This is a genomic window from Ruegeria halocynthiae (assembly GCF_000743705.1).
Taxonomy (GTDB): Bacteria; Pseudomonadota; Alphaproteobacteria; order Rhodobacterales; family Rhodobacteraceae; genus Ruegeria; species Ruegeria halocynthiae_B.
The window spans coordinates 453,177-510,847 of record NZ_JQEZ01000002.1; the positions used below are offsets into that span (position 1 = coordinate 453,177).

Here is a 57,671-nt window from a genome sequence, read left to right on the forward strand (position 1 = left end):
ACGCCACGGACAAGACATCGGGGGCCTGCTGCCCACCCGCCATGAACAATAACCACGACATCATCCAAAGCGCGGGCACAAACAGTGCCAAAACCACCAAGATCAACGTGGCATCGCGCAATGAAAAATGCGCATCGGCGAAATATTTCTGTGTCAGCTTTCCAGAAACCCATGTCACGCACAAAGCAAGCATGGTGACGCCGACCCAGAACACAAGCCGCAGGGAAAATGGCAGATGCATATGTGGGAACGGCTGCAACACAAAGGCCAGCAACGGCAGGAAAACGAGGCCTGCAAACATCCTTAGCGGTGTAAATTCGGCCAGTAGCAGACGCAGGTTATTCGTCATAACAACTCAACAACAAAGGCCACCAGGTCCCAACCTACTTCCCGGAAACATACGCCTTAACTTCGTAACCGGCTGGGAATACTGACTTATCACCGTTTCAAGCGTATTCAAACCCTGTCATACGAAACTTTACTTCATCTTAATGAAACAATCAGGCCAGAGAGTGCGCGCACCCCCCGGCCTGAATTTCGTGTTAAATGCACCTTTCGGCGGCAATTATCAGGCTGTCAGCCCCTCGGGCTCTGGCAGGCCGTTTGCGCGGCAGCACGCAGTCACTGTGTTCGCCAGCAGGCACGCGATGGTCATCGGGCCGACGCCGCCGGGCACTGGCGTGATCGCGCCTGCGTTTTCGGATGCGCTGGCATAGTCCACATCGCCCACAAGCTTGTTCTTACCGTCCCGTTCAATCCGGTTGATGCCCACGTCGATGACGGTGGCGCCTTCCTTGATCCAATCGCCAGGCACCATTTCCGGGCGACCAACAGCTGCGACCACGATATCAGCGCGGCGGACTACGTCTGGCAAATCCTTTGTGCGCGAATGCGCGATGGTCACGGTGCAGCTGTCACCCAGCAACAGTTGCGCCATCGGCTTGCCCACAATATTCGAACGGCCAATGATAACCGCATCCATGCCGGAAATCGAACCGTGGTGGTCGCGCAGCATCATCAGGCAACCCAGCGGCGTGCAGGGCACCATCGACTTCTGACCCGTGCCCAACAAGCCCACGTTTGAGATGTGAAAGCCATCCACATCCTTGGCCGGATCAATAGAGTTGATCACCAGATCTTCGTTCAGGTGCTTGGGCAGCGGCAACTGGACCAGAATGCCATGAACGGCCGGATCATTGTTCAGCTTGTCGATCAGCGCCAGAAGATCTTCTTCCGAAGTCTCAACATCCAGCTTGTGCTCGTACGAGTTCATGCCGACCTCGACGGTCATTTTGCCCTTGGAGCGCACGTAGACCTGGCTGGCCGGATCTTCGCCCACCAGAACCACGGCCAGACCCGGCGTGATTCCGTTTTCTTCCTTCAGCTTTGCAACCTGATCGGCCACCTGCGTCCGAACCTTGGCCGCGAACGCTTTGCCGTCGATGACTTGTGCTACCATTCTTTGATCCCTTCTTTCAAAAAGCGGATCGGGCGCAAAAAGCGCCCGCATCTTCAGTCAGAGCCGAGCACGCGTTCTTCGCGGGCAATCGACCAGTCAATCAATATACGCCACAGATTTTCGGCAAGATCGGGGTCCATGCCCAGCTCACCGGAACTTGTGCGTACGCGCTGCACCACTTGTTCGACACGCTCTGGGATGCGGGCGGGCAGCCCCTCGCCGGGTTTCAGCTCGGACGCGCGGTCAATGTAGCCTGCACGCGTCACCAGCATTTCGATCAGTTGGCGATCCAGCTTGTCGATCTGAGGCCGCAATTCCTGCATTGAGTGACAGTCTTGCGGCGGTATCAGAGTGGGCATTTTAATCTCCTGCGGCCCGGGGATTTCCCCGGACCACGAGATGTATCATTCGGGCGCTTAGAACAAGCCCTCGATCTCACCTGCGTCATTGAGGCAGATGGCTTCGGCCGCAGGTTTGCGGGGCAGACCGGGCATGGTCATGATCTCACCACAGACAACGACGATGAAACCGGCACCGGCAGACAGGCGAACCTCACGCACCGGAACCGAGTGGCCGGTGGGCGCGCCGCGCAGGGTCGGATCGGTCGAGAACGAATACTGCGTCTTTGCCATGCAGACCGGCAGGTTACCGTATCCCGCATCTTCCCATTCGCGCAGCTGGTTGCGGATCTTGTTGTCCGCCAGCACCTCGTCCGCGCGGTAGATACGCTTGGCGATGGTTTCGATCTTTTCGAACAGCGGCATGTTGTCGGGATAGATCGGTGCAAAGTTGGCCGAGCCGCCTTCGACGATTTCCACAACTTTCTCGGCCAGCGGCGCGGACCCTTCCGAACCCAGTTCCCAGTGGCGCGACAGGACCGCCTCAACCCCATGATCGGTGCAGTAATCCTTGACCGCCTGCACTTCGCCATCCGTATCGGTGACGAAGTGATTGATCGCAACTACAACCGGCACGCCGAAGGATTTGACGTTCTCGATGTGGCGGCCCAGGTTGGCACAGCCCGACTTGACCGCATCAACGTTTTCCGCGCCCAGATCAGCCTTGGCGACGCCGCCATTCATCTTCATCGCGCGCACGGTGGCGACCAGCACCACAGCGGACGGTGCGATGCCTGCCTTGCGGCATTTGATGTTCATGAACTTCTCAGCGCCCAGATCGGCACCGAAACCAGCCTCTGTCACGACGTAGTCCGCGACCTTCAAAGCCGTCTTGGTGGCAATGACAGAGTTACAACCGTGCGCGATGTTGGCAAACGGACCGCCGTGAACAAAGGCCGGGTTGTTTTCCAGCGTCTGCACCAGGTTCGGTTGCATCGCGTCCTTCAGCAGCACGGTCATCGCGCCTTCGGCTTTGATGTCGCGGCAATAGACCGGGGTCTTGTCGCGGCGGTAGGCCACGATGATGTCGCCCAGACGCTTTTCCAGGTCCTTCAGGTCGTTGGCCAGACACAGGATCGCCATGACCTCGGATGCCACGGTGATGTCAAAGCCGGTTTCGCGCGGGAAGCCGTTGCTGACACCGCCCAGGGAGGCCGTGATCTGGCGCAGCGCGCGGTCGTTCATGTCGACCACACGACGCCATGCGACGCGGCGGATGTCGATCTCGCACTCGTTGCCCCAGTAGATGTGGTTGTCGATCATCGCCGACAGCAGCGAATGGGCCGAGGTGATAGCGTGGAAATCACCGGTGAAGTGCAGGTTCATTTCCTCCATCGGAACAACCTGCGCGTAACCGCCACCCGCAGCGCCGCCCTTCATGCCAAAGTTCGGACCAAGCGAGGCTTCGCGGATACAAATCATCGCGTTTTTGCCGATGCGGTTCAGACCGTCACCCAAACCTACAGTAGTTGTGGTCTTACCCTCACCCGCGGGGGTCGGGTTGATCGCGGTCACCAGAATCAGCTTGCCGTCTTCGCGGTCCTGAACCGAGTTGATGAAGTCCTGGCTGACCTTGGCCTTGTCGTGGCCGTAGGGCAGCAGATCGTCGCTGGAGATGCCAATCTTGGCGCCGATCTCTTGAATTGGCTTCTTGTTCGCTTCGCGGGCGATTTCGATATCGGATTTATAGCTCATTGGGCAGGGTCCCTGATTGAATGCCGTGCAAAACCGACGCATAGAGTCGGCGCTGCTCAATCCATACCGTTGTGTACAATCGCAATGAATAGGGATTCCGACATAATCGTGCCGTGAAACGGCGTCACATGCCACCAGCGTCAATCAAACGAAAACGTGTAGGCCGTTAGGGTGCCCAATTCCGCTGATCTGGCACAAACAACGTCATCCGGTCCGCCAGTTTCAACGTGCCCGGTCTTTCGACCCAGGCGGTGACACCACGACGGTTCTGTGCGGCAGGCTTGAACGCTTTGCCATATCCCGGGCGATCCGCTTCGATCTCGCGCCCTGGCAATATGCAGGGGCGGTTTTCCATATCCACCGTGATCGTCAGACCATCGGCCACCTGCAAGCGCGAGGATGGGGGGATATGCGTGAAATCCGGAATGCCACGCAGAACGATCGACGCCCCCAAATGCGACGGGTCCATTGCATCCATGCCCATTTCCGACGCGATGGCCTCCAGTTCCTCGGCGGACAAAACCGAAAGCTGTCGCACATTACGAATTTCGGTCCCCTCCGGATAAAGGTTTCTGACCCGAACGCAGGCGGCGCGATTGACGCCTTCGTGGCGCGCGCCCTGGTCACCTTCAAAGCCCAGTTCCAGGCTGTCGGCGGCTTGTGCTCTGCGGGTTGTTCCAGCAGGGACATGGCCCAACCATACAACTTCGGCCCTAAACTCCGTTTCGCGCAATACTGGCATTGAATCTCTTCCTAAAATCAATTTCCTGGATGACGTTATTGGGCATCTGCATCCGGATGCAAAGGTCAAACAAAAAAGACCCGGGACATTGCCCGGGTCTGATTCTTCAGGCCGAAGGTTCCGGCTCCATCCCGCCGTCGGGCGGGGTTTTCTTGACCTTGGTTTTCGGAATGGCGGTCACGCTGGGTGCGCTTCCCTCATCCGGCTTGTCACCTTCGTCGTCACCTTCGCTGGGTGATTCGCCATTCATGACGCGCTTGATCTCATCCCCGGTCAGGGTTTCATATTCCAGCAGACCCTGCGCCAGACGTTCCCAACCTTCGTTCTTTTCGGTCAAAATTTCGTGGGCACGTTCATAGCCTTGTTGGATCAGGCGCTTGACCTCTTCCTCGATCAGTTCCTTGGTATGGGCCGAAACCGAGAAACCGGCGGTGTTACCCGAATATCCATCATGCGCCTCGGCATAGTCGATATTGCCGACCTTGTCCGACATGCCCCAGCGCATCACCATCGCACGCGACAGCTGGCTGGCCTGCATGATGTCACCGGCCGGACCGTTCGAGACGTGATCTTCGCCGTATTTGATAACCTCGGCCGCCTTACCGGCCATGGTCATGGCCAGCTTTTGCTCGCACTCATCACGGTGATAGTTCAGGCGATCCATTTCAGGCAGCGACACCACCATACCCAGCGCACCACCGCGCGGGATGATCGTCGCCTTATAGACCGGATCGCACAGCGGCAGGCTCAGGCCCACAACGGCGTGGCCAGCCTCGTGATAGGCGGTCTTTTCCTTTTGGTCCTGGGTCAACACCATCGAGCGGCGCTCGGCCCCCATCATCACCTTGTCCTTGGCGTTCTCGAAATCTTCCATGGTGACAAAGCGACGCCCCACGCGCGCGGCCATCAATGCGGCTTCGTTCACAAGGTTGGCCAGATCAGCACCCGAAAAACCCGGCGTTCCGCGCGCAATAATGCGCAGATCGACATCGGGGCCCAGAGGGGTCTTGCGGGCGTGGACACCCAGAATTTTCTCGCGGCCTTTGATGTCGGGGTTGCCGACGGTCACGTTGCGATCGAACCGGCCCGGACGCAGCAGCGCAGGGTCCAGAACATCCTTACGGTTGGTGGCGGCCAGAATGATGACGCCCTCATTGGCCTCGAACCCGTCCATCTCGACCAGCAACTGGTTGAGGGTCTGTTCGCGTTCATCGTTACCGCCGCCGTAACCTGCGCCACGATGGCGACCCACGGCGTCGATTTCGTCGATAAAGACGATACAGGGCGCGTTTTTCTTGGCCTGTTCGAACATATCGCGGACTCGGGACGCACCAACACCCACGAACATTTCAACAAAGTCAGAACCCGAGATGGTGAAGAACGGCACACCCGCCTCACCCGCAATTGCGCGGGCCAGCAGTGTCTTACCGGTGCCCGGAGGGCCAACCAGCAGCGCGCCCTTGGGGATTTTACCACCAAGACGCGAGAACTTCTGCGGGTTGCGCAGGAATTCAACAATCTCTTCCAGCTCTTCCTTGGCTTCGTCGATTCCCGCCACGTCATCAAAAGTTACGCGGCCATGTTTCTCGGTCAGCATCTTGGCCTTGGATTTGCCAAAGCCCATCGCGCCGCCTTTGCCGCCGCCTTGCATCCGGTTCATGAAATAGACCCAGACGCCGATCAGCAGCAGGAAGGGCAGCAGCGTGATCAGGAAGGATTGGAACCCGGATTGCTGTTGCTTGACCGCTTCGACCGGAATCTTTTCGTCGATCAGCAGTTTGGTGACCTCGGCATCGCCGGGCTTGATGGTGACATAGGTCGCACCGCTTTGCGTGCTATAGCGAATCTGTTCGCCGTCCAGCGTCACTTTTTTGACTTCGCCGCCCTCAACCGCGGAGACAAAATCAGAATAGGTTCTTTCATTGCTCTGAAGTGAACCGCCTGGTCCGCTGAACAAGTTGAATAGTGCAAGGATCAGCAAAAACAGAACGACCCAGAAGGCGATATTACGAGCGTTGCCCAAGGAAAAACTCCCAAAAGATTTCGGCAGATGGGGAACTGCCGGGTTGCTCCTTAAAATAGAGATGATTCAAGCAGGTTCAATGCGATAAAAGCGATTGGTAAAACTCGGGCGTTTCCGCAGTGAATTCAGCCACCCATCCATTGGAATACCCCGCCAGCGGTGCCGCCAACACATTTTCCCCCTGCCAAACGGCGGGCGAGGCCAAAAGCGCCTTGCGCGGCTTACTCAGGGCGCGCCAGTCTGGAACCTGCGGCAAACCGGCCTCGCCAAGCGCGCCGACCCGGGCATCAGGTGTCTGGGGACCGGCCAGAACCCACCGTTTGTCCCACGGTTTTTCCGGCATCACGGATTCCCCGGCTACCGCGTTTAGCTCCCTGCAAAACCACGTTTTATCGCCTTGCGGAAGCAGCAGACAGCCCGCCAAAGTCAGGGTTCGCCCCTCTTGGACCGCGGCCAAAGCCTGATCCAGCGATGACTGGCGTGGCGGATAACCCTGCCCCGCAATCCACGCGATGATGCCAACCACCATCCGCCGCTGAATCTCGTTGGGCAGCGCTTCAAATCCGCGACGCTCGATATAGATATCGCCGCTGTCCACCACAGCAATCTTGCGGGCGGAATCCTGCGTATAGCGCGCCAAAGCCTCGCGGGCTTGTGCAAGATTTTGCGCAACGCGAGTCAAAGATTTCGCGGTTATTCCCAACACATCCAGACCTGAAAGGGCCTCACGGGCTTTGATCCGGTCAAATCGGAGGTCGTGATTCGAAGGGTCCTCGATCCATTCCACGCCGCACTCGGACAAATATTGCCGCAGCTGCTCGCGTGTGATTCCCAACATCGGGCGCAGCAGACTTACCCCGTCATAATCTCGTGTGTCGGGCATACCCGATAGACCAGTCACGCCAGACGCCCGGCCCAGGCGCATCAAAAAAGTCTCGGCCTGATCATCTGCCGTATGGCCCAAAACTATCGCGCCAACCGCATGGCGATGTGCCCAGTTGGTCAACAGATCATATCGCGCCTGTCGGGCCTGATCCTGAAGGTTCCCTGCCCCGTCCCAGCCCTGCCACCTTAGGGTCTCATGCGGAATGCGCAGATGCGCCGCCTGTTCGGCAACGCGGGCGGCTTCGGCCGGGGCCTCGGGGCGTAGGCCGTGGTCCACCGTGGCCACAAGCAATTCGACCTGCTCGTACTGCGCAATCTCGTGCAGCAGATGCATCAGGGCCACCGAATCGCCACCGCCAGACACCGCCACGCCCAAGCGCGGCGGCAGGGTTTCCGGCAGCCGCGCGCGAAGTTCGGAGCGTAGGTTTTCGGCTCGGGCGGTCAAGAACAGCCCAAAGACGCCATTTCCTGCGTCGCATCAGCCACCGAGCCTGAGGCAGGAAACCGCACGCCGACTTCGGACAGGGTGATGCACGCCTGATCGGTTTGCCCCAGACGTCCCAAAGCGGCCCCAAGTTTGAACAGGGCTTCGGGCGCTAGCGCGCCCTCAGAATCACCGGTGAAACTGGCCAGAAACGCCCGCGCGGCCTCACGCGTGTCGCCCAGACCTTCCAACGCCTGTCCGCGTCTCAGATGGGCCTCGGGGGCCAACGGGCTGCCGGGATAAGAGGTGTCGAACTGTGTGAACTGATCAGCGGCAGCCTGAAAGTTTCCATCAGCCAGCGTCTGTGCCGCCGTATTGAAATCCGCCTGTTCGCCAACGGCAAGCTCACCTTGTCCGGACACGGACGGGGTCACTGGCGTTGGCGGCGTTGCAGCCGTAATCTGCGTTTCCCCACCAAGGGTCGAGGTCTCACCCAGTGTGCTCAGGTCGCCGCCTTCCAGCTCAACCAACCGGAATTCCAGATCACCGATCCGGTTTGTTCCGTCCGTCACTACATTCTGGACCCGCTGGTTCAACTGTTCGGTCTGGCTGGTCAGGCGCTGCAACTCGGCCTCGATCGCGTCGACGCGTTCCAGGACAGAACTGCCGGACAGGTTTGGAGAAGGGGTGCCAGTCGTCGAGAATTCACGCTTCAGGCGCTGAATTTCCACATGCAGCACCGTCAGCTCCTGACGGATATCCGCCAGGGTTTGCTGATCTTGTGCCTTCGCCACACCGGCGGTCGTAACGACCGCGGCCAAAACCCATCCTGCAATCCGCATCGTCTTACCCTAACGTTGAACCGGTCAGCACCGTTACCGCGCGGCGGTTCTTGGAATAGCATTCCTCGGTGCTGCAAATCTCAATCGGGCGTTCCTTGCCAAAGCTGACCGTGGTCAGACGATTGCCCGCCACCCCGCGCGAGATCAGGTATTCGCGGGCCGCATTCGCCCGGCGCGCGCCCAGCGCAAGATTGTATTCGCGCGTACCCTGTTCATCTGCATGGCCTTCGATCTTGGCCACAAAATCAGGGTTGGCCAGCAACCAGCTTGCCTGCCCTTCCAGAACCGTCTGGGCCTGTGGCGACAAGGTGGATTGGTCCACGGCAAACAGCACACGATCCCCAACCGTTTGCTGGAAATACGCCGGCGAGCGCGGATCGCTGGGTGAACCCGGCGAGATCGCACCATTGCCCCCTGCCCCACCGCCCAAAGCTGACGGATCATTGTTTGTGCAGGCGGCGATTACACTCAACGCGCCCAAAGCTATGACTTTGCCCAATAGATTCATTTCAAGTGCCTCATCGTTTTATCGGTTTATTACTGTCTGTGTTATCACAGTGCCGATTTATTGTGAACTTTTCCAACGCCCTGCCACGGTCAATTCTGCAATGGCCCCCATGACGGGTCGCTACCGCCATCCGGGGTGCGGACCGGACGCAGGTTGCGGCCTGAGATATCCACCGAATACAGCGTCGACCGACCACTTGCACCCTGCGTTTCGCGGGTGAACATGATGACACGGCCATTAGGTGACCATGTCGGCCCTTCGTCCAGGAAGGATGAGGTCAACAGACGCTCTTCGCTGCCGTCAACGCGCATGACGCCAATGTGGAACCGGCCCTTGTTTTGCTTGGTAAACGCAACCAGATCACCGCGCGGCGACCAGACCGGCGTGCCATAGCGCCCCTGACCGAAACTGATGCGGGTCGCCTCTCCGCCGTTTGCCGGCATGATATACAGCTGTGGCGTGCCCGAACGGTCGCTTTCGAACACGATCTGCGCGCCGTCCGGCGAATAGCTGGGCGCGGTTTCAATCGCTGGCGTGTTGGTCAAGCGCACGCTTTGCCCCGATGCCAGATCCATCTTCCACAGATCAGTATTGCCACCTTGGATCAGCGAATACACAATCGAACGCCCGTCCGGGGAAAAGCGCGGGGAGAAGCTCATCGTGCCGTCCTGGGTTTTCAGCTCGCTCTGTTTGACGCGGTCGACGTCCAGAACATAAATGCGCGGCTGTCCTGTTTCATAGCTGGTGTACAGCAACCGGTCGCCCGTCGGGGAAAAGCGCGGGGCCAGAACGATCGCGGCGCTGTCAGTCAGATACTGCACGTTTGCGCCGTCATAATCCATGATCGCCAGCCGTTTCAGACGTTGGTTCTTGGGACCGCTTTCCGACACAAAGGCCACCCGGCTGTCGAAATACCCACCTTCGCCAGTCAGACGGCTATAGACCTGATCGGACACCTTGTGGGCCATGCGCCGCCAGCCCTCGGTCGTGCCGGAAAATTGCAGGCCATTCCCCAGCTCTTGACCTGCGAACACGTCCCACACACGGAACCGCACGGTCAGACGATTGCCCGAAACATTCACGGCCCCGGTAACCAGAGCCTGCGCATTGATGGCCTTCCAATCCGCGAATTGCACCGGTGCCTCAAAACTGCTGACACGGCTGATGAACGCGTCCGACGATATTTCACGGAACAACCCGGTGCCCGTCAGATCCGCTGCGACAACCCGCGAGATGTCCTGCGCGTATTGCGCCGCCGCAGGACCGTCAGGGACAAAATTCGGTGCCGCGAATGGCAAAGGTTCGATCACACCAATATCCAAATCAAGGCGAAGCGGTCCGTTCTGGGCGTATACCGGCGCTGTCAATAACGTCAGGCCAAGCAACAGGCTGGTCAGAAGTCTCATCATTTGATCCGCATCCTCTCGGGATTGAATGTAATCTCAATATCTTGCCACTGCTCGTATTTGTCAGCAGGCAGCTGGTATCCTTTGGCTCCACAGCGCAATACCGCCCGGCGCGCAGCCTGGTAAGCCTGATCCACCGAACCGGGCGTACCACCAGAACTGTCCAGCAGTTTCAGGCTTCCGCCTTCAACCTTTCCGTCCCGCGTCAATGAAAAACCAACCACAACAATAGTGTTGAGCGCATCAGTAGACAGCGCACCGACGTTCCAGCATTGGGAGACCGCCAGACGCATGGCATTTTTCTCACCAATGGTCAGTGGCGGGCCAGAGGGTTCGTCGCTTTGCTCCAGGGCTTCGGCCAGCGCATCGTTGATCGCGGCCTCATTGCTTGGCGCAGGTTCGGGCGGGGTCGGCTCTTGATCCTCGGCCACTTCGGGTTGCGCCGGAGGCGTGGGGCGATTTGGTCGGACCCGTGGGCGCGGCGAGGTGCGCGGGGCGTATTCTTCAACCTCTTCAGCCTCAGTCACAATTTCATCGGTTGCTTCTTCCTGAGCGGTCTGGTCCTGCTGTTCTTGCTGTGTCTCTGCGCCTTCATCCAGCGATACGGCCGGCGTTTCCACGTCATCAGGTTTGACATCCGGCGGCGGCGGAGCAATCGGTTCCGGCGCGACCTTGTCTGCCGGGCGCGGCTGCGCCTCGGGCCCGGGTGGTGCGGGCAGCACCTCTGTCACCGGTTCAGGTGGTTCAAGCGTGGGGGGCTCTTCGACGGCTTCGGGCTCGGGTGGGGCTTCGACGGCTTCGGGCACCGGATCGGGCTCGGGCTCGGGTGGTGTGGCAACCTCTGGCCGGGGCTGTTCTTCTTCGACCGGCTGGGGGGCACTGATTTCGTCTTCGGGCGGTTCGGGTTCCTGCAATGCAGCAGGGGTCGGAACTTCGGGCGCATTGCGCTGTGCGGTCAGCACGTCAAATTGCTCAGCGGAAATCACGGACACTTCCTGTACCGCCATGGGCAAGGGTTCGGACCGGAAGGTGCCGCCAAACAGCGCCCATCCAATCAAACTGACGTGGGCAATCGCCGAGATCCTGGTGCCGGTATCCACCGCGCGGCCTCACTCTCCACCTTCGTCGAACGTCGGGCCGCCGGTGTCGGTGACAAGCCCCACATTGGAAAACCCGCCCGCATTCAGCGCACCCATGACCTGCATCACCTGCGCGTAAGGGATCGCACCATCGGCACGCAGGAATACGCGGTCACTGCTACGCTCGGACGCGATGGCGCGCAGCTTGCCGATCAGTTCTTCGCGCAAAACATCCGTGGTTTGAATCTGCACCTGCCCTTCGGCAGTCAGCGTCACAGTCAGCGGCTCTTCGTTATCGCCGGGCAAGGCGCTGGCGGCCGTCTTGGGCAGGTCGACAGGGACACCTACGGTCAACAAAGGGGCCGCCACCATGAAAATGATCAACAACACCAGCATGACGTCAACAAAAGGCGTCACGTTGATCTCAGCCATCGGCTGCGCGCGACCGCGACGCCGACCGCGTCTGCGCCCGTTCCCGCCTGATGATTGTTGAACCGCCGCACCCATGTCAGCTGTCCAACTGACGCGACAGGATAGTGGCAAATTCGTCGGCAAACGCTTCATAGCCGCCAACGATCCGATCACTGTCGGCGCTGAGCTTGTTGTAGAAAATCACCGCCGGGATCGCAGCCAGCAGGCCCAGACCGGTGGCCAGCAAAGCCTCGGCAATGCCCGGCGCCACAACGGCCAGGTTGGTATTTTGCTGCTCGGCAATCTCGATAAAGGCGTTCATGATGCCCCAGACTGTGCCGAACAGGCCAACAAACGGCGCGGTCGAACCGACCGTGGCCAGGATCGGCAGGCCCTTTTGCAATGTCTCGGATTCTTTTGCGATCGCCACATCCATCGAGCGGTCAATCCGCGCCGTGGCCCCCGCGATCAGCCCGCCATCGGTGCGGTGCGACCTGCGCCATTCGATCATACCGGCGGCAAATATCTTTTCCGAACTGCCGTCCGGCTGCGTGCCGGTCTGCTCAAACAGCTCATCCAGAGGGTTGCCGGACCAGAAAGATTCATCGAACACCTGCGCTTCGCGCCGCGCGGCACGATAGTTGATCAGCTTTTGCACGATGATCGACCAGGACCAGAATGATGCGACGATCAGCATCAACATCACCAGTTTTACGATAAAGGTTGCGCGGGCAAATAGCCCCCACATGGAGAAGTCGATCTCCTGCGCCAGCGCCAGCGTTTCAGCTTCCATGAACCTGCTCTTTGTTTTGCCTGATGGCCGTTTGTCTGGCCTTGTTTTTTCAAACGCTACCGTAGATGGCCATGAATTGCCATCAGAACCACCCCGGCCTTTCAAATTGTTACATCAATGCGCGAATCTCTGCCGGAAGCCGCATGGGTTTGCCCTGCGCATTCATACAGACCGCCGTGACGGTGGCCCGAAAAATCTCGACCTCGCCCCTTTTGATGACCTGCCCCATGGACAGCCGAACGCCCGAGATTGAAACAACCCAGGTTTCAACCGTCAGCTCGTCATCAAATTTCGCGGCGGCCAGATAATCCGCTTCGATCCGGCGCACGACCCAGACAATCCCCGCGTCGCGCATGGCGTTCTGGTCATTGCCTAATTGCCGCACATATTCAGACCGCGCGCGTTCGATGAATTTCAGGTAGTTCGCGTGATAGACCACGCCCCCCATATCGGTGTCTTCGTAATAGACCCGGATCGGAAAAACATGTGTCCGATGTTTGATGGGGTTCTCGGTCATGGTTGCAGATCCGGCGCTTAAGTTGCTTCAGGCTTTCGGGCTGGGGACGTGCCTCAGCCCCTCACAGTTGCCTATGCGCTGCCTGTCCCGCAATCCCCTGCGCCCATAAAGTTCGCATGATGAGACACTTAGTTTCGAAATTCAGCCATTTACCAAAAGCGGTTGCGATTGCCGGTGGTAAGAGCGCGCGAGCTTGTCACGCGGCAAATCAAAGCACACCTTCACTTATCCATCTTCGAAGCTGTTGTTCGCTGACCTCAAAGTGAATGGAATCTTCCTTTTCGAATCCCCCACCCCAAACCCATCCGTTTTCTATGAAGACAAGCGCGATACGATATAGGTCTACGTCCACCTGTTCGTCGTTGAAATTGTCGAGCTGCCCGTTCAGGCTTATGTCGATCGCAGTCCCCCAACTATGAGAACTTGCCGGAGTGTAGTCGCCGTAGTTGCGCACACAGAGCGACCCTGCAACCCCAAGCATCTGAGAGAGGTCAGGGTGTCTGTCCTCTATCACAGAAAATATTTCTTCAAGCGATCGTATAGCGGGTTCCAACAAATGTACCCTTAGCCCACCGACTATTGCCGTTTCCAGTTTGGCTTTCAAAACTTCGTTTGTGATCGGTTCGCAATGCTCGCTGAGCACCTCACGAGGTTTTCCAAGGTTCTCTTCAAGGAAGGTCGTGCTTGGCGCTATCAGAACTCCATTCACTTCCGAACGATCAATGCCGATTTCTTCAAAACTGACTGTGCCTGTCAAAGAAGCCCCTGGTCCGGTCCCAGGCTCTCTGTCTTCGTAATACTCTCGGATGCTGGCGACGGTCTCGGGGTCTTGAACCAGTTCCGTATCAATCAGGAATTCAAGATTGCGTTGAACCTGCTCGGGGTCGCCAATTCCGATCATCTCAAGAATGCGTTCTCGCTCAGCCGCGGTTTCGGCCAAAACGATATTCCGTTCGTGCTCGGTTGCGGATGCCGCGCGGTCAAGGGACGAACTGTAGTAAGTGACAACTGCGTTCCCCAATGCCCCAACAGCGGCCGCAAAGATCGCGACGACTAATGGCGATTTCCAAGAGTTTTTCCGGGTATTTGCAATATTGTGCTCCAGCCCTCGTTCTTTTACGCGAATCTCTCGGTCAAGTAATTCAAGCTTCTTGAGTTCAATCTCAGACACGGTTTCTCCCTCGCGACTTGTCACGAAACATAACACGAACCTGATTTAATTACACAAAACTGCCGGAATTGGCGCAGTTGGCTTTTATCGACTGTCATTGCGCCCTGCGGAGAAAGCCCCTGGCGCGTCCGTCGTGCGTGATACTGCGCGGTTCACAAACATCGGCCGGTACAGAGCTTGGAAACCGAAAGTGCTCTGACTGTTTATCGAGAGGCATAGGCGGTCAGTGATCTGATCGAGTCAGAGTCTTTTTGAACCCGAGGCAATCAGATCAGAGGGTTTCATCGCCAAACCTGAGGGCCAGCATGCGCCCGCATCACTGAGGCGTATTCAACCGTGCGAACAGGCGCAGCGCATGGGACGCGTCCTGCGCAGCCCCCGGCAGGATCGGATCATAGGCAGCGCGGATCAACTCGGCGATGTCAGGGCGCAAGACGGTTGTGTCCCCGACCACTGCAAGGGGCGATTGCGTGCGAAACGCGGCATCGGACCACAGCAAAATCGTCTGCACCACCTGACTCAGCGCCAAAGTCTCGGCTGGAAGTTTTGACAGCTCGGTGTCCATTTTCAGGAAAACAAAGGCTGCGCGGATCTCTCCGGTCTTTTCAAAGCGGAAAACCCGGTACTGGTTGGCATCCGCCGCCATCAGACGTTCGACCAGAGGTGTCAGGTCCGGGATCAACCGGTCCAGATCAGGCACGTCCAACAATTCCTGCCAGTCGCGGAAAAAGAAGACCATGCAGTTCGCGCCCAGCTCGGGGTCGGTTTCGGCCATTTTATGTCCCGCAAGGGTCACAACGGCCTCAAACGCGCCTTTGACGGTGGCCAAAGTGTCATCTTCGACGCCGAACACAATCGGCACAATTGGCCGCCCCCAACGTGCAAACAGGAAATCTCCGCTTTCGCGGGTAAACAGCGCTTGAATATCCTCGGGTGTCACGCACAATCCTCAACGGTCGGGTTTGATTTGGCCAAACCTTTAAAAGGTCCGGACTGGCGCTTCAACCAAACAGATCGTTTTGCCCTTTGGGCGCAGCCATGCCCAGATGGCTCCATGCCTTCCGGGCCAGCATCCGCCCCCTCGGCGTTCTTTGGATCAACCCTTGTTGCAGCAAGAATGGCTCGATGACCTCTTCTAACGAGTCGCGGCTTTCCGACAGCGCCGCCGAGAGTGTCTCAATCCCGACCGGGCCGCCTGCGTAATTCTCGGCGATCAGCTTAAGATAACGCCGGTCCGCACCGTCCAACCCCAGATGATCCACCCCCAACCGGGTTAACGCCCCATCCGCCAGATCGCGCGAAATGTACCCGTCGCCCTCGACAATGGCGAAATCCACCACTCGGCGCAGCAACCGGCCCGCGATCCGGGGCGTTCCGCGCGACCGGCGGGCAATCTCGCGCGCACCGTCGTCATCAGCGGGCGCACCCAGTTTACGCGCATTTCGAGTGACAATCTCATGCAACTCATCGACGGTGTAGAATTGCAACCGCGTCGGAATCCCGAACCGATCGCGCAGCGGAGTTGTCAGCAACCCCATTCGCGTGGTGGCCCCGACCAGGGTAAAGGGTTGCAACTCGATCCGTACTGTGCGCGCGGCCGGGCCTTCGCCAATCACCAGATCCAGCTCAAAATCCTCCATCGCCGGATACAGCACTTCTTCTACCGCCGGGTTCAGGCGATGGATTTCGTCGATGAACAAAACATCGCGCGATTCCAGATTGGTCAGAATCGCCGCCAGATCCCCCGCCTTGGCCAGCACCGGGCCGGACGTCATGCGAAAATTCACCCCCAACTCTCGGGCCATGATCTGCGCCAGCGTTGTCTTCCCCAACCCCGGAGGGCCATGGAACAAGGTATGATCCATCGCCTCGCCCCGTTGTCGTGCGGATTGGATGAAGATGCGCAGATTGGCCCGCGCCTCGGCCTGACCGATGAACTCGTCCAACCCTTGCGGGCGCAGCGCGCGGTCATTGTCTTCGGGCAAAGGCTCGGGGCGCAGGGCGGGGTCGGCGTCAACCATTCATTCAGCCTTTCGGGGCTAGCAATTTCAGGGCCGCACGGATCAGATCCGCCTCGCCTGCATCAGGCAGGCTGGCCGCCGCTTCGGCCACGGCCGAGGCCGCATCCGAGGGGCCGTAACCGAGATTGGACAGCGCCGACAACGCCCCAGCCGAAGCCGCCGCCGACCCCGAGGGCGGTTTCACCGACCGTTTGGGCACAGGTGCAGGCTCGGTCAGTTCAACGACATCCAGATTCGGGCCATCCATGGCCTCGGTCACGGTGCCGCCCATGGCCATCACGCCCGGCGCCTTATCCTTGAGGTCCAGCACGATCCGCTGCGCCGTCTTTGGCCCAACACCCTTGGCCGCCTTGACCGCCCCCCAATCCCCCAATGCAATGGACCGGCTGACCCCGTCTGGCCCCAGCGCGGACAAAATGGCAAGCGAGACCTTGGCCCCGACGCCTTGAACTGAACACAGCAAACGATGCCATTCTTTTTCGACCAGAGACAAGAAGCCGAACAATTGCATCAGGTCCTCTCGCACGACCATATCGGTGTAGATCGAGACCGCTTCGCCTACCCCCGGCAGCGCCGCCATGGTCCGGTCCGAGCAATAGACGATGTAGCCGACCCCGCGCACGTCGATCAGCACATGATCCGCCGCGCGATAGTCCAGCCGCCCTGTCAGTTTGCCAATCATGCCCGTACCTCTTTTATCCGCGCCTGCGGCGCTGCGCCGTAATAGGAATGGCAGATGGCAATCGCCAGCGCATCCGCCGCGTCCGCCCCTTTGGGCTGACAGCCCGGCAACTGCAGTTTGACCATATGCATGACCTGCTCTTTCTCGGCATGGCCGACGCCCACGACCGTTTTCTTGACCCGGTTGGGCGCATATTCCCCCACCGACAGCCCGGCCTTTGCCAAGGTCAGCAACGCCACACCCCGCGCCTGACCCAGTTTCAGCGTCCCCGCCCCGTCCTTGTTGACAAAGGTCTGTTCGATGGCGGCCTGATCGGGCTGAAATTCGGCAATGACCTCGACGATCTGATTGTGCAGTGACAGCAATCGTTCGCCCAGATCGTCCCCGTCTGATTTGCACAGACCGTTGGCAACGTGGCTCAGTCGGCTGCCATGCGATTCGATGACGCCCCATCCCAGGGTTCTAAGCCCCGGATCAATGCCCAGAATTCGCATGTTTCGCCTCGGCCTGCTCGGGTTTTTGTGATCTTTTATCCGGGTTAGCACGAAACATGAACATTTTCCAAGCGAATTGACCCAAAGCCTGAAAACGACACTCTTGTTCCCCCGGCGACAGAACGGTCTGTTTGCGACAGCAAAATGCCTGAATTCGACACGGTTTATAAAGGCTATATGACCAGTAAATTAAGGGATTTTTAGGATTTTCCAGCATTGCAAAAAACGCATAGGACACATGCATTTTTCGCACTTGCGCAGCTGAATTGACGTCACTAAATGCCGCTCAGATCGAATGATCGAGACGCTAACTCAAACCAGAAGGAAACAGGATATGGCTGTACTGGACACAACCCGCATTGCCACCACCGGCTCGTTCGGCCTCGTCGGCCGTATCGGCGCAATTTTCGCATCGGTCGTGAATGCCGTTGTCGAATGGAATGACGCCCGCGTGACACGCAACGTGCTGAGCGGTCTGTCGGATCGTGAACTGAATGATATCGGCCTGTGCCGCGGTGACATCGACGCCGTCACAGCAGGTCGTCAGTAAGAATTTAACACGCCTACCACTCACTCGCCCTCTTTCCTCCCTCGGGGGCAAACAAGAACGCCGCGCATCACCGGATGCGCGGCGTTTCTATTCAAAGCAGACGAAATTCAGTGCATAAATTTGCTTAGCTGGGTCGCAAGAAATTCCGAAACCGGGTCAATCTGCATCACCCAGGCCCCAGCCCGTTCGACAGATGTACCCTGATCAAGGCTTTCGACCCGAAACTCATAGGCCGAAGCCCCCAAGCTCATCAGTAAAAATGTCTTGAACACGAAAAGCCCGCAAATGCACATCAGCAGCACCTTTGCAGGAACCGCCGATTTCACCCGCTGCGGTTTCATCACCACCAGGCCATCCTTGCGCATCGTCGCGCGGTAGCCGCGGCTCAACTTAGCGTGTTTTTTGTTCAGGCGCGTGACGCGCTGATCAAATTCTAGTTGTTTACCTATCATGGCAGCCTCCAAGCAACCGCCCCCGATTCCACTCTTTGACGGTAAGAAGAGATTGCGACAAAAAAGGGGCAGAATTCCAGAAAACTCCTGCAAAAGGTCTAATTTTAGCCCTGATTACTTAAGACTAGCGTCGTCCATTCACCAATCTCGCCTCTATGGGTAAGATTGAAGCCATTTTGTGAATAAACGGAAAACACGTCATCTGCCTGTTCATTCAGGATTCCGGACAGGATCGCATATCCCCCAGCCCGCAGATTCGCACCGATTTCAGGGGACAAGGCAACCAACGGACCTTTGAGGATATTTGCAAAGATCAAATCGTACGGCGCTTGTGACTGCAAATCCGGGTGATCGAAGCCCGCCGCCTCGATACAGCGAACCCGCCCTGACATACCGTTTGCCTTCAAATTGGCCTCGGCCACATCCACTGCAACCTGGTCGATGTCGCTGGCCAGGATCTCTCCGTCCCACACCCGTGCGGCGGCCATTGCCAAAACCGCAGTGCCGCAACCGATATCGGCCACTTTGGTTGCCGTGAACCCATCGTCCAACAGGCGATCCAGCGCCTTGAGGCAGCCCAGCGTGGTGCCATGATGACCGGTGCCAAAGGCCATCGCGGCCTCGATGAGCAGCGGGATGCGCCCTTCGGGCAGCTTGCCTGCGTCGTGACTTCCATAGACAAAAAACCGGCCAGCTTCGACCGGGGCCAGTTCGCGGCGCACATGGGCGACCCAGTCGGTTTCGGGCAACTCCGAGATCACGAATGGCTTCGCCTCAAACGCGGCGGCCAGAACGGTCAACGCAGTTTCATCCGGCGCTTCGGTAAAGTAACCGCCAACCTCCCACAGGCCCGAGCCATCCTCGACCTCGAACACGCCAACGCCGGTGGGTTCCGGATCCAGACGCTCCATCGCTTCGCCCAGACCGTCGGCGGCTTTTTTGCCGGTCAGTGTGGTAAGCGCGGTAAATGTGGGCATGGCGGCCTCCTGTGTCAGTTGAGACAGCGCGTAGGGCGTGGGTCCGCCAAGGTCAAGCTTTGACGCTTATTCCGCGGGGGCCGGGACATATTTCGAAAAGACCGTCTCGTTTCCCGGTTCGGGATGGCGCGGGACAAGCAGCGATAGCGCCAGCGAGATCAGTGCCATGGCCGCCGCCAGACCAAAGACCGCACCGGGTGAGACCACCCACAACAGGCCCAGCAACGCTGGCAGGAACACGGCGGCAATGTGATTGATGGTAAAAGCCACCGCCGCAGTGGGTGCGATATCCGCCGGGTCCGCGATCTTTTGGAAATAGGTTTTCAAGGCCAGCGCCAGCGCAAACAGCACATGGTCGATCACATAAAGGATCGCCGCCAGCAGCACGCCCCAGCCGAACCAGTAGATACCGCCATAGGCCGCAAACACGATGGCGAGACCGGTATATTCAAAGATCAGCGTGCGCCGTTCACCAAACATCGACACCGCCTTACCCAGCATCGGGGCCGCCATCATGTTGATCATCAGGTTGATCATATACAGGCTGGTCAGTTCGTGAACTTCAAAGCCGAATTTCTCGACCATCATGAAGCCCGCGAAAACCACAAAAATCTGCCGCCGCGCACCGGCCATGAATTGCAGCGCGTAATACAGCCAATACCGGCGGCGCAGCACGATCTTTTTTGTCTGCGGTGTAGGAGAGTCAAATTGCGGATAGGCAAACAGACAGAACAGCGCCAGCAGCGCCGTCGCGCCACCCGCAGCCATGAACACCGTGTTATAAGACAGTTCAAACCGGTCCCACGTCAGCACGATCAACCCGTAGATCACCATGGTCGAGGCCGACCCCATGGCCACCAGCCACCCCAACACCTGCGGCGCGCGGTCCTTGGGCAGCCATTGCAATTGCAGCGACTGGTTCACCGTTTCGTAATAGTGAAAGCCGATCGAGCTGAACAAGGTCACAAACAGCAACCCGCCGAGGCTGGGAAACCACGCCGTCACCGCCGTGGCGACACCCAGCATCATCAGCGAAATCATCGCCAGCACCTGTTCGCGAACGAACAGGATCACAGCAATCACGCCGACAGCCAGAAACCCCGGAATTTCGCGCACCGTGTGCAGCAGGCCAATGTCGGCCCCGTCGAAATTCGCCACCTCGATGACGAAATTATTCAACAGCGCGCTCCACGCGTTGAAGGCGATGGGCATGGTCAGCGCCATCACAAACAAGAGCGTCACGGGGCGGCGCCAGAACGGAAGGCTCTGCGCCTCGGAAAGCGGCATGGGTTTCAGCATGAGATCGCTCTACGCCCATTTCCGTGTTTTGGCGAGAGGTAAGCGGCCCGTGCACAGGCGCTCTGCATGAATGCAGAGGTCAGTAGAAACTTTGCGGGTCGATATCCACGGCCAAACGGATATCGCCCTTCAGGCGCAAAGGCGCGATCCAGCGGGCGAGGGCATCCTGAATCGGCGCGCCTTTGGGGGCTTTGACCAATAGCCGCACCCGGTGCCGCCCGCGAATGCGCGCAATCGGGGCCGGAGCAGGGCCAAAGACCTGCGCCCCGATCTGCCGTATGGGCGCATCATTGCGCGCCATGGCGTTGCCGATGTCAAAGACCGGCCCGACGTCTGGCCCGGACAACACGATCCCGGCCATACGACCGTAGGGGGGCACCCCGGCGGCCTGCCGACCGGCGGCCTCAGCCTTCCAGAACCCTTCCTCATCACCAGACAAGATCGCGCGGATCACCGGGTGTTCGGGCTGAAAGGTCTGCAACAACGCCTGCCCCGGCTTGTCCGCCCGACCCGCGCGGCCCGCCACCTGCCGCATCAATTGAAACGTCCGTTCGGCCGCGCGCAGGTCAGCGCCATGCAGGCTGAGATCGGCATCAATAACCCCCACCAAAGTCAGCTTGGGAAAGTTATGCCCCTTGGCCACCAACTGCGTTCCGATGATGATATCCGCGTCGCCCTTGGCGATCTCTTCGATCTTGGCCTTCAACGCCCGTGCCGACCCGAACAAGTCCGAGCTGAGCATGGCGATCTTGGCCTCGGGGAACGTCGCCTCAGCCTCCTCTGCCAGCCGTTCGATCCCCGGGCCGACCGGGGCCAGCTTGCCCTCGACCTGACAGGACGGGCACACCTCGGGCATCGGCTTGGTCTCACCGCATTGGTGACACATCAAACGTTTGAGGAACCGGTGTTCCACCATCCGCGCATCGCAATGATCGCAGGCGATCTGCTGACCGCAGGCCCGGCACAGCGTCACCGGCGCATAGCCCCGACGGTTGATGAACAACAGCGACTGTTCGCCCTTTTCGATCCGCTGCCGCACGGCCTGACGCAGGGAAGGGGATACCCAGGTGCCCGGCTGCATCTGCTCGGCCCGCATGTCGATGGTTTTCATCTCGGGCAAAACCGCGTCGCCAAAGCGCGAGGTCAGATCAAGCCGCTCGTACTTGCCCGCCTCGGCATTGGCCCAGCTTTCCAGCGACGGCGTGGCACTGGCCAGAATAACCCGCGCACCGCAGATGGCCGCGCGCAGAACCGCCATGTCGCGGGCGCTGTAATGCACGCCGTCTTCCTGTTTGTAGGATGTATCGTGTTCCTCATCGACCACCACCAGCCCAAGATTACGAAACGGCAGGAACAAGGCCGAGCGCGCGCCAATTACCATCTGCGCATCGCCCTGCCCCACCATGCGCCAGACCCGGCGGCGTTCAGTCATGGTCGCGCCCGAATGCCATTCAGCGGGGCGGGCACCGAACCGCGCCTCAACCCGTGTCAGAAACTCGGCCGTCAGGGCAATCTCGGGCAGCAGAACCAGCGCCTGCCGTCCCATGCGCAGGGTTTCGGCCACGGCCTCGAGGTAAACCTCGGTTTTGCCCGATCCGGTCACCCCCTTCAGCAAGGTCGTGCCATAGTCACCTGTCCGCATCCCGGCTTGCAGTTTCCTGACCGCCGCCGCTTGATCATCCGTCAGCGCCTTGCCCGGCAAATCCGGGTCAAGATGCGGATAGGGCAGATCACGCGGGCTGTCTTCCTCTCGCACGGCGCCCTGCTTGACCAGCCCCTTGACGACCGAGGATGTCACCCCTGCCTGTTCCGCCAGTTCCTTCAAGGTAAACGCCAGCCCGCCATAGTCCCGCAACACTTCCAGCACACGCGCCCGCGCGTCGGTCATCCGGTCCGGCTCACCATTCCCCAGCCGGTAAACCTTGCGCATCGAGGGCGGATCACCCAGCCCCGGAGCGCGGGTCGCCAGGCGCAGCATCGCAGGCATCGGCGTCAGGGTGTAATCGGCCACTTTGCCCAGAAACACCCGCATCTCTTCGCGCATCGGCGCGACCTCAAGCACGCGGATCACCGACCGGGCCTTGCTCAGGTCAAAGCCGCCCTGTCCGGGTCCCCAAACCACGCCCAATACCTTACGCGGGCCCAAAGGCACCTCGACAAACGCGCCCAGAAAACACCCGCCTTCGGGCGCCTTGTAATCCAGCGTCCGGTCCAGTGGTTGCGCGGTCAGCACTGCCACCAGCTCACCTTGGTCGAAATACTCCTGAGTGCTCAACGCATATCCTTGGGCCGGGGGGTTTCAGCATAGGTCTCTTTGAGGTAAAGCCATCCGCGACCAAGGCCAACCCATCAAAGGACTGCCCGCATGAAATTCTTCGTAGACACAGCCGAGATCGACGCCATCGCCGAACTGAACGATCTGGGCATGGTTGACGGCGTGACCACCAACCCCTCGCTGATCCTGAAATCGGGCCGCGACATTCTGGAAGTGACCAAGGAAATCTGTGATCTGGTCGACGGTCCGGTGTCCGCCGAAGTGGTCGCGACCGAGGCCGACGAGATGATCGCCGAAGGCCGCAAGCTGGCCAAGATCGCGCCGAATATCGCAGTGAAAGTGCCGCTGACATGGGCCGGTCTGAAGACCTGTAAGGCGCTTTCGGACGAAGGCCAGATGGTCAACGTGACCCTTTGTTTCTCGGCCAATCAGGCGCTGCTGGCTGCCAAAGCCGGGGCCAGCTTCATTTCGCCCTTCATCGGTCGTCTGGACGACATCAACCTCGACGGCATGGACCTGATCGCCGACATCCGCCAGATCTATGACAACTACGGTTTTGAAACCGAAATTCTGGCCGCGTCGATCCGCACTGTGAACCACGTGACCGACAGCGCCCGCATCGGGGCCGACGTGATCACCGCCCCGCCCGCCGTGATCAAAAAGCTGGCCGACCACCCGCTGACCGACAAAGGGCTTGAGACGTTCCTGGCTGACTGGGCCAAGACCGGTCAGAAAATCCTCTGATCATATGCGCGACCGCGCGGCGCCGTCAGGCGCCGCGCCCGGCCCAACTGCAAACCTGATCTCAGGATCAGGGACTTGCAGGCGGGAGCGTCTGCAACACAGCGCATGACGAAAACCACCCATACGTGCATTTTTTCCAAGGCAATTCCGGCAACACATGTTATAAACCGGCCAACAAAAAAAAGACCGGACAGGACATGAGCAGCAACACCAAACTCAAGGACAATCTACGCGCCGCGATTCTGGCCGAACCTGACGCCGTGCTGGATGACAAGGACCTGATGCAGGCGCTTGTGACCGCCAATGAACAGGCCCGCGGAAACAACGTAATCGACCTGCGCGGCATCGCCATGCAACGACTTGAGGCGCGGCTGGACCGTCTGGAAGACACGCATCGCTCGGTCATTGCCGCAGCCTATGAAAACCTGGCGGGTACAAATCAGGTGCACCGTGCCATTCTCCGCCTGCTGGAACCGGTCGATTTCGAAGATTTCCTGCGCACGCTTGGCAACGATGTTTCGGAAATCCTGCGGGTGGATCACGTAACGTTGGTTCTGGAAACCACAGTCATGCGGGACGATCCCGCCGTCGGCAAGCTTGGCGGTGTTCTGACCGTAGTCGAGCCTGGCTTTATCGACACCTATCTAAGCCATGACCGCCGCGGCCCCATCCGCGAGGTCGTGTTGCGTGGGATGCGACAGCCCAACCCAAGGGTTTTTGGCTCTACTGCCGGGCACCTGCGGTCCGAGGCCTGCCTCAGGCTGGATCTGGGCGAAGGCCGTCTGCCCGGCATGATCGTCATGGGTGCACGGGATGCAAATCACTTCAACCCGCAACTGGGCACGGATTTGCTGTCCTTCTTTGCGGGTGTTTTCGAACGTTCGATGCGCCACTGGCTGTCATGAGCCTGATCTCTCCGGCCTGCCGCGATGCGTTGCAGCATTGGCTGGATAGTCTGGGCGCGCTGGCCGGGCGGTCCCAGAACACCCAAACCGCCTATCGCGGCGACGTCACCGACTTCCTGTCCTTCATGACCCTGCATCACAGCGAACGGCAGGGGCTGGCCGCACTGGCGCGGATCACCGTATCGGATATGCGGGCCTGGATGGCCGATCAGCGCGCATCAGAAGTGGGCGCGCGGTCGCTGGCGCGCAAGCTTTCGGCGGTCAAAAGCTTCTATCGCTGGCTGTCCGAGCGTGAAGGGTTTGAACCCACGGCCGTCCTGTCCACCCGCGCGCCCAAGTTCACCCAAAAGCTGCCTCGTCCCCTGGCCGAGGACGCCGCCCGCGCCATGATCGACACGGTCGAGTTGCAATCAACCAACGACTGGGTCTCGGCCCGTGACGTGGCCGTGGTCACGCTGCTGTACGGTTGCGGCCTGCGCATTTCTGAGGCGCTGTCCCTGACCGGTGCAGACGCGCCACTGCCGGATACCCTGCGGATCGTGGGCAAAGGCGATAAAGAGCGGATCGTCCCCGTCCTGCCCGCAGCCCAGGCGGCAGTTGACTGCTATGTCCAACTGTGCCCGCACCCGAAATCTGCGGATAAGGCGCTGTTTCGCGGGGTGCGCGGCGGCCCGTTGAACCCGCGCGCCATTCAGGGCGTGATGGCCAAGGCGCGTATGCAACTTGGCCTGCCAGCCACGGCCACCCCCCATGCCTTGCGGCACAGTTTTGCCACGCACCTTCTGTCCGCCGGGGGCGACCTGCGCACGATCCAAGAGCTTCTTGGCCATGCCTCTTTGTCGACCACGCAGACCTATACAGCCGTTGATTCAGCCCGCTTGATGGAAGTCTACAACCGCGCCCATCCCAAGGCCTGACACCCGGCCCGGTTGCATCGACTGGCATATCGCAGGATGCGGGCTTTTGGTTTGCATCTTTTGCACGCATCGTTCAAGACACACGCATGACACTTAGATTCAAAGCACTTTCCGTCCATTTATTCACAGCAACCGGTGCCGTTTTTGCCATGTTGGCCATGCTGGCCGCCGTCGAAGAGAAATGGAGCCTGATGTACCTATGGCTGGTCGTATCGTTCATCGTGGACGGCATCGACGGCCCACTGGCGCGTCACTATCACGTCAAACACAACGCGCCCGAATTTGACGGTGTGCTGCTGGATCTGATCATCGACTATCTGACCTATGTGTTCATTCCGGCCTTTGCCCTGTTCAAATCGGGGCTGATGGATGGGTGGACCGGTTGGTTTGCCATCATCGTCATCACTTTTGGCAGCGCGATGTATTTTGCAGACACCCGGATGAAGACCAAGGACAATTCGTTCTCTGGCTTTCCCGGCTGCTGGAACATGTTTGTCATCGTGATCTTTGCACTGGAACCCAATTTTTGGGTCATCCTGCTGCTGGTGTCGCTGCTGTCGCTGGCGATGTTCCTGCCGCTTAAATTCGTGCACCCGGTTCGCACAGAACGCTGGCGCACCCTGACCTTGCCGATGGCTTTGGCCTGGACCTTTTTTGCAGGCTGGGCCGCATGGGTCGATTTTCATCCTGAAAGCTGGGCGCATTGGGGGCTGGTTGTCACCAGCTTGTATCTGGTCTCGGCGGGGATTGCGCAGCAGGTGATCCCGCCGCGCAAAATCTGACTGGGTTACAGGACGTCCTGAACCTCGAATTCGACACCATTGTGGGTGAACACGTCACCTTTTTGCAGGCCGACCATGGCCAGATAGATCGGGCTTTGGGTTGAAATGCCCATGTAGGTTTTTCCGTCCACTTCAAACCGCGTCGTCGACACACAAACCACAAAACGGCGGTTGTTGAACTTGATCACCGCGCCGGGCTGCACCGTGCCGGTCAACGCAAAGTCGGTATTCTCGATCACATCAATCTTGGCGTGGTGCGCATGTACCGGGGCATCAAAGGCCGCCGCCAGATCCGCGTTTTCGCGCGATGCGGCGATATCATCCTTGTCGTGGCCTTCCCGGTCGTCTAGTTGCGAGTCCTTCAGAAAAGCGTCGTAATGCGCCTGAGCAGTTGCCAATTCCTGCGCCTCAAGCGACATCAGACGGTCAATAATGGCCTTTTTACGGGCGGCTGGGTCTGTTTGGGCGGTCATTAAATACAGTCCTTCAAATTCAGCATCCACTATAAGTTGGGCTTCAAGCAGTGGGATTGCAACAGATTTTCGCCGATCAGATCAGCAGACCAGCCGCGCGTTCGTGGCGCAACAAAGCAACCTTCGTCTCAACCCCGCCATCACCGGAAAAACCGCCCAGACCGTTGGCCGCCAGCACCCGGTGGCACGGGATAATCACCGGAATGGGATTGGCACCGCAGGCCTGCCCCACCGGCTGGGGCGGTTGACCCAGTTCTTTGGCGATATCCCCATAGGTTCGTGTGTCGCCCAGCGGGATGGCAAACATCAGGTCACAGACCTGCTGTAAAAACTCTGAACCAGCAACGCGATATGGCAAGTCAAACCGTTCCAACCTCCCCTGATCATAAGCTGTCAGCTGTGCTGCGGCCTCTTGCAACAAGGGGGTGTCCGGCTCGTCATCGCGACCGTTCCACACAAGGCGCGTAATGGCCCCGTCGGTTTCTTCGACACCAAGGCGACCAAACTGGGTTTCAACAGCAATCATCGGCATGTCCACAGCGTTTCAGATCGCCGGGGCCGGTGCAAGCGGTGAAAGCAAAAACCCCCGACGCTTGGCCGGGGGTTTCAGTATTAGTTCAGCGCCTGATCGCAGCGTCCGCAAACACCGTCATGCGCATGACGGCCCACATCGGGCAGGATTTTCCAACACCGCTGACATTTGTCGCCGTCGGCCTTTTCGAACAACACCGCGACACCTTCGATTTCCGGCACGCGGAACGCTTCGGCCGGGGCCGGGTCGCCGGTTACAGTCAAACCGGATGTGATGCACATGTCATCCACATCGAAAGTCGCCAGCAGATCGCGCGTTGCGGCATCCTCGACATGGACAATCGGCGCCGCTTCGAGGCTGGAGCCGATGACCTTGTCCTGACGCTGCACCTCAAGCGCGGCGGTCACGGCGCGGCGTACGCGGCGGATCTTGGCCATGTTCGCCTCAAGCTCGGCATCGCGCCAGTTGGCGGGTGTGTCCGGGAAATCCACCAGATGGATCGAGCTGTCGTCGCCCGGGAACCGCTCCAACCAGACCTCTTCCATGGTGAAGACCAGAACCGGGGCCAGCCATGTGGCCAGGCGGTGGAACAGGATATCCAACACGGTGCGTGCAGCGCGGCGGCGTTCGCTGTCGCCATCGCAATACAGGGCGTCCTTGCGCACATCAAAGTAAAACGACGACAGGTCCACAGTCGCGAATGTGAACACGGCGCTGAACACGCCCTGGAAATCAAACGCGGCATAACCCTTGCGCACTTGCTCATCCAGTTCCGCCAGACGGCTGAGAACCCAGCGTTCCAGACGCGGCATGTCTGCCGGGTCCATCCGGTCGGCCTCGGAGAAATCAGCCAATGAGCCCAGCATGAACCGCATGGTGTTGCGCAGACGGCGATAGCTGTCGGCGGTGCCCTTCAGAATCTCCGGCCCGATCCGCTGGTCGGCGGTATAATCGGTCTGCGCCACCCACAGGCGCAGGATATCGGCACCGTATTGTTCGATGACTTTTTCCGGCACGATGGTATTGCCCAAAGATTTGGACATCTTGTTGCCCTTGGCATCCAGCGTAAAGCCGTGGGTCACCACATTGCGATAAGGTGCGCGGCCCTTGGTGCCGCAAGCTTGCAGCATCGAGGAATGGAACCAACCGCGGTGCTGGTCGGTGCCTTCCATGTAAACGTCGGCGATGCCGTCTTCGGTCCCGTCTTCGCGGTCACGCAGAACAAAGGCGTGGGTCGAGCCGGAATCGAACCACACGTCCAGCACGTCAAAGACCTGATCATAATCGTCGGGGTTGGCGATGCCGTCCAGCATCTGCGCTTTGAAGCCGTCCGTGTACCAGACGTCCGCGCCATCCTTCTGGAACGCGGCCTTGATGCGGGCATTCAGGTCTTCGTCACGCAGCAGGTAATCGGCGTCGGTTGGCAAAGCGCCCTTTTTGGTAAAACAGGTCAGCGGCACGCCCCAGGCGCGCTGACGGGACAGAACCCAATCCGGGCGCGCCTCGATCATCGAATACAGGCGGTTGCGGCCCGTCTGCGGCGTCCACTTCACCAGCTCGTCGATGGACCGCAGCGCCCGTTCGCGGATGGTACCTCCCATCTGCCCCATGCCATCATCCAGCTTACGGTCAACCGAGGCAAACCACTGCGGCGTGTTGCGATAGATGATCGGAGCCTTTGAGCGCCAGGAATGCGGATAGCTGTGCTTGATCTTACCGCGCGCCAGCAGCCCTCCGACCTCGACCAGCTTGTCGATGACCGCCTTGTTCGCATCACCCTCACCACCCTTGCGGGACAGGATATATTTGCCGCCAAAGAACGGCAGATCGGCGCGGAATGAGCCATCGTCCATCACATTGTACGTGATGACCTGCTCCAGCATGCCCAAATCGCGGTACAACTCGAATTCTTCCATGCCGTGCGACGGCGCACAGTGGACAAAGCCGGTTCCTTCGGTGTCGGTCACAAACTCAGCGGCGCGGAAGTCGCGGATGTCATCCCATTCACCATTACCACCTTCGGAACCGGCCAGTGGGTGTGTCAGTTGAACACCTTCCAACTCGTCCACTGTCACGTCACGTACGCGGGTCCACTGGTCATCGTTCAGGCGCGCACGGCCCAGCACGTCGGCGGCGAGATTGTCGGCCAGCAGGAATTTATCGCCGACATTGGCCCAGCATTCATCCGGTGCTCCGGTGACTTCGTACAGGCCGTAGGAGATATCCTTGCCGTACACGACTGCCTTGTTCGACGGCATGGTCCAGGGCGTTGTGGTCCAGATCACGACATACGCGTCATCCAAATCACCCGCATTCACAACCTTAAACTTCACCCAGATGGTGAAGCTTTCCTTGTCGTGATACTCGACCTCGGCCTCGGCCAGAGCGGTCTTTTCAACCGGCGACCACATCACGGGTTTCGAGCCCTGATAGAGCGTGCCGTTCATCAGGAACTTCATGAACTCATCCGCGATCACGGCCTCGGCGTGATAGTCCATGGTGATATAGGGATCGGCCCAGTTGCCGGTGATGCCCAGACGCTTGAATTCTTCACGCTGGATGTCGATCCAGCCCTCGGCGAACTTGCGGCATTCCTGACGGAAGTCGACAACGTTCACCTCGTCCTTGTTCTTGCCCTTCTTGCGGTACTGCTCCTCGATCTTCCATTCGATCGGCAGACCGTGGCAGTCCCATCCGGGCACATAGCGCGCGTCATGACCCATCATCTGATGACTGCGCACGATCATGTCCTTGATGGTCTTGTTCAGCGCGTGGCCGATATGCAGGTGGCCGTTGGCATAGGGGGGGCCGTCGTGCAGGGTAAAGGGCGTGCGGCCCTGCTTTTCGCGCAGGCGGTCGTAGACGCCGATTGTCTCCCACCGCTCCAGCCAGTTGGGCTCGCGCTTGGGCAGGCCAGCGCGCATGGGAAAGTCGGTTTTGGGCAGGTTCAGCGTGTCTTTATAGTCAGGTGTCTGGGGCGTGTCGGCGCACATGGGGGGCGTCCTCAGGATGATCTTGTCGTGTGTGGATCGAAGCGGTCAGTGCGAATTCTCAAGCACCTTTGCCCGGCGTCTCGCGAAATCAGAGCGCCGGGGATATAATTCGAATAATGATGGCCAAACGGTCATGCATGGCGAGCTTATAGGACGCCTTGACCTGATGGTCCAGTGGTTCAGCCAGCTGCGGCGAATGGCGCAGGCGGTTGGCGTCCCAAAGCCCAGTTATCTAGGGGTGAAACAGCGATCCCACCAGATAGGCAATCAACGCCGCCGCGCCACCAATCAAAAACGTCTCAATCCCGGATCGCCACCACGGCGCAAGGGACCAGTGGCTTTTCAACGCGCCAATGGCGAAAAAGACCGCCATGGTCATCCATGCGGACATCGCAAAGGCGCGATCAAACGACATCAGGAACGGCAAAAGCGGGATCATCCCCGCCACGAGGAAGGCGAAAAACGTCGCCATGGCTGCCTTGATCGGATGCGGATCGACGCTGCCCAGCCCATATTCGCCTTCGATCATAAGGCTGATCCAATTGTCGTGATTGGCGGTTATTGCATCGGTTGCCTCTGTCAGGACCCGACCGGAAAGCCCCTTTTGGTTCAAAATCTCTCGGACCTCTTCACGCTCACCCTCGGGATAGAGGCGGATGTGGCGCTCCTCGATGGCGCGGATACGTCGGATGTTGTCCAGTTCCGCCTTGGTACCCGAATAGTTTCCCGCCGCCATCGAGAACCCGTCAGCCAGCACATTGGCCAACCCCAGCGCCACAATAATGAAGGGCGACAGCCCCGCCCCCGCCACACCCGCCACGATGGCAAATGTGGTGACCGATCCGTCGATGCCGCCATAGACCACATCGCGCAACACCCCACGCCCCGGAGGCGCGTTGATCCGCGCAGAGATTTCCTGCTGGCTGTGTCCGTGTTCGGTCATGGCTGGCTCCGGCATTGTTATGCACGACAGCAGACAGGACAGCTTTGCCTTAGGTCAAGTTTTTGAGAAAAGCCCGCTGAGGGCGCGTTTGACCATTCCGCGCGTCGATGGTTTGTGCCGGTCGGAAAACGGCAGCGGTCGGCAGACCTCCATCGCGGCGACCCCGACACGCGCGCTGAGTGCGCCGTTCACCAGCCCTTCGCCAAACCGGCGCGACAGTTTGCTCAGGATCGAGCCGCCCAAAATCGGCTCGAGCAGGTCATCGCCTACTGCGACCGCTCCGGTCGCGACCAGATGCACGAAAACGGTACGGGTCAGACGCCAGCTGCCCAGAAACCCGGCGCGGCCGCCGTATATTTCGGCAATTTTGCGGATCATCCGCAACGATGACGCCAACGCTGTGGCCACATCGGCCAGCGCCAATGGGACCAGCGCCGTAACGGTTGCCACCTGCCGCGCCGCTGCTTCGACCTCGCGGCTGGCGGCGGCATCCAGCGGGGCCAGCAATTCGTCTTCGGCAAGGGATAACAGACCCGACGCGTCGAACTGTTCCTGCTGGCGTTCCGACAACCGCTCGCGTCCCCAACGGGTTTCATCCCGCCCGCTGTAAAAGGCGATCAGCTTTGCTGTCACCGCGCGGGCCTGCGCCAAATCCGCCTCGGCCAGTGCCGTATCCGCCGCCCGGCGCATACCATCCACGCGGGACAATCGCCCGATCGCGGCCAGTTCGCGCAGGGCGATGATCAGGGCGACCAGCACCAGCGCCGCGAACAATCCGGTCACGATCCAGCCCAGGATCGGTGCCCGTAAAAGCAGCGAATTCACAAAATCCCACGCCGCGACCGAAATCACGGCACCAAGCGCGGCCAAGGCCAACCCCCAGAACCACCGCGACAGGGCCGAGGGTTTCCGCGCCGCCAGCCGCGCCGCGCCCTGCATCGCGTGCCCCTGCGGCGCGGCGATATCCGGCACCGGCGGGGCCTGGGCCACGTCGGCTGCGGCCTCGTCAGCGTCGAGGTCAATCAGAACCGGGCCTTTAGCCATCGACGGACCTTTCCTTGTGCCAGACATATTTGATGTCCGGCAGGTTTTCATCGTTTTCTGTCCCGTCGCCACGCGAGACTTCGGTAAAACCGTTGCGTTCATAGAACCGGCACGCTGGATGATTGGCTTGAAAGGCGATCAGCGACAGTTGCCTGTGGCACGATTTGGCATGGTCCAGGAACCTTTGCCCGATCCCTTTGCCGCGCCCCACCGGCGACAGATACAGCGAGTGGATCTCGGCATCATTCACCGACAAAAACCCCACGACACCCCGGTTGGTTTCCGCCACGGTCACCCAATCCTGATCAATCATCCGACCGCAAAAAGCGATGGTCTGCGCGCAGCTGTGCAGTTCCGGCATCCAATCATTTTCACGGGCAAAACCGTGCAGTATCTCTCCGGTCGCTCCGGCATCCGTACTGCGGGCTGGTCTGAGGATCACAGTCACAGGCGATCTCCGATCAGGAACTGTGCCGCCCGGTCCAGCCGGATGTGCGGCGGGCCGTCGCCGGGGCGAAGGGTCAGATGCGCGGGGGCAAAAGCCATGAACCCGTAATCATCCCCCAGCCAGCTTTCGGCCCCGCCCCGCGCCGGGCCCAAAAGATGTGCCGGGTCGCCGGGCAATTCGCCCGGGTAAAACGCCGCCTGCCTGCCACTATCCAGCAAGGTGCCCCGCACACAGGGCAGATCGCTGCCGTTGTGGCTGCGGATTTCCTCGGTCGTGGCACGCAGCGCGGCCAGCGACAGCGCCGCCGTTTCCGCCCCGGCAAAGCTGGCCCTGTCGCGGGCGTCGCGGGTCAGGGCCTCCATGATGTTGGTCAGGCGCGGGTGTTGCAGGTGATGCAGATGGTCGGCCTTGGTGGCGGCAAACAGGATACGCTCGACCCGTTTGCCCAGCAACAACTGGCTGAGCCACGCGTTGCGCCCCGGACGGAACGAAGACAGGATATCGGCCATCGCACGGCGCATGTCCTCGACCGCTTGCGGGCCTTTGTGGATCGCGCCCAGCGCGTCGACCAGCACCACCTGACGGTCAATCCGAGCAAAATGGTCCCGAAAGAACGGCTTTACGACCTGCGATTTATAAGCCTCGAACCTCCGCTCCATCTCACGGTGCAGGGTGCGCCGTGGGGCGCGGTCTGCCACCGGCAAAGGTGCAAACGTCAAAACCGGGGACCCGGCCAGATCGCCCGGCAGCAAAAAGCGCCCGGGCGTGCAGTCGTAAAATCCCGCATCCCGCGCGGCGTTCAGATAGGCGGTAAATTCCTTGGCCAGGGATTGCGCAACAGGTTCATCATGCGCCCCGACCGGATCAACCGACCGGACCTGGGCCAGAAATGCGGCGGCTTCGGCGCGATGCGAGATGCGATCCAAGGTCTCAGTGGCCCATTGCTCATAGGATTTTTCCAGCAGGGCCAGATCCAACAACCACTCACCCGGGTAATCCACGATATCCAGATGGATGGTCCGCGGCCCCTGCAACCCCGACAGCAACCCCGAGGGGCGCGCCTTGAAAGACAGGCGCAGCTCAGACACCGCGCGGGTACTGTCGGGCCAATGGGGCTGTGGCCCGGTCAACGCGGACAGATGGGTTTCGTAATCGAACCGCGGCACCGTGTCGTCGGGTTGGGGTTGCAGATAGGCGGCGTTGATCCGCCCTTCTTGCTGCGCAACAAGGCCGGTCATGCGCCCCCGGTCCAGCAGGTTTGCAACCAGCGATGTGATGAACACCGTCTTGCCCGAACGCGCCAGACCGGTGACGCCCAGACGGATGACCGGCTCGAACAATGCTTCGGACACGCGGTCGCCAACGGATTCGACGCCACGCACAACATTGTCTGCCAGGGAAGAGATGACCAAACCGTCGCCCCACTTTTTTCGTTTCGCTCAAGATAGGTAGAGGTCGCCGCACATGCCAGAGCTTTCCCGCCCTTGCCCACCCTTGCGCGGCACGTTACCAGCAGCCCATGCCTAGATACGCGCTGAAAGTCGAATACCAGGGGGAACCGTTTGCCGGGTGGCAGCGGCAAAAGGATCAGCCATCCGTGCAGGGGGCGATCGAACAGGCCCTGTCGCGCATTCAGCCTGGCGACCACACCATCGCGGCGGCCGGTCGCACCGATGCCGGCGTGCACGCGCTGGGACAGGTCGCGCATTGCGATCTGGTCAAGGAATGGGATCCGTTCCGCCTGTCCGAGGCGCTGAACTATCACCTCAAGCCGCAGCCTGTGGCCATCGTAAAGGCCGCGCACGTAGACGATGACTGGCATGCCCGGTTTTCAGCGTTGGAACGCCAGTATCTGTTCCGCATCCTGATGCGCCGCGCGCCCGCGACCCATGAGGCCGGGCAGGTCTGGCAGATCAACCACCAACTTGACGTGGCCGCGATGCAGGCTGGGGCCGACCGTCTGATTGGGCGGCATGATTTCACCACCTTCCGTTCGTCGATTTGTCAGGCCGCAAGCCCGGTCAAAACATTGGACGAACTGCGGGTGGAACACGTGCAGGGGTTTTCTGGCCCCGAGATACATTTCCATGTCCGCGCCCGGTCGTTTCTGCACAATCAGGTGCGCAGCTTTGTCGGCACCTTGGAACGTGTCGGCGCAGGGGCATGGAGCCCTGATGATGTTCGGACCGCGCTTGAGGCCGCAGATCGCACAGCCTGTGGTCCGGTCTGCCCGCCGCAGGGGTTGTATCTGGCACGGGTCGGGTATCCGGACCTGGTGTTTGGCTGACTAGATCGCGCGCAGCAACAAACCGCTGGCGATCACCGCAATCAGCAAACCAGCGATCAGTTCGATCGTCGGCGCAAGGATTGAGGCAAAGCGTGTGGCCGAAGCCGAGGCCAGCAGCCCCCCGCGCAACCCGAACGAGGCCCAACCGACCAGAGTGGTCACTGTCGCCGTGCCCAGCGCCATGGCAAATGCCCCGGCAACGCCAACCATGGCGATGCCCATCTGCCAGGTCAGGATCAACACAAACAATGCCCCCGTACAGGGGCGTGCAGCGATCCCCGCGATCAGCAATGCGGCTTCGCGCATTGTCCCGATCTGCGCCACTTCCTCGGCGCTGGGGCCGTGGCGATGGCCGCAGTCCGAACAGACCTCGTGGTCGTGATGGTGATGCGAGTGATCATGATGCCCATGCGATTTTTCGCTGCGGCGGCGTTTGGCGAAACTGCGCAGGCTGCGGAACATCAGCCAAAACCCAATCGCGGCAATGGCGCCATAGCTGACCGGGGCCATCACCTGTTCTGTCGTCCCGACCAAACTTTCACGCGTCATCTGAAACACCAGAACCCCGGCGTAAACCAGAACAACCGCCATCACCGCCTGCCCGAGGCTGGATAGGACGCTGATCGCCGAAAGGCGTAAAAACGCGACCTTGCGGCCCAGACCGTACCCGCCGATCAGAACCTTACCGTGGCCGGGGCCAATGGCGTGAAAGAACCCATAAGCGAAACAGACGGTCAGTAGGGTCGCAACTGCCTGAGGCTGTCCAGCGCGGGCCGCACGCAGGGATCGGGCAATCTGGTTCTGGAATTCCCGCTGCTCGCCCGCAGCCCAGCTTGCCAGATGGTCAAACCCGCCGCTGCCCCAGAACCAAAGCAATAAACCAACGGCCAGCGCGACCGGAACGATCAGGTATCTGGACATGAAACGCGGATCTCGGTCGCAAAGTTTTCACCGACCAGGGGGATGTCATTCTCCTCAAGGTCATAATTGGCGTCCAGTGTTTTCAAAAACGCCTGCATCTGCGCCAATTGCCCGTCTATGTCAGGGTCAAGCCGGTCAATCTGACAGGACTCGGTGCCAGAAACGAAGACAGGCCGCTTTATTTCGTACGCGGTATAATAGGTCTCGTCAAAAGCCTTGGCCAAAAGCGCCGTTGCCGGAACTGCCCCGCCTTCGACGGCGCGCAGATGGGTTGTCACGATGCGCCCATCCTCGGTCGTTGCCTGCGGTTCCAGCGGCCCTGAAAGGGATACGGGCGCATCCTGCGCAAGAACAACCAGATCGCCATTGTATCCGTCGACCCACTGCGCATCGAATCCGGCCAGCACCTGCTGTTCCTGCTCGGACAGGTGACCGTCGCCATCCTGATCCAGCTTCATGTCTTCAAGCACCAGAAGCGAGTAGAATTCATCATAGACCCAGGTCACCCGCACATGCGTCAGCTGGCCCGTGTCATCCACCAAAAACTCTAACCCCGTGTCGATGTAAACATGTGGGTGCGCCATCGCTGAAAGCGGCAAACAACAGGTCGTAAGGGTCGCAATCCAACGCATGGGCGAAAGATAGGGTGTCATTCCGTACCCGGCAACGGGTTTTACAGGCCGCACGCAGAAACCGGCCAACATTTATCGGGGTGGAAACAGAACCAGCGTCTGCAAAGCCGTCGCCACCGCGCCCTTAGTGTCATAGAGAACAGATTGAGACATGCCGATTCCGGACGGCTGCCAGTGGCAAACCGAATCCGAGGCAAGCCAATCCGAAGTAGGCTCTCGGTGGATTTGCACCGTCAGATCGGTATTCATGAACCCCATCTCGGTCGTCGGGGCATTCCACGATATGCCGTTGCCGCAATCGGCCAGGGGGCATAGCGCCTGAATTGGGGATTGCGCCTCATCCTTCAGCAAGGGTGGTGTCCGCATCCAGACCGTTTTTGGCCCCGACCCCTGATTGCCACCTTTGGGATAGAGAACCTGTGCGCAATTGGCAAAGCCGGGCAGGCTGTGGCGGGTTTCCCCGATCGGGAATGGCCCCACAACAGCATCATCCAACCCCGGCGGAGGCAAGGTGACATTCGGAACCTGCCCCAGATTCCTGCGCGCCAGATGCATGGTTGTTGCTGTGGCGCACAGCGTGTCGTCCAGATCGTGAACCGTGACCCGCGTGGTCGCCAGCGTCTTGGTGTGACGGGTTGTTTCAGCAGCCACGCGCAACCCGGTCAGCGGCAATGGCCGCAACAGATCAACCGTCAACCGGGTCAGCATCTTTTCCGGCCCGACCTCGGTTTCCGCCGCGCGCACGATCAACCCGCTGACCGGTCCGGCGTGGCAATGATCCTCGGACCACGGACCGCGCGCGGGATCGTTGCCGACAAAGGCACCGTCCGCGCTCTGGTGGAAAAAAGCCTGCGTGTTCAAGTCAGGGTTCACGGCCATCCGGGTCCTCAGATTTTTTCCTGCGTGTGCTTTTTCAACTCGGCCCGCGCAACCTGACGGCGGTGCACCGCATCTGGCCCGTCAGCCAGACGCAGGGTGCGCACATGCGTCCACGCCCCGGCCAGTGGCGTATCCTGGCTGATGCCCTGCGCCCCGAACATCTGAACGGCCTCGTCGATCACCTTCAGAGCGACACGGGGGGCGACAACCTTGATCTGGCTGATCCACGGCGCGGCGGCGCGTGCGTCGCCCTGATCCATGTACCAGGCGGCCTTGAGGCACAACAGACGGGCCATTTCGATTTCCATCCGGCATTCGGCAAGGATGTCATAGTTGGCCCCCAGCTGGGCCAGCTTCTTGCCGAACGCCTCGCGCCGCAATGCGCGTTTGCACATCTGTTCCAGCGCTGTTTCGGCCTGTCCGATGGCACGCATACAGTGGTGAATGCGCCCCGGCCCCAGACGGCCTTGCGCAATTTCGAACCCGCGCCCTTCGCCCAGCAATATGTTTTCAGCCGGGACACGGACATTGGTAAACCGGATATGCATATGCCCATGCGGCGCGTCGTCGTGGCCGTACACCTCCATCGGGCGCAGGACCTCAATCCCCGAGGTACCTGCCGGCACCACAATCATCGACTGACGTTTGTGTTTGGGCTGCTCGTCCCCGGCGGTCTTGACCATCACGATATAGACCTGACAGCGCGGATCACCGGCCCCGGACGCCCACCATTTCTCGCCGTTCAGGACATAATCATCGCCGTCGCGCACGCAGGACATCGAAATATTGGTCGCATCCGAGGACGCAACGTCCGGTTCCGTCATCAGGTAGGCCGATCGAATCTCACCTTCCAGCAACGGCTTGAGCCATTGCTCTTTCATCTTTGCGGTGCCGTAACGCTCGAACACTTCCATATTGCCGGTATCGGGGGCGGAACAGTTGAACACCTCGGCGCCCAGGGGCGTCTTGCCCATCTCTTCGGCGAAATAGGCGTATTCAACGGTTGTCAGGCCAAACCCTTTTTCACTGTCGGTCAGCCAGAAATTCCAAAGACCGGCCGCTTTGGCGCGGGCCTTCAGCCCCTCCAGGATTTCGGTCTGCCGTTCAGTGTACTGCCAACGGTCGCCTTTGTTGATTTCGGCCTGATATTCTTCTTCCAGCGGCATGATCTCATCCCGGATCATATCCGTCACACGTTGCAGCAGTTCGCGGTTTTCACCACGCAGGCCGAATGACATGTTCATTTATTTTTCTCCTCCGCCCCGGCAACCGGGCTTTACCTTTAACAAGAGAATGACTTAGCTGCCGTCACGATGTCCAGCTAGGTGACGGAACGTCAATACAATCAAAATTGAACCAGAGGTGGAGTGCGAAATGGCCTTGTTGATCGAATCCGGCCTGTCCGATTGGATGAGTGACAGCGATATTGCCCTTGAAATTCAACGCATACACCCGTCTCTGGATGTGCGGACGCCCCAAACAATAGGCGATGTCAGCGAGATCACGATGATCGGTGTGGTCAGCTTGCAGGACGCGCATCTTCAGCGCCTGCCGAACCTGCGACTGATCCAGAAACTGGGTGCCGGGGTGGAAACAATTGTCGGCAATCCCAACCTGCCGGACCACGTGCGCGTGGCGCGGCTGAAACCGGACGCCCCGGCGCAGGGTATTGCCGAATGGTTTGTGACCTATGTCCTGCACCGTCAACGACATGTGGCCTTTCACCAGGCGGCGCAAAGCCGCGCGGAATGGACCCCCAAAGAGCCGGGCTTTTCGCCGAACACCGTGGTGGGTGTGCTTGGGCTGGGCCACATCGGCGCGCGTAGCGCCAGAATGCTGCGTGCAATCGGGTTTCAGGTCATGGGTTGGAGCCGCTCACCCAAACAGATCGAAGGCGTCACCTGTTTGCACGGTCAGGACGCCTTGCCTGAATTGCTGGCGCAATGCGATCACCTCTGCGCCATCCTGCCCTCGACCCCGCAGACGGTCGGAATGTTCGATGCGCAGATGCTGGCTGCTATGAAGCCCAGAAGCCAATTGCTGAACGCCGGTCGCGGGGATCTGATTGACGAAACCGCCCTGATCGCCGCATTGGACAAGGGCGCGCCCGGCCACGCGGTTCTGGATGTAACCAGCCACGAACCGCTGCCGTCGGACAGCCCATTGTGGGCCCATCCCGGCGTTACGATCACTCCGCACGTCTCCGGCTGGCATCTGGGCGAAGCCCTTGCCGATGTGGTCGAGAATTTTCAGCGGCTGAATGCAGGAACCCCGCTGCTGCACGAGGTCGACCGCACCCGCGGCTATTGAACCCCGGTCAGGGCGTCAGAACCCAGTTGCCCGCAGCATCACGACATCTGCGCGTCCTGATCTCACGCGTTTCATCCGCGCCTGCTGGCTGAATAAAATGCTGTAGTTGAACACAGTTGTCACGCACTTCGCCCACGCGGATTGTGCCTTTCGATCCCGTCTCATCGCTGTGCCAGGTGCTTTCCGTACCGACCTGCGGCGTACCACCCGCCAGCATCGCGTCGGCGGTTGCGGCGACAATATTAAAGTCCGCCGGGCTCAGACCCGTTTCCGCAATGATCCGCGACAAGGGTTTGGCTTGTGTAACTGCGGCTAGCCCCAACAAAGCTGCTGCCACCACTGTAGAAGATATCCAGGCTTTCATGATCGCCTCGTCATGCTGAAATAGATTTGCATTCAAGACTATACTGGCAAGGGGCGGCGGCCAAGCCCTGTAAGGCGACCTTCAAATTATCCCGAATAAACCTATCGCAAGTCTGATGCTAGGACCGGCGGGCCGATCCCCTCATAGTGCCCAAAAGACGAAACAGAGGCTTTCGATGGCACACCCAACGTATTATGCGCCCAAAGGCGGTCATCCCGGTCAGGATCAACTGTTGACCGACCGGGCCATGTTCACCGACGCCTATGCGGTGATTCCCAAAGGCACGATGCGCGACATTGTCACCAGCTTTTTGCCGTTCTGGGAACACACCCGGCTTTGGGTGTTGTCCCGTCCCCTCAGCGGTTTTGCCGAAACCTTTTCCCAATACATCATGGAGGTCCAACCCGGTGGCGGCAGCGACACCCCCGAGACCGACACGCGGGCGCAGGCCGTCCTGTTCGTGGTCGAAGGCGCGGTAACGCTGACGCTGGACGGTGACGTTCATGTGCTCGAAACCGGCGGATACGCCTATATCCCCGCCGGATCCGACTGGGCCCTGCACAACCGCGCGGATGAAACGGCGCGCTTTCACTGGGTTCGCAAGGCGTATGAGGCCGTCCCCGGCCTGCCTGCCCCCGAACCGATCATCACCAACGAACGCGACGTCCCCCCCACGCCGATGCCCGGAACCGAAGGACGCTGGGCCACCACCCGCTTTACCGACCCGCAGGACCTGCGGCACGACATGCACGTCAATATCGTCACCTTTGAACCCGGCGGCGTGATCCCCTTTGCCGAAACCCACGTCATGGAACACGGGTTGTATGTGCTCGAGGGCAAAGCGGTCTATCGCCTCAACCAGGATTGGGTCGAGGTCGAGGCCGGCGATTACATGTGGCTGCGCGCCTTCTGCCCGCAGGCCTGTTACGCGGGCGGCCCGGGGCGATTCCGTTACTTGTTGTACAAGGACGTGAACCGCCATATGACTCTGTCATATCCCCAACGTTAAAGTGGTTCAGGCTTTTTGCGGGCCAGGGGTTCACAGAAGCGCTTGAATCTGGTGAAATAACATCGGTTTTTAGCACTGGAGATTGTTCAATGGTACTGCGCGCAACAACGCTGACACTGGCAGCTGTAATTGGATTGACGGCAATCGACGTCACCCCGGCTGTCGCAAAAGAGGAAACCAAATCGGTTTCCGTCATGAGCCGCACCTGGGCCATTACGCAAGTCTCGGAATCTCCGGTGGTTTATCGCGCCACACGCGACAACAACAACCTGAACCCCTTTGGTCCGCCGCCGCGCCTGCGCACAATTCAGGCCATCGCCGCCATTCAGCAAGCGACCGGGTGTAAGCCGATTGTGGCCAGCATGTATCAAAACATCTCGGGCCAGTTCTTTTCACAGGTCAGCTGCAACTGACCTTGGGCCGAAACGGGCATTGAGGTCTGACCGGCGCGCTGCCATAGCTTGCCCATGAAACTTGCGATCAATGGATTCGGCCGCATCGGCCGCACGATCTTGCGGCAGATTCTGGCGTTACCGCAGGATGCTGGTATCGAGCTGGTGCTGATCAACGATATCGCACCGCTGGAGACCTGCGCCTACCTGTTTAAATACGACAGCACCTTTGGCCCTTATCCCGGCAGGGTCGATCAGGGCGAAGGGGCCATCGTTATCGACGACCGCCCGGTCCCGGTCACTCATGCCCGGGACCTGACGCGGGTGGATCTGTCCGGCGTCGATGTCCTGATGGATTGCACCGGTGTTGCGCGCACATCGGATGTCGCCAGCCAGGGGCTGACCGCAGGGGCAAGCAAGGTCCTGATCTCGGGCCCATCGCCTGCAACGGAAATCACCATCGTCTTGGGCGCAAACGAAAATCAACTGGGCAATGCACGGATCGTATCCAACGCATCCTGCACCACCAACGGGCTTGCGCCGCTGGTCAAGGTGCTGGACGGGATCGGCGGCATCGCGTCGGCCCATATGACAACTATCCACTGTTACACGAACAGCCAGCCCATGGTGGACGCCCCCCGGGGTGATCTGGCACGCTCGCGCGCCGGTGCGCTGTCCATGGTTCCCACAACCACCAGCGCCACGCAGTTGATCGACGAGGTTATGCCCCACCTTGCAGGCCGCATTTCCGGCGCAGCGGTCCGCGTTCCAACAGCCAGCGTCTCTGCCGTGGACTTGGTCGTGACCTTGGAACGTGGAATGTCCGCCGCCACGTTTGACGCCGAATTGCGCAGGGCCGTCGCGCAATCCGCCGTTCTGGGCTGGACCGATTCCCCGCTGGTGTCCTCCGACCTGCGCACACGGCCGGAATCGCTTGTCATCGCAGGCCCGGAAACCCGGATGGTGGGCGAACATCAGGTCCGTGTCTTTGGATGGTATGACAACGAATGGGGCTTTTCGGCACGGATGCTGGACGTCGCCCGCCTCATGACCCACGGCTGATCGGGGCGCGCCTGCAGCGGGCGGGCATAGCCCGCACGCTGCCCGGCCCAACTGGTCCCGAGCATCTGTGATGCGACCGGACCAGGCGGGAGGCCCCGCTGATTACCCGGGCACAACCTCATATGGGGTGTCGAACCAGAACTCTTCCAGATTGCCGCCGCCGCCGATCCTGTCGACCACCGCGAACAGGCCGGGGCCATGCAAAGGCGTCAGGACACCATGCCACGTTCCCCGGTGATAGTTCACCGCCTGACCGGGGGTGGTCACAAAGGCCAGCGGTTGGCCGGGGCGTCCACCGACATCCGGCGCGACAACGACCAGAAAGGGTTGGTGCGTCATGGGAATGAACGCCTGACTGCCGTCCGGATGCCGTTCGACCATGTCCAGTTGATACGGCAAAGCCCGAGGGTTCGCATTGAACAGGCTGATACCCGCCACGCCGTCAGAAAACTCAAGCTGCGCGCGATCATGATACCGGCCGCACTGTCCCTGATTGATGACCTTGTCCGGGTCACCTGCGACCTCGATCACATCGCCAAAGGGCGCGAAAGCCTTGGCCGTCAGCGGCGAAACAACGATCCGGCGGCTCATGACGACAACAGGTCTTTCAGACGGAATTCAGCGATCCTTTCAACCTGACGGCAGGCCTCGGCGAATTCGGTGTTGCGGTCCTGCGCGATCCGGCGTTGAAACGCCTGCTGGATCGATGCCTTGTCATGATCGCGCACGGCGATGATGAACGGGAACCCGAATTTCTGAGTGTAGCCCTGGTTCAATTCCGTGAATGCCGCGCGCTCCTGATCCGTCAGCGCATCCAACCCGGCCGAGGCTTGTTCAGACGTGCTTTCCTGTGTCAGCCGTTTGGCCTGCGCCAGCTTGCCTGCCAAATCCGGGTGCGCCGTCAACACGCCCAAACGCTCTTCTTCGGACGCTGAGCGGAACATGCGGGTCAACGCACTGTGCAAGCCTCCTGCGGTGTCATGCGCCGGGCCAAGTTCAAGGTCAAAGGCACGTTCGGCAATCCAGGCGGAATGTTCGAAAATGCCACCATATGCCTCAACGAACTCCTCGCGGTCCATCTCAGAAGGCTTGGGCCGATCCGCCGGAGGATGAAGTGCTGCCCAATGTTCAGCAATCTGCAAACGCGTCGCAAACCACACGTCGGAAAACCCGTGCGCATAATCCAGGAACCGCTTCAGCGCCATAACCCGCCCCGGTCGCCCGATCAGGCGGCAATGCAGGCCAATCGACAGCATCTTGGGCGCACCCGCCTCTCCTTCGGCATAAAGCGCGTCAAAACTGTCTTTGAGGTATGAAAAGAACTGATCACCCGCGTTGAACCCCTGTGGCGTGGCAAAGCGCATGTCGTTGCAATCCAGCGTGTAGGGAACAATCAATTGATCACGCCCGCCCGTGCGCATCCAATAGGGCAGATCATCTGCATAGGTGTCAGCAACATAGGCAAAGCCGCCCTCTTCAGCGACCAGCCGCGCCGTGTTTTCCGAGCAGCGCCCGGTGTACCAACCGCGCGGGCGTTCGCCCACGACCTCGGTGTGCAAGCGGATGGCTTCGGCGATCTGGGCGCGCTCTTCCTCCTCGGGCATATCCTTGTGTTCGACCCATTTCAGACCGTGGCTGGCGATTTCCCAGCCTGCCGATTTCATCGCCGACAACTGATCCGGAGATCGGGCCAAGGCGGTGGCCACACCGTAAACCGTAATCGGTAGATCCTGCATCAGCCGGTGCAGACGCCAGAACCCCGCCCGCGCGCCATACTCATAGATCGATTCCATGTTCCAGTGACGCTGACCGGGCCATTGCGCCGCGCCAACAATCTCGGACAGGAACGCCTCGGACGCCGCGTCGCCATGCAAGACGCAGTTTTCGCCGCCCTCTTCATAGTTCAGTACGATCTGGATCGCCAGCTTGGCACCACCAGGCCATTGGGCATCCGGCGGGGTGGCGCCATATCCGATCATGTCGCGGGGATAACGGGGGGGCTGCATTGTGTCTTCCGCCTTGGGTTTTCTAAGTTACCTACGCTTTAGCGCAGAATTGCAGGTAGTATTATCAAATCAATCCGAACGCTGTTTCCCTTTCTTTCGGTATTCCCAAAGTTTCGGGTTTCAAACGAGACTGTGCCAAACAAAACCTGTTTGCCAAGACCGGTACGCAGCGGCAATGCTGAAAAGCGACGATAGACTAGGAGAACCCCGTGGCAGGATACCTGACGACCCATGTTTTGGACACGGCCCACGGCTGCCCCGCTGAGGGGCTGAAGATCACCCTGTTCGAACTGTCCGGCGAAAACCGCCGCAAACTGGCGGAAATGACCACCAATTCAGACGGCCGCACCAACAGTCCGATCCTGCCGCAGGGCGCGTTCAAAACCGGTATTTATGAGCTGGTGTTCTTTGCCGGAGCCTATCTGCGCGCAACCGGGCAGGCCGTCGAAGACCCGCTGTTTCTGGATCAGGTTCCGATCCGCTTTGGCGTGTCAGACGATCAGGCGCATTACCATGTGCCACTTTTGCTGTCGCCCTTCGGGTATTCCACGTACCGGGGCAGCTAGGGGCTCAGACCTCGGAGGTGCGAACCACGTCGCTGATCCGCGCAATCATGAAATCCATGAACAGACGTACCTTGGGGTCCTGATGACGCCTGTGGGTATAAAGGCACGCCATCTGCACCGATACCGGTGGCGTATCGACCACGACCGGCACAAGCCGCCCCGCCTTGACGTGATCAATCACCTCGAACACCGGTTTCATCACGATGCCCTGCCCCGATAAGGCCCAGTCGGTCAGTACATCCCCATCATCACATTCATACCGACCGGATACGGCATACCGCTTTGGTCCGTCAGGCGTTTCCAAAAGCCACTGAAACTCTGTCGCGCCGGGGAATCGCAGGTTCAGGCATTCATGCTGCCCGGACACCAGATCGGCCCCAGTCTGGGGCATTCCGTGCCGTTCAACATAATTCGGTGCCGCGCACAGCACGCGCTGGCAATCGGCAATCTTTCGGATTCGCAGGGTGCTGTCTTCGGGCTGACCTATGAAAAACGCCAGATCCAGCCCCTCGGTGGTCAAGTCAACGGATCTGTCGGTCAATCGAAGGCGCACGTCAATTTCGGGGTATTCGGACAGAAAATCAGGAACATGCGGCGCCAACAACCGGCGACCCACACCCAAAGGTGCAGCCACAAACAACGTGCCACGCGGCGCTTCGGTCAAGTGGACCACCTGTGCCTCAGCCTCATCCACCGCGTCCAGAACCGCCACCGCCCCGGGATAAAAGGCCCGCCCCTGCTCGGTCGGGCTGAGGTTGCGGGTGGTGCGCTGGAACAGGCGGACGCCTAGATGATCTTCAAGCTGCGAAATCCGTGCTGATGTCACCGCAGGCGATATCCGCAGGTCACGCCCCGCGGCGGACATGCTGCCCAGATCATAGACCCTGACGAACGTGCGTATATTGTCGAGGTAGGACATCTTTCCGTTTTTTTTGATACAGTTTGACAATATACGGGAATACCGAAGAAAAGCCGGTTTGCCTAGTGTGGCGACACGTAATCGGAGAACTTGCATGTACGACTTTGCCGTGTTCTGGGACTGGATGGCCTTTGCCGTGCGCTGGCTGCATGTGATCACGGCCATTGCCTGGATCGGATCGTCCTTTTATTTCATCGCGCTGGACCTTGGCCTGAACCGCGACATCCCCGGCCCCGCCGATGGAGAGGAATGGCAGGTACATGGTGGTGGTTTCTATCACATCCAGAAATATCTGGTCGCGCCCGAGCGGATGCCGGACCACCTGACCTGGTTCAAATGGGAAAGCTATGCCACCTGGCTAAGCGGCGCGGCCCTGTTGATGATCGTCTATTGGGTCGGCGGAGAGCTGTATCTGATCGACGCGCAAAAGGCCGATCTGGCGCTGTGGCAGGGGATTTTGATTTCAGCCGCGTCGCTGACTGTGGGTTGGCTGATCTATGATTTTATGTGCAAATCCGGCTTGGGCGAACGCCCCACTCTGCTGATGGTGCTGCTGTTCGTGCTGCTGGTGGCGATGGGCTGGGGCTATAACCAGATATTCACCGGGCGCGCGATGATGCTGCATTTGGGCGCGTTCACAGCCACGATCATGACGGCGAATGTGTTCTTCATCATCATGCCGAACCAACGCATCGTGGTGGATGACCTCAAAAACGGGCGCACGCCGGACCCGAAATATGGCAAAATCGCCAAGCTGCGGTCCACCCACAACAACTATCTGACCCTGCCGGTCGTTTTCCTGATGTTGTCGAACCACTATCCGCTGGCCTTTGCCACCGAATACAACTGGATCATCGCCGCGCTGGTGTTCCTGATGGGTGTCACGATCCGGCATTACTTCAACACCCGCCACGCCCGCGCAGGCAACCCCACCTGGACCTGGCTGGTCACCGCCCTGCTGTTCATCGCCATAATGTGGCTGTCGACCGCACCGATGTACAAACCGCTGGAAGAGGCCGAGGCCCAGCCGCTGACCCGATACGAACAACAGTTCGCTGCGGCGGATGGGTTCGAAGAGGCGCATGACATCGTTTTGGGCCGCTGTTCCATGTGTCACGCGCGTGAACCGGTGTGGGAGGGCATCCTTTGGGCCCCCAAAGGCGTCCTGCTGGAAACCCAAGGTGACATTGCCCGCAACGCCAAGCAGATTTATCTGCAAGCCGGCGTCAGCCACGCGATGCCTCCGGCTAACGTGACATATATGGAACCCGAAGATCGCGAAGCCATCATTCGCTGGTTCCGCAATGCCGGGTCCTGATCAAGATACCGGGTGACCACACCATCGGTTAATTTGGCAACTTATTCGATAATACCTTTTCCTGCATGGAAACTGATGCTCTAACATAAAAGATATCATTCTCAGCTGTCGGCAAGCATAAGACGGCAAATTTGATTTCGACTTGGGGCAGTTGGAGCCATTAGATGCAGTGGAGCAGGCCGCAGGCCTTTGTGAAATGTTGCCTTTTCGGTGCGATCACCGCCGCCTTGCCGACCTCTCTGGCCGCTTTGGAAACGACGTTGGTGGCCCCTGGTGCTTCGGAAGCCCTTGTGGAACGGCTGGAGGAAACGTCCTCGGTCACAACGGCTGAATCCCGCGGGCTGGACACACCCTTGGAAATCCTGTCGGCGGCCCTGTCCGATTACCGCACCATAGTTCAGATCCTGTACGACGAAGGCTATTTCAGCCCGGTTGTCAGCATCAAGCTGGACGGTCAGGAAGCCGCCGACCTCAGTTCGCTTAGCGTACCCGCGCAGATCAATCGCGCGGTGATAACCGTCGATACCGGCCCGACTTTCAAATTCGGTACCGCCATCGTACAGCCCGTGGCGCCTGATACAGAACTGCCCGAGGAGTTCGCCCCGGGCAAGCTGGCGACAACCGGCGCAATCCAACAGGCGGCCTCGGCTGGCGTTCAGGGCTGGCGCGATGCAGGGCACGCCAAGGCCGAAGTCGAAGATCAGACCGTCATTGCACGCCACGCGCAGGACAGGCTGGACGCGCAGATCGACCTTGCCCCGGGCCCGCGCCTGACCTTTGGCAAACTGCACATCAGCGGTGACACCGATGTTCGCCATCGATCCATCGAAAAGATCGCGGGCTTTCCCTCGGGCGAGGTCTATTCGCCCCAACAGATTCAAAAAGTCGGCACACGGTTGCGCCGTACGGGCACGTTCAATGTCGTGGCCATCGAGGAACGTAAAACGCCCAACCCAGACGGCACGCTGGATTTCGACGCCTATTTCGAAGACCTGCCCAAACGCCGCCTGACATTCGGGTTAGAGGTTGCATCACGCGACGGGATAGACCTGACGGCAACCTGGACCCATCGCAACGTCTTTCGACGCGCCGAACGCCTTCGGTTCGAGGCCGCCTTGCGCAACATCGGCGGGTCCGAGGCTTTGGACGGGCGAATTGGCCTGCGTCTGGATCAGCCGGACAGGCTGGGCCCGGATGACAACACGTTCTGGAACGCCTTGCTGGAACGCCGCAACACCGACAACTATAACGTGACGGTCGCTTCGCTGGCCTATGGTGCGCGGCGAACATTCTCTGACCGGCTTTATGCCGAAGCGTCCGCTGGGTTTCAGTGGTCGGATGCCGATGACGCCTATGGCAATGGGCGCAAGTTCCGATATTTCATCGTGCCCTTCCGGTCAGAATGGGACGAGCGCGACAGCAAAGTCAGCGCAACGCGGGGGTTCTATCTGGATGCGCAGGTGATGCCATTTGTCGGACTGTCCGGCACCGAAACCGGCCTTCGGATGTTCTTGGACGGCCGCGCCTATACCAGTCTGGGAACGGCTGGCAGGATCGTTCTGGCAGGTCGCGCGCAACTGGGCTCGGTAATCGGCCCGGCCGAAGACGGCGTAACGCCGGACTTCCTGTTCTTTTCCGGCGGCGCGGGAACCGTGCGCGGCCAGCCTTTCGAAAGCCTCGGCATTCCTGTCGGGTCCGGTGTGGCTGGCGGGAAATCCTTTATTGGATTGTCGGGCGAGGTGCGCGGTAAAATCACCGACACTATTTCGCTTGTCGGATTCTATGATTACGGTGTTGTTGATACGTCTTCCTTTATCGGCAGCGGGGCCGAGTATCATTCCGGCGCCGGGCTTGGGGTCAGATACGATCTGGGCGGCTTTGGCCCCCTGCGCCTTGATCTGGCCTTGCCGGTTCAGGGCACTACCGGGAATGGTCTGCAGTTCTATATCGGGATCGGACAGGCATTTTGATGCGACGTCATTCATATCCTCTGTTTGCCGTGGTGCTGACCCTGACCGCGCCGCAGCCTCTGGTCGCGCAGGAAGACGAAGGCGGCAGTATGCTGGAGAGATTCTTGCAGGACACTTTGTCCGGTGACGATCAGAACGTCACCGTCAAGGGCCTGCAAGGCGCGCTGAGCGCGCGTGCGACGATTGAAGAAATCACCGTGGCGGATGACGAAGGTGTCTGGCTGACCATCAAAGACGCCGAACTGGATTGGAATCGGCTGGCCCTGATCCGGGGCCGATTTTCCGTCAATGCCCTGACCGCGCAGGAAATCGACATCGCCCGGGCACCCGGTACGACCACAAAAGACGAACCGGCCCCATCGGCGGAAACGCAACCCTTTCAGTTGCCCGAACTGCCCGTTTCCATCGAAATCGGTGAAATCCGGGTTGATGATCTGTCGCTTGGCGAGCCGCTGATCGGTGTTGCCGCCGATTTGACCGTCACTGGCAACCTGTCATTGGCGGATGGCGCGCTGGACACCAACCTTGACGTTACCCGATTGGATCGGGCCGGCGATGAGATCAAGCTGACGGCCGGTTTCCAGAACGCGACAAGCGAAATCAATCTGGATTTGAACGTGACCGAAGCCGCAGGCGGGTTGATTTCAACGGCGCTGAACATCCCCGACAGCCCGCCGATCGGGTTGACCGCCAAAGGCGCAGGGCCGGTCACCGATTTCACAGCAAATATCGGGTTGAGCAGCGACAGGCAGCCACGCGTCACCGGGCAGGTCCGGCTGCGCGCAGCCGACAGCGGCGCGGCGGACGGCATTGCCTTTACCGCTGATCTGGGCGGTGATCTGACACCGTTCCTGACAGATAATCTCGACCCGTTTTTTGGCACGAATACGCGCCTGTTCGTGGATGGCCAGACCCAGCCTCAGGGCGCGCTGGATATCTCGGATCTGGAGTTTTCGTCGCAAGCGCTGACCCTCAAGGGGAAGTTACAGCTGGCGGAAGGTGGCACTTTGCAACTGGCCGCTTTGCAAGGCCGGATCACCCCACCGGACGGGCAGACTGTTGTGCTTCCGGGATCAGGCGGGGAAACCTCGATAGAGGCCGCCCAACTGTCGGCCCTGTTTGATCAGACGAATGGCAACTTGTGGGACCTGAGCCTGACAGCAGACGCCTTCAAATCTCAGCAGGCCAAACTGCAAGAAGCCCGGATCACGGCACAGGGCACATTGGATCAGGGCGATGCTTTCAAGGTTCAGGGCGATGTTCAGGCGACCATAAACGGGATCGAGCTGACCGATCCGGCACTGAACACCGCATTGGGCGACCGTATCACGCTGGATGGTCTGTTCAGCTATGGCAGTGGCCAATCGCTGAACCTGTCGGGGTTCGAACTGGTTGGAAGCGACTATACGCTGTCGCTGGACGCGCTGATCGACGGGTTGAACAGCGGCCTGACGGTCGACGGGTCCGCAAAGCTTGAGGCAACAGACCTTTCGCGGTTTTCCGATCTGGCCAAGCTGGACCTGGGCGGACAAGCCTCGGCCAAGGTTGATGGGACAGGCTCGCCGCTGGAGGGCAGCTTTGACGGAAAGCTGGTGGTTCAGGGCAGCAACCTGTCCACTGGGCGCGACGACATCGACCCGATTATCACGGGTGAAACCACGATCACCCTGGACGCCAAACGCGGCTCTGACGGCATTACCATTCGCGAATTCGACCTAAACAGCGACGCGGCGCAGGCACAGGCCAGCGGCGCGGTGACAACAACGGACGGCAATCTGACCATCGACGGCCAAGCCAAGGTGAATGCACCCGAACTGTCCGTCTTTTCGGGTCTTGCACAGCGTGAACTGGGTGGCGCGCTGCAAGCTGAACTGGATGGCACCGGCACCGTTCAAACGCTGGAGTTTGATGGCACGGCCAGCATCACCGGACAGGATATTCAAACCGGGATGTCCGACATTGATCCGCTGTTGAAAGGCAAGACCTCGGTTCAATGGGATGGCGCGCGTACAGCAGACCGGATCGACATTCGGAACGCCACCATCAACGGCACCGCCCTGACCGCGCAGGCCAAGGGCACGGTCGATGATCCGACGGGTGCGCTTTCGGTCAACGGGCAGGCGCGGTTGAACGCCCCTGACCTATCACTGTTTTCGGGCCTTGCGGGGCGGGATCTGGCAGGGTCGATCAAGGCGAATGTGCAAGGCAGCGGTGCGCGGTCCAGCCAATTGTTCGATATTCAGGGCAATCTGGATGCCAATGACCTTCAGACCGGCATCGAACTGGCCGACAAACTGATCCAGGGCCGCACGACGCTGAACGTGGATGCGGCGAAAGATGAACAGGGTGTCAATATCCGCACGTTCCGCCTGCAAGGCACGGCTTTGTCTGCGCAGGCGTCTGGTCAACTGGATCGGGATTCAGGCGGGGTGACCTATTCGGCCAAACTGGATAATCTGGCACGCATCACCACTGCGATGTCCGGGCCGCTGACCCTGGAAGGGAACGTTGCACCCACCGGATCGGGTTTGGAGGGCACGACCAGCTTACGGGGGCCTGACAGCTCTTATGCGACCCTGATGGGGAATGTAGACAGAAACGGATCAGCTGATCTGGAATTTGACGCCAAGTTCAACAAGATAGAACGTTTCATCCCCGAATTTCCCGGCACGATTTCTGCCAAGGGCACAGCCAAACGGGACGACGGTGTCTGGACAATCGACACGTCCGCCCAAGGCCCCGCCGAGATCGCCAGCAATATTGCCGGAACCTTTGATGAAAGCACCACCGAGGCAGATTTGCGCGCGCAGGGTGTTGTCAATCTGGGCATTGCCAACCTTTTCATTTCGCCCAACAAAATCGACGGAACCGCCCGGCACGACCTGACCTTGAAAGGCAAGCCGTCGCTGGCAGCCCTCAGGGGGTCCATCACCACTTCGGGGACGGCTTTTGCAATCCCGGATGCCGGGCAAACAATTACCGGCATAAGCGGGGCGGTCGAACTGAACCAGGGCCGGGCCACAATTTCGCTGAAAGGTGAACCCAAGGCTGGCGGCAATTTCACCGTCGCCGGACCTGTGGACATGACGTCGCCGTTCAACGCGCAAATCACAACGACGCTCAACAATCTCGTGCTGACGGACAAGCTGTTGTACGAAACAACCCTGAATGGGCAAATCGCGCTGACCGGCGCGCTTGCAGGAAATAGTGCGCTTGGCGGGCAAATCACGTTTGAAGAGACCAATATCAATCTGGCAGCCGCAGCCGGTGCCGTGGGGGCCGCGCCGATCCCGGATATCCAACATGTGAATGAAAGCGCGGCCAGCTACATCACGCGCGAGCGTGCGCGCCTGATCGTCGATGAAAGCGCACCCAAAAGCGATTCACGTATCGCGCTGGATATCAGCCTGCTGGCCCCAAAGGCGGTGTTCGTACGTGGCCGTGGTGTGAACGCGGAACTGGGTGGGCGCTTGTTTATCGGTGGCACCACGACATCCGTCATTCCGTCGGGACAGATCCAATTGATCCGGGGTAACTTTGACATCCTCGGTCGCAGGCTGGCGCTGACCAAGGGGATCGTGACGCTGCAGGGGGACCTGACGCCATACATCGAGTTTGAATCCTCGACCAGCACGGCAGAAGGTTCCGCCACCATCGAAATTGCCGGTCCGTTGGATGCGCCCGAAGTGGATGTGTTTTCCGACCCCGAACGCCCCGCCGAAGAAGCGCTGGCCATGTTGCTGTTCGGCAACCGGTTTTCTGAGCTTTCGCCATTTATCATCGCGCAGATGGCCGCATCGCTGGCGCAGCTCAGCGGTGCCGGGGGCGACGCGACCAAAGGGCTGAGGGAAGCAACCGGCCTTGATACGGTAGACATTGGCGCAAGTGAGGGCGGCGCTGGCCGTCTGGGCGCCGGTGCTTACCTCAGCGACAATCTTTATACTGATTTCACAGTGAACACCGAAGGCGATACCGAGGTGAACCTGAACCTGGATGTCACCGACAGCTTCACTGTGCGCGGAACCGTTGATGGGCGCGGTGAAACAGGCGTTGGTGTGTTTTTCGAACGGGACTACTGACCCCCCTAAGTGCGCGTTAACCCGGAGAAACCGTGGACAACAAAACTCCTGTTGGTCGTAGCGCGTTGTGATTTATCAAATTGGCAAGGGTCAAACGGCCAAGGAAACGGGGCATTTCTGCAGGCGGCTCTTGTTTCCATAACTTTGTCGGCGACCTTTGTTGCCGCGTTCCGGGAGTGAACCGCTGACACCCTGCTCACTTCCGCCGGATGCCAATCTGTTCTCCGACCTGCGGTGCGGCTGTCAAGCCAGCGTGGTCGTCAACCATGCGCGCCAGCCGTGTGGCTGCCCAATCCGGATAAGGTACAGACCGTCCGGTGGTGTGGCTGACATTCATGAACAACGCTTCTTGCGTTGCACATACTTCGTCATCCTTTTCGGCCAGCAGCTGCGCAAAATAATGACCGCGCTTTTGATCCGAATCCAGCAAACGAAAGCGGAAATAAAAGGCGTCGTCCGGCTGAATTTCGCGTATGAAATTCATGTGTGACTGTAAGACGTAAGGCCCCTGCCCTAACGCATTGACCTGCACTTCGCCCAGCCCAAGGTGATCGACCATCAGCTTTTCCAACGCCAGATCGAAGGCAACGCCATAAAAGCCCACATTCATGTGGCCGTTATAGTCGACCCATTCGGGCCGCACCGTGAATCCACGAATGTCCACCGGGGCCGGATAGGGGCCGTCATGTCCGCTGAGGGGAAGGGTTGAGGGCTGCATCATGGCCTCCTACTGGTTGTCGTGATCGTCAAATATCGCCACGGCCCGGACAAATCCCGCCGACGCCCCTTTGATCTTGAACGGAAAGCATGAGATTTCAAATCCCGTGGGCGGCAGGTCTTCGAGGTTGGTGAGTTTCTCAATATGGCAATACCCGATCTCCATCGAGGCGCGGTGCCCCTCCCAGATGATCGACGCATCGCGTGTTTCGGCGTATTCCTGCGCCGTCAGCGAAAAGGGGGCGTCCCAGCTCCAGGCGTCTGTGCCGGTCACGCGCACGCCGCGTTCGGTCAGATACAGGGTCGCCTCGCGCCCCATGCCGCAGCCTTTCATCAGATAATCGGGGTGCCCATACCGTGTGCCCGCCGAGGTGTTGACGACAACTATATCCAGCGGGCGCAGGTCGTGGCCGATGCGTTTCAGCTCGGCCTCAACATCCGCTGCACTGACGACATAGCCATCATCGAAATGACGAAAATCCAGTTTGACGCCGGGGTTCATGCACCATTCCAGCGGAACCTCGTCAATGGTGATCGCCCGCTGACCGTTGTTCATGGTGGAATGGTGGTGATAGGGCGCGTCCAGATGGGTGCCGTTATGAGTGGCAATCTGCAACCGTTCGATGGCCCAGCCTTCGCCGCCAGGCAAGTCGTCTTTTTTCAGGCCCGGGAAAAAGGCCATGACCTGTTCGGCGGTCTGATCATGCGTCAGATACTCGATTTCAGGCAGCATGATCGGCGGGTCGGACACGATCCCGACCTCTAGCGGAACAGAAAGATCAACAAAACGGCGCGGCATGAACTCCTCCCGGTCTAGCTGCGGCCTTAGGGTTGGCCGCCTGCAACCCGCTGTCAAGACGCGAAAAAGGCGACCCAAAAGGCCGCCTGTTTCTGTTTCATGAGTGGATGTAGATTATTCCGCCGCGACAGCGTCTTCGATCTTTTCGACGCGGATGGCCGAGAACTTGAACTCGGGGATCTTACCATAGGGGTCGATGGCCGAATTGGTCAGGATATTCGCGGCCGCCTCGACAAAGGCAAACGGGATGAACACCATATCCTCGGCAATCGCGCGATCCGCACGCACCATGATCTCGATCGAACCACGACGGGTCGTCAAGCGGACCATTTCGCCCGGTTCGATCCCCTTCAGTTTCAACGTGCGGGGGTTCATCGAACAGTTCGCTTCCGGTTCCACCGCGTCCAGAACATTGGATCGGCGGGTCATCGAGCCGGTGTGCCAATGTTCCAACTGACGTCCGGTGGTGGCGATCATCGGGTATTCGTCATCCGGGGCCTCATCCGGCGGGATGACGCTGGCCGGGGTAAATCTCGCCCGACCGTCCGCACGTGGGAAACCATCGCCGAAAACGATTGACTGGCCCGGATCGGTCTCGCTGAGCGATGGGTAGGTGATCGTTTCGTTTTCAAGCCGCTCCCACGTGATGTTATCCAGCGATTCCATGGTCAGCTTCATCTCGGCAAAGACCTGAGATACGTCCGAGTACTCCCAGTTCAGGCCGATACGCTGCGCCAGTTCGACGGTGATTTTCCAATCCTCGCGCGCCTCACCCGGAGGGGTCACCGCAGGCCGCACCCGTTGCACCTGACGGTTGGTGTTCGACACCGTGCCGTTCTTTTCATACAGCGCCGAGGCGGGCAGGATGATGTCGGCATAGTTCGCCGTCTCGGTCAGGAAGATATCCTGCACGATCATCAGTTCCAACTTGGCCAGCGCTTCCCGCGCGTGGCCCACATCCGGGTCCGACATGGCCGGGTTTTCCCCTTGAATGTACATACCCTTGATGTTGCCCGCATAGGCCTGATCAATGATCTCGGTCACGGTCAAACCCTTCTCGTTCGAGAAGTCGTCCGAATTCCAGACGTTGTTGAACTTGGCCCGAATGCCGTCATCGGTAACCGACTGATAATCCGGCAGGAACATCGGGATCAGGCCCGCATCAGATGCCCCCTGCACGTTGTTCTGACCCCGCAGCGGGTGCAGACCCGCTCCGGGTTTGCCGACATTTCCAGTCATCAGAGCCAGCGAGATCAGACACCGCGAATTGTCGGTGCCGTGAATATGCTGGCTGACGCCCATACCCCAGAAAATCAGACCGGCCTTGGCCTGCGCAAAGGTGCGCGCGACACGGCGCAGTTGGTCCGGTTCGATGCCGCAGATCGGTGCCATCGCCTCGGGCGTGAACTGGCGCAGATGCTCTTTTTCGGCCTCCCAGTTCTCGGTCCAGCGGTGGATGTACTGGCTGTCATACAGTTCTTCCTCGACGATCACGTTCATGATCGCGTTCAGCATCGAGACATCGGCCCCCGGGCGGAATTGCAGCATTTCATCAGCGAACTTGCGCATGCCGACGCCACGCGGGTCCATCACGATCAGCTTGCCGCCGCGCTTGGTGAACTGCTTGAAATAGGTCGCCGCAACGGGATGGTTTTCAATCGGGTTGGCCCCGATGATGATCGCCACATCCGCATCCTTGATATCGTTGAAGGCTGCGGTCACGGCCCCCGAGCCCACATTCTCGATCAGTGCGGCCACCGACGAGGCGTGGCACAGGCGGGTGCAGTGGTCGACGTTGTTGTGGCGAAAGCCCTGACGGATGAATTTCTGGAACAGGTACGCTTCTTCGTTGGTGCATTTGGCCGACCCAAAACCTGCGACGTTGCGCGGATCATCCTCGCGCAGCGCCTTCAGTTTGGTGGCGGCCAGGTCCATCGCCTCTTCCCAGCTCGCTTCGCGGAAATGAGTGCCGATATTGCCCGGATCGACATTCAGCCCCTTGGCAGGCGCATCCTCGCGCCGGATCAGCGGCTTGGTCAGGCGATGCGGGTGGTGGATATAGTCGTACCCAAAGCGGCCTTTGACACACAGGCGGCCTTCGTTGGCGGGGCCGTTGATGCCCTCGACATATTTGACCTTGCCGTCCTTGACCTTCAGCGACACCTTGCAGCCCACACCGCAGAACGGGCAGACGCTTTCGGTCTCGGAATCGTAATCCTTGCTGTCGCCCTGCTGGTTTTCGTCCAGCACAGTCGCAGGCATCAGGGCACCGGTCGGACAAGCCTGAACACATTCACCACAGGCCACACAGGTGGACGCGCCCATCGGATCGTTCTGGTCAAACACCACCTGCGCGGTATGCCCGCGACCGGCCATGCCGATCACGTCATTCACCTGCACATCACGGCAGGCGCGGACGCAGAGGTTGCAGTTGATGCAGGCGTCCAGATTGACGCGCATCGCAACGTGACTGTCATCCAGCAGTGGAATTTTCTCGGGTTCTTTCGCAGGAAAGCGGCTGTCGCTGACATCATTCAGCTTGGCCATGTCCCAGAAA

The 57,671-nt window shown here is 59.7% G+C and carries 55 protein-coding genes (2 of these 55 cut by a window edge); 14 read left to right on the plus strand and 41 right to left on the minus strand.

The features are described 5' to 3' along the window. From JT51_RS08585 to ruvC, 19 genes are all read right to left on the minus strand, one after another. Positions 1–349: the 5' end (the start) of a LytTR family DNA-binding domain-containing protein gene (locus JT51_RS08585; protein ID WP_037310727.1), read on the minus strand. The gene continues 395 nt to the left of window position 1, outside the view; the window shows 349 of its 744 coding nt (coding positions 1–349); it begins with the start codon at positions 347–349; its stop codon lies off the left edge, out of view. A gap of 219 nt (positions 350–568) precedes the next feature. Beyond that, on the minus strand, positions 569–1,459 hold the full coding sequence (gene folD, locus JT51_RS08590; RefSeq protein ID WP_037311967.1) for a bifunctional methylenetetrahydrofolate dehydrogenase/methenyltetrahydrofolate cyclohydrolase FolD: 891 nt from the start codon (positions 1,457–1,459) through the stop codon (positions 569–571). Between the two features lie 53 nt (positions 1,460–1,512). Then, entirely contained in the window at positions 1,513–1,818 is a 306-nt protein-coding gene (locus JT51_RS08595; RefSeq protein WP_037310730.1) for a chorismate mutase, read from the minus strand. A gap of 57 nt (positions 1,819–1,875) precedes the next feature. Further along, entirely contained in the window at positions 1,876–3,552 is a 1,677-nt protein-coding gene (locus JT51_RS08600) for a formate--tetrahydrofolate ligase (RefSeq protein WP_037310733.1), read from the minus strand. Positions 3,553–3,718: 166 nt separating this feature from the next. Further along, positions 3,719–4,294, minus strand: a complete 576-nt coding sequence (locus JT51_RS08605) for an MOSC domain-containing protein (RefSeq protein ID WP_037310737.1) — start codon at positions 4,292–4,294, stop codon at positions 3,719–3,721. A gap of 106 nt (positions 4,295–4,400) precedes the next feature. After that, positions 4,401–6,317, minus strand: a complete 1,917-nt coding sequence (gene ftsH, locus JT51_RS08610) for an ATP-dependent zinc metalloprotease FtsH (RefSeq protein WP_037310738.1) — start codon at positions 6,315–6,317, stop codon at positions 4,401–4,403. A gap of 76 nt (positions 6,318–6,393) precedes the next feature. Next, positions 6,394–7,647 carry a tRNA lysidine(34) synthetase TilS gene (gene tilS, locus JT51_RS08615; RefSeq protein ID WP_152563317.1) on the minus strand — a complete coding sequence of 418 codons (1,254 nt, stop codon included), beginning with the start codon at positions 7,645–7,647 and terminating at the stop codon, positions 6,394–6,396. Then, positions 7,644–8,468, minus strand: coding sequence for a tol-pal system protein YbgF (ybgF, locus tag JT51_RS08620; protein ID WP_037310741.1), 825 nt, complete (start codon positions 8,466–8,468; stop codon positions 7,644–7,646). The genes tilS and ybgF overlap by 4 nt, the downstream gene beginning before the upstream one ends. 4 nt (positions 8,469–8,472) lie before the next feature. Beyond that, positions 8,473–8,976 carry a peptidoglycan-associated lipoprotein Pal gene (gene pal, locus JT51_RS08625; RefSeq protein ID WP_037310744.1) on the minus strand — a complete coding sequence of 168 codons (504 nt, stop codon included), beginning with the start codon at positions 8,974–8,976 and terminating at the stop codon, positions 8,473–8,475. Positions 8,977–9,065: 89 nt separating this feature from the next. Next, on the minus strand, positions 9,066–10,385 hold the full coding sequence (tolB, locus tag JT51_RS08630; RefSeq protein ID WP_037310746.1) for a Tol-Pal system beta propeller repeat protein TolB: 1,320 nt from the start codon (positions 10,383–10,385) through the stop codon (positions 9,066–9,068). Beyond that, complete coding sequence (locus JT51_RS08635; RefSeq protein ID WP_037310749.1) at positions 10,382–11,482, minus strand: energy transducer TonB; 1,101 nt, start codon at positions 11,480–11,482, stop codon at positions 10,382–10,384. Before JT51_RS08635 ends, tolB begins: the two co-directional genes overlap by 4 nt. A 9-nt stretch (positions 11,483–11,491) precedes the next feature. Continuing rightward, positions 11,492–11,968 carry a protein TolR gene (tolR, locus tag JT51_RS08640; protein ID WP_037310752.1) on the minus strand — a complete coding sequence of 159 codons (477 nt, stop codon included), beginning with the start codon at positions 11,966–11,968 and terminating at the stop codon, positions 11,492–11,494. Between the two features lies 1 nt (position 11,969). Then, a complete protein-coding gene (gene tolQ / locus JT51_RS08645) occupies positions 11,970–12,665 on the minus strand; it encodes a protein TolQ (protein WP_037310756.1) in 696 nt (231 codons plus the stop codon). A gap of 109 nt (positions 12,666–12,774) precedes the next feature. Continuing rightward, a complete protein-coding gene (ybgC, locus tag JT51_RS08650) occupies positions 12,775–13,182 on the minus strand; it encodes a tol-pal system-associated acyl-CoA thioesterase (RefSeq protein WP_037310758.1) in 408 nt (135 codons plus the stop codon). A gap of 208 nt (positions 13,183–13,390) precedes the next feature. Beyond that, complete coding sequence (locus tag JT51_RS21220; protein WP_152563318.1) at positions 13,391–14,353, minus strand: M15 family metallopeptidase; 963 nt, start codon at positions 14,351–14,353, stop codon at positions 13,391–13,393. Positions 14,354–14,669: 316 nt separating this feature from the next. Beyond that, a complete protein-coding gene (locus JT51_RS08660; RefSeq protein WP_037310760.1) occupies positions 14,670–15,293 on the minus strand; it encodes a hypothetical protein in 624 nt (207 codons plus the stop codon). A gap of 61 nt (positions 15,294–15,354) precedes the next feature. Further along, the gene (gene ruvB / locus JT51_RS08665; protein ID WP_037310764.1) at positions 15,355–16,374 is read right to left on the minus strand and encodes a Holliday junction branch migration DNA helicase RuvB; all 1,020 of its coding nucleotides are present in this window, start codon (positions 16,372–16,374) and stop codon (positions 15,355–15,357) included. Between the two features lie 4 nt (positions 16,375–16,378). Next, positions 16,379–17,056: a Holliday junction branch migration protein RuvA gene (gene ruvA / locus JT51_RS08670; RefSeq protein ID WP_037310766.1), complete on the minus strand. Its 678-nt coding sequence runs from the start codon at positions 17,054–17,056 to the stop codon at positions 16,379–16,381. Beyond that, on the minus strand, positions 17,053–17,550 hold the full coding sequence (gene ruvC / locus JT51_RS08675) for a crossover junction endodeoxyribonuclease RuvC (RefSeq protein WP_037310769.1): 498 nt from the start codon (positions 17,548–17,550) through the stop codon (positions 17,053–17,055). Before ruvC ends, ruvA begins: the two co-directional genes overlap by 4 nt. Positions 17,551–17,884: 334 nt before the next feature. On the opposite strand from ruvC, the gene JT51_RS08680 reads away from it, so the two are divergent. Next, positions 17,885–18,100 carry a DUF1127 domain-containing protein gene (locus JT51_RS08680; protein WP_037311973.1) on the plus strand — a complete coding sequence of 72 codons (216 nt, stop codon included), beginning with the start codon at positions 17,885–17,887 and terminating at the stop codon, positions 18,098–18,100. A gap of 107 nt (positions 18,101–18,207) precedes the next feature. On the opposite strand, the gene JT51_RS08685 is transcribed toward JT51_RS08680, so the two are convergent. The 4 genes from JT51_RS08685 to JT51_RS08700 all read right to left on the minus strand — a co-directional run bounded on the left by JT51_RS08685 (position 18,208) and on the right by JT51_RS08700 (position 23,103). Beyond that, positions 18,208–18,564, minus strand: coding sequence for a hypothetical protein (locus tag JT51_RS08685; RefSeq protein ID WP_235216138.1), 357 nt, complete (start codon positions 18,562–18,564; stop codon positions 18,208–18,210). Positions 18,565–18,656: 92 nt separating this feature from the next. After that, on the minus strand, positions 18,657–19,529 hold the full coding sequence (locus tag JT51_RS08690) for a 50S ribosomal protein L11 methyltransferase (protein ID WP_037310772.1): 873 nt from the start codon (positions 19,527–19,529) through the stop codon (positions 18,657–18,659). A gap of 66 nt (positions 19,530–19,595) precedes the next feature. Beyond that, complete coding sequence (locus JT51_RS08695) at positions 19,596–20,828, minus strand: MFS transporter (RefSeq protein WP_037310775.1); 1,233 nt, start codon at positions 20,826–20,828, stop codon at positions 19,596–19,598. Between the two features lie 79 nt (positions 20,829–20,907). Further along, entirely contained in the window at positions 20,908–23,103 is a 2,196-nt protein-coding gene (locus JT51_RS08700) for a primosomal protein N' (protein ID WP_037310778.1), read from the minus strand. 90 nt (positions 23,104–23,193) lie between these two features. On the opposite strand from JT51_RS08700, the gene fsa reads away from it, so the two are divergent. The 4 genes from fsa to JT51_RS08720 all read left to right on the plus strand — a co-directional run bounded on the left by fsa (position 23,194) and on the right by JT51_RS08720 (position 26,451). Beyond that, on the plus strand, positions 23,194–23,847 hold the full coding sequence (gene fsa, locus JT51_RS08705; RefSeq protein ID WP_037310781.1) for a fructose-6-phosphate aldolase: 654 nt from the start codon (positions 23,194–23,196) through the stop codon (positions 23,845–23,847). 197 nt (positions 23,848–24,044) lie between these two features. Next, complete coding sequence (locus tag JT51_RS08710; protein ID WP_037311983.1) at positions 24,045–24,752, plus strand: DUF484 family protein; 708 nt, start codon at positions 24,045–24,047, stop codon at positions 24,750–24,752. Then, positions 24,749–25,669, plus strand: a complete 921-nt coding sequence (locus JT51_RS08715) for a tyrosine recombinase XerC (protein WP_037310784.1) — start codon at positions 24,749–24,751, stop codon at positions 25,667–25,669. The genes JT51_RS08710 and JT51_RS08715 overlap by 4 nt, the downstream gene beginning before the upstream one ends. Positions 25,670–25,755: 86 nt before the next feature. Next, entirely contained in the window at positions 25,756–26,451 is a 696-nt protein-coding gene (locus JT51_RS08720; protein ID WP_037310788.1) for a CDP-alcohol phosphatidyltransferase family protein, read from the plus strand. A gap of 5 nt (positions 26,452–26,456) precedes the next feature. Here the strand turns inward: JT51_RS08720 and JT51_RS08725 are convergent, their stop codons facing one another. The 7 genes from JT51_RS08725 to JT51_RS08755 form a co-directional block, all read right to left on the minus strand. Next, positions 26,457–26,924 carry a hypothetical protein gene (locus tag JT51_RS08725; RefSeq protein WP_037310791.1) on the minus strand — a complete coding sequence of 156 codons (468 nt, stop codon included), beginning with the start codon at positions 26,922–26,924 and terminating at the stop codon, positions 26,457–26,459. Positions 26,925–27,000: 76 nt separating this feature from the next. Next, a complete protein-coding gene (locus tag JT51_RS08730; protein WP_037310794.1) occupies positions 27,001–27,456 on the minus strand; it encodes a methylated-DNA--[protein]-cysteine S-methyltransferase in 456 nt (151 codons plus the stop codon). Between the two features lie 80 nt (positions 27,457–27,536). Next, positions 27,537–30,449, minus strand: coding sequence for an isoleucine--tRNA ligase (gene ileS / locus JT51_RS08735; protein WP_037310796.1), 2,913 nt, complete (start codon positions 30,447–30,449; stop codon positions 27,537–27,539). 232 nt (positions 30,450–30,681) lie between these two features. Next, positions 30,682–31,392: a VIT1/CCC1 transporter family protein gene (locus JT51_RS08740; protein ID WP_037310799.1), complete on the minus strand. Its 711-nt coding sequence runs from the start codon at positions 31,390–31,392 to the stop codon at positions 30,682–30,684. A 54-nt stretch (positions 31,393–31,446) separates the two neighbouring features. After that, positions 31,447–32,436, minus strand: a complete 990-nt coding sequence (locus JT51_RS08745; RefSeq protein WP_037310802.1) for a YcjF family protein — start codon at positions 32,434–32,436, stop codon at positions 31,447–31,449. Continuing rightward, on the minus strand, positions 32,429–32,884 hold the full coding sequence (locus tag JT51_RS08750; protein WP_037310805.1) for a GNAT family N-acetyltransferase: 456 nt from the start codon (positions 32,882–32,884) through the stop codon (positions 32,429–32,431). The genes JT51_RS08745 and JT51_RS08750 overlap by 8 nt, the downstream gene beginning before the upstream one ends. Next, on the minus strand, positions 32,881–34,296 hold the full coding sequence (locus JT51_RS08755; protein WP_037310808.1) for a YcjX family protein: 1,416 nt from the start codon (positions 34,294–34,296) through the stop codon (positions 32,881–32,883). The genes JT51_RS08750 and JT51_RS08755 overlap by 4 nt, the downstream gene beginning before the upstream one ends. A 107-nt stretch (positions 34,297–34,403) precedes the next feature. On the opposite strand from JT51_RS08755, the gene truA reads away from it, so the two are divergent. Further along, the gene (truA, locus tag JT51_RS08760; protein WP_037310810.1) at positions 34,404–35,171 is read left to right on the plus strand and encodes a tRNA pseudouridine(38-40) synthase TruA; all 768 of its coding nucleotides are present in this window, start codon (positions 34,404–34,406) and stop codon (positions 35,169–35,171) included. On the opposite strand, the gene JT51_RS08765 is transcribed toward truA, so the two are convergent. The 4 genes from JT51_RS08765 to JT51_RS08780 are packed head-to-tail and all read right to left on the minus strand — an operon-like array spanning position 35,172 to position 38,847. Continuing rightward, positions 35,172–36,092, minus strand: coding sequence for a nickel/cobalt transporter (locus JT51_RS08765; protein ID WP_037310813.1), 921 nt, complete (start codon positions 36,090–36,092; stop codon positions 35,172–35,174). Then, a complete protein-coding gene (locus tag JT51_RS08770) occupies positions 36,077–36,745 on the minus strand; it encodes a DUF1007 family protein (protein WP_037311985.1) in 669 nt (222 codons plus the stop codon). The genes JT51_RS08765 and JT51_RS08770 overlap by 16 nt, the downstream gene beginning before the upstream one ends. A gap of 51 nt (positions 36,746–36,796) precedes the next feature. Beyond that, entirely contained in the window at positions 36,797–37,603 is an 807-nt protein-coding gene (locus JT51_RS08775; RefSeq protein WP_037310816.1) for a thioesterase family protein, read from the minus strand. Between the two features lie 8 nt (positions 37,604–37,611). After that, entirely contained in the window at positions 37,612–38,847 is a 1,236-nt protein-coding gene (locus tag JT51_RS08780; protein ID WP_037310819.1) for an acyl-CoA dehydrogenase family protein, read from the minus strand. 130 nt (positions 38,848–38,977) lie between these two features. Here JT51_RS08780 and JT51_RS08785 point away from each other — a divergent pair, with 130 nt between their 5' ends. Continuing rightward, the gene (locus JT51_RS08785; RefSeq protein WP_037310822.1) at positions 38,978–39,913 is read left to right on the plus strand and encodes a 2-hydroxyacid dehydrogenase; all 936 of its coding nucleotides are present in this window, start codon (positions 38,978–38,980) and stop codon (positions 39,911–39,913) included. A gap of 7 nt (positions 39,914–39,920) precedes the next feature. Here the strand turns inward: JT51_RS08785 and JT51_RS08790 are convergent, their stop codons facing one another. Then, positions 39,921–40,277, minus strand: coding sequence for a hypothetical protein (locus tag JT51_RS08790; protein WP_037311988.1), 357 nt, complete (start codon positions 40,275–40,277; stop codon positions 39,921–39,923). A gap of 175 nt (positions 40,278–40,452) precedes the next feature. On the opposite strand from JT51_RS08790, the gene JT51_RS08795 reads away from it, so the two are divergent. The 3 genes from JT51_RS08795 to JT51_RS08805 all read left to right on the plus strand — a co-directional run bounded on the left by JT51_RS08795 (position 40,453) and on the right by JT51_RS08805 (position 42,740). After that, positions 40,453–41,286, plus strand: a complete 834-nt coding sequence (locus JT51_RS08795) for a bifunctional allantoicase/(S)-ureidoglycine aminohydrolase (protein ID WP_037310825.1) — start codon at positions 40,453–40,455, stop codon at positions 41,284–41,286. 89 nt (positions 41,287–41,375) lie between these two features. Next, on the plus strand, positions 41,376–41,699 hold the full coding sequence (locus tag JT51_RS08800; RefSeq protein ID WP_037310828.1) for a hypothetical protein: 324 nt from the start codon (positions 41,376–41,378) through the stop codon (positions 41,697–41,699). A 54-nt stretch (positions 41,700–41,753) separates the two neighbouring features. Beyond that, on the plus strand, positions 41,754–42,740 hold the full coding sequence (locus JT51_RS08805; RefSeq protein ID WP_037310831.1) for a type I glyceraldehyde-3-phosphate dehydrogenase: 987 nt from the start codon (positions 41,754–41,756) through the stop codon (positions 42,738–42,740). A gap of 102 nt (positions 42,741–42,842) precedes the next feature. Here JT51_RS08805 and JT51_RS08810 read toward each other — a convergent pair whose 3' ends face one another. Continuing rightward, positions 42,843–43,331 (minus strand): ureidoglycolate lyase, encoded by a 489-nt coding sequence (locus tag JT51_RS08810; protein WP_037310834.1) that lies wholly within the window; start codon positions 43,329–43,331, stop codon positions 42,843–42,845. Continuing rightward, positions 43,328–44,746, minus strand: a complete 1,419-nt coding sequence (puuE, locus tag JT51_RS08815; protein ID WP_037310837.1) for an allantoinase PuuE — start codon at positions 44,744–44,746, stop codon at positions 43,328–43,330. Before puuE ends, JT51_RS08810 begins: the two co-directional genes overlap by 4 nt. 209 nt (positions 44,747–44,955) lie before the next feature. Here puuE and uraH point away from each other — a divergent pair, with 209 nt between their 5' ends. After that, the gene (gene uraH, locus JT51_RS08820; protein WP_037310840.1) at positions 44,956–45,312 is read left to right on the plus strand and encodes a hydroxyisourate hydrolase; all 357 of its coding nucleotides are present in this window, start codon (positions 44,956–44,958) and stop codon (positions 45,310–45,312) included. A 4-nt stretch (positions 45,313–45,316) separates the two neighbouring features. Here the strand turns inward: uraH and JT51_RS08825 are convergent, their stop codons facing one another. After that, a complete protein-coding gene (locus JT51_RS08825; RefSeq protein ID WP_037311989.1) occupies positions 45,317–46,231 on the minus strand; it encodes a LysR family transcriptional regulator in 915 nt (304 codons plus the stop codon). Between the two features lie 94 nt (positions 46,232–46,325). Here JT51_RS08825 and JT51_RS08830 point away from each other — a divergent pair, with 94 nt between their 5' ends. The 3 genes from JT51_RS08830 (at position 46,326) to JT51_RS08840 (ending at position 53,598) form a co-directional block, all read left to right on the plus strand. Then, on the plus strand, positions 46,326–47,549 hold the full coding sequence (locus JT51_RS08830; protein ID WP_037310843.1) for a urate hydroxylase PuuD: 1,224 nt from the start codon (positions 46,326–46,328) through the stop codon (positions 47,547–47,549). A 164-nt stretch (positions 47,550–47,713) separates the two neighbouring features. Beyond that, a complete protein-coding gene (locus tag JT51_RS08835) occupies positions 47,714–49,519 on the plus strand; it encodes an autotransporter assembly complex protein TamA (protein ID WP_037310844.1) in 1,806 nt (601 codons plus the stop codon). After that, a complete protein-coding gene (locus JT51_RS08840; RefSeq protein WP_037310847.1) occupies positions 49,519–53,598 on the plus strand; it encodes a translocation/assembly module TamB domain-containing protein in 4,080 nt (1,359 codons plus the stop codon). The genes JT51_RS08835 and JT51_RS08840 overlap by 1 nt, the downstream gene beginning before the upstream one ends. Before the next feature lie 196 nt (positions 53,599–53,794). On the opposite strand, the gene JT51_RS08845 is transcribed toward JT51_RS08840, so the two are convergent. The 3 genes from JT51_RS08845 to fdhF form a co-directional block, all read right to left on the minus strand. Then, entirely contained in the window at positions 53,795–54,316 is a 522-nt protein-coding gene (locus JT51_RS08845; protein ID WP_037311991.1) for a thioesterase family protein, read from the minus strand. 9 nt (positions 54,317–54,325) lie between these two features. Beyond that, positions 54,326–55,114 carry a cyclase family protein gene (locus JT51_RS08850; RefSeq protein WP_037310850.1) on the minus strand — a complete coding sequence of 263 codons (789 nt, stop codon included), beginning with the start codon at positions 55,112–55,114 and terminating at the stop codon, positions 54,326–54,328. A gap of 114 nt (positions 55,115–55,228) precedes the next feature. Then, positions 55,229–57,671 carry the 3' portion of a formate dehydrogenase subunit alpha gene (fdhF, locus tag JT51_RS08855; protein WP_037310853.1) on the minus strand. Its footprint extends 341 nt past the window's final position, so 2,443 of the gene's 2,784 nt are visible here — the last part of the coding sequence; its start codon lies off the right edge, out of view; the stop codon is at positions 55,229–55,231.

Excerpts from the sequence above, each read along its gene's own strand:
- tolR (WP_037310752.1), bottom strand. The coding sequence starts at position 11,968 with ATGGGTGCGGCGGTTCAACAATCATCAGGCGGGAACGGGCGCAGACGC.
- fsa (WP_037310781.1), top strand. The coding sequence starts at position 23,194 with ATGAAATTCTTCGTAGACACAGCCGAGATCGACGCCATCGCCGAACTG.
- JT51_RS08835 (WP_037310844.1), top strand. The coding sequence starts at position 47,714 with ATGCAGTGGAGCAGGCCGCAGGCCTTTGTGAAATGTTGCCTTTTCGGT.
- ileS (WP_037310796.1), bottom strand. The coding sequence starts at position 30,449 with ATGTGCGCCGACACGCCCCAGACACCTGACTATAAAGACACGCTGAAC.
- JT51_RS08725 (WP_037310791.1), bottom strand. The coding sequence starts at position 26,924 with ATGACCGCCCAAACAGACCCAGCCGCCCGTAAAAAGGCCATTATTGAC.
- puuE (WP_037310837.1), bottom strand. The coding sequence starts at position 44,746 with ATGCAGCCCCCCCGTTATCCCCGCGACATGATCGGATATGGCGCCACC.
- JT51_RS08780 (WP_037310819.1), bottom strand. The coding sequence starts at position 38,847 with ATGAACATGTCATTCGGCCTGCGTGGTGAAAACCGCGAACTGCTGCAA.
- JT51_RS08740 (WP_037310799.1), bottom strand. The coding sequence starts at position 31,392 with ATGACCGAACACGGACACAGCCAGCAGGAAATCTCTGCGCGGATCAAC.
- JT51_RS08600 (WP_037310733.1), bottom strand. The coding sequence starts at position 3,552 with ATGAGCTATAAATCCGATATCGAAATCGCCCGCGAAGCGAACAAGAAG.
- tolB (WP_037310746.1), bottom strand. The coding sequence starts at position 10,385 with ATGATGAGACTTCTGACCAGCCTGTTGCTTGGCCTGACGTTATTGACA.
- JT51_RS08795 (WP_037310825.1), top strand. The coding sequence starts at position 40,453 with ATGGCACACCCAACGTATTATGCGCCCAAAGGCGGTCATCCCGGTCAG.
- JT51_RS08605 (WP_037310737.1), bottom strand. The coding sequence starts at position 4,294 with ATGCCAGTATTGCGCGAAACGGAGTTTAGGGCCGAAGTTGTATGGTTG.
- ruvB (WP_037310764.1), bottom strand. The coding sequence starts at position 16,374 with ATGGTTGACGCCGACCCCGCCCTGCGCCCCGAGCCTTTGCCCGAAGAC.
- JT51_RS08825 (WP_037311989.1), bottom strand. The coding sequence starts at position 46,231 with ATGTCCTACCTCGACAATATACGCACGTTCGTCAGGGTCTATGATCTG.
- JT51_RS08695 (WP_037310775.1), bottom strand. The coding sequence starts at position 20,828 with ATGCTGAAACCCATGCCGCTTTCCGAGGCGCAGAGCCTTCCGTTCTGG.
- ruvA (WP_037310766.1), bottom strand. The coding sequence starts at position 17,056 with ATGATTGGCAAACTGACAGGGCGGCTGGACTATCGCGCGGCGGATCAT.
- JT51_RS08790 (WP_037311988.1), bottom strand. The coding sequence starts at position 40,277 with ATGAAAGCCTGGATATCTTCTACAGTGGTGGCAGCAGCTTTGTTGGGG.
- JT51_RS08745 (WP_037310802.1), bottom strand. The coding sequence starts at position 32,436 with ATGGCTAAAGGCCCGGTTCTGATTGACCTCGACGCTGACGAGGCCGCA.
- JT51_RS08595 (WP_037310730.1), bottom strand. The coding sequence starts at position 1,818 with ATGCCCACTCTGATACCGCCGCAAGACTGTCACTCAATGCAGGAATTG.
- JT51_RS08770 (WP_037311985.1), bottom strand. The coding sequence starts at position 36,745 with ATGACACCCTATCTTTCGCCCATGCGTTGGATTGCGACCCTTACGACC.
- truA (WP_037310810.1), top strand. The coding sequence starts at position 34,404 with ATGCCTAGATACGCGCTGAAAGTCGAATACCAGGGGGAACCGTTTGCC.
- tolQ (WP_037310756.1), bottom strand. The coding sequence starts at position 12,665 with ATGGAAGCTGAAACGCTGGCGCTGGCGCAGGAGATCGACTTCTCCATG.
- JT51_RS08680 (WP_037311973.1), top strand. The coding sequence starts at position 17,885 with ATGGCTGTACTGGACACAACCCGCATTGCCACCACCGGCTCGTTCGGC.
- JT51_RS08810 (WP_037310834.1), bottom strand. The coding sequence starts at position 43,331 with ATGAGCCGCCGGATCGTTGTTTCGCCGCTGACGGCCAAGGCTTTCGCG.
- JT51_RS08805 (WP_037310831.1), top strand. The coding sequence starts at position 41,754 with ATGAAACTTGCGATCAATGGATTCGGCCGCATCGGCCGCACGATCTTG.
- pal (WP_037310744.1), bottom strand. The coding sequence starts at position 8,976 with ATGAATCTATTGGGCAAAGTCATAGCTTTGGGCGCGTTGAGTGTAATC.
- ruvC (WP_037310769.1), bottom strand. The coding sequence starts at position 17,550 with ATGCGAATTCTGGGCATTGATCCGGGGCTTAGAACCCTGGGATGGGGC.
- ybgC (WP_037310758.1), bottom strand. The coding sequence starts at position 13,182 with ATGACCGAGAACCCCATCAAACATCGGACACATGTTTTTCCGATCCGG.
- JT51_RS08710 (WP_037311983.1), top strand. The coding sequence starts at position 24,045 with ATGAGCAGCAACACCAAACTCAAGGACAATCTACGCGCCGCGATTCTG.
- JT51_RS08730 (WP_037310794.1), bottom strand. The coding sequence starts at position 27,456 with ATGCCGATGATTGCTGTTGAAACCCAGTTTGGTCGCCTTGGTGTCGAA.
- JT51_RS08850 (WP_037310850.1), bottom strand. The coding sequence starts at position 55,114 with ATGCCGCGCCGTTTTGTTGATCTTTCTGTTCCGCTAGAGGTCGGGATC.
- JT51_RS08720 (WP_037310788.1), top strand. The coding sequence starts at position 25,756 with ATGACACTTAGATTCAAAGCACTTTCCGTCCATTTATTCACAGCAACC.
- JT51_RS08845 (WP_037311991.1), bottom strand. The coding sequence starts at position 54,316 with ATGCAGCCCTCAACCCTTCCCCTCAGCGGACATGACGGCCCCTATCCG.
- JT51_RS08840 (WP_037310847.1), top strand. The coding sequence starts at position 49,519 with ATGCGACGTCATTCATATCCTCTGTTTGCCGTGGTGCTGACCCTGACC.
- folD (WP_037311967.1), bottom strand. The coding sequence starts at position 1,459 with ATGGTAGCACAAGTCATCGACGGCAAAGCGTTCGCGGCCAAGGTTCGG.
- ybgF (WP_037310741.1), bottom strand. The coding sequence starts at position 8,468 with ATGCGGATTGCAGGATGGGTTTTGGCCGCGGTCGTTACGACCGCCGGT.
- JT51_RS08785 (WP_037310822.1), top strand. The coding sequence starts at position 38,978 with ATGGCCTTGTTGATCGAATCCGGCCTGTCCGATTGGATGAGTGACAGC.
- JT51_RS08800 (WP_037310828.1), top strand. The coding sequence starts at position 41,376 with ATGGTACTGCGCGCAACAACGCTGACACTGGCAGCTGTAATTGGATTG.
- JT51_RS08830 (WP_037310843.1), top strand. The coding sequence starts at position 46,326 with ATGTACGACTTTGCCGTGTTCTGGGACTGGATGGCCTTTGCCGTGCGC.
- JT51_RS08715 (WP_037310784.1), top strand. The coding sequence starts at position 24,749 with ATGAGCCTGATCTCTCCGGCCTGCCGCGATGCGTTGCAGCATTGGCTG.
- JT51_RS08775 (WP_037310816.1), bottom strand. The coding sequence starts at position 37,603 with ATGGCCGTGAACCCTGACTTGAACACGCAGGCTTTTTTCCACCAGAGC.
- JT51_RS08690 (WP_037310772.1), bottom strand. The coding sequence starts at position 19,529 with ATGCCCACATTTACCGCGCTTACCACACTGACCGGCAAAAAAGCCGCC.
- JT51_RS08765 (WP_037310813.1), bottom strand. The coding sequence starts at position 36,092 with ATGTCCAGATACCTGATCGTTCCGGTCGCGCTGGCCGTTGGTTTATTG.